This window comes from Streptomyces sp. McG3, assembly GCF_018619185.1.
In the GTDB taxonomy this organism is placed as follows: domain Bacteria; phylum Actinomycetota; class Actinomycetes; order Streptomycetales; family Streptomycetaceae; genus Streptomyces.
The window spans coordinates 1-44,944 of the sequence record NZ_JAAXYC010000029.1; the positions used below are offsets into that span (position 1 = coordinate 1).

The 44,944-nt window shown below is 71.8% G+C and carries 41 protein-coding genes; 17 read left to right on the forward strand and 24 right to left on the reverse strand.

Features of this window, described 5'->3' with window-relative positions; translation table 11 throughout:
• Window positions 1–48 precede the first annotated feature (48 nt).
• Both HET64_RS39620 and yhfZ read right to left on the reverse strand, forming a co-directional pair.
• On the reverse strand, window positions 49–558 hold the full coding sequence (locus tag HET64_RS39620) for a nitrilase-related carbon-nitrogen hydrolase (RefSeq protein WP_285801840.1): 510 nt from the start codon (window positions 556–558) through the stop codon (window positions 49–51).
• A gap of 93 nt (window positions 559–651) precedes the next feature.
• The gene (gene yhfZ / locus HET64_RS07495) at window positions 652–1,590 is read right to left on the reverse strand and encodes a GntR family transcriptional regulator YhfZ (RefSeq protein WP_215103262.1); all 939 of its coding nucleotides are present in this window, start codon (window positions 1,588–1,590) and stop codon (window positions 652–654) included.
• Between the two features lie 189 nt (window positions 1,591–1,779).
• Between yhfZ and HET64_RS07500 the strand changes: the two genes are divergently transcribed.
• Window positions 1,780–2,226, forward strand: a complete 447-nt coding sequence (locus HET64_RS07500; RefSeq protein ID WP_215103263.1) for an SRPBCC family protein — start codon at window positions 1,780–1,782, stop codon at window positions 2,224–2,226.
• 7 nt (window positions 2,227–2,233) lie between these two features.
• Here HET64_RS07500 and HET64_RS07505 read toward each other — a convergent pair whose 3' ends face one another.
• Window positions 2,234–2,446: a hypothetical protein gene (locus tag HET64_RS07505; protein WP_215103264.1), complete on the reverse strand. Its 213-nt coding sequence runs from the start codon at window positions 2,444–2,446 to the stop codon at window positions 2,234–2,236.
• A 225-nt stretch (window positions 2,447–2,671) separates the two neighbouring features.
• Between HET64_RS07505 and HET64_RS07510 the strand changes: the two genes are divergently transcribed.
• The gene (locus HET64_RS07510) at window positions 2,672–3,412 is read left to right on the forward strand and encodes an SDR family oxidoreductase (protein ID WP_215103265.1); all 741 of its coding nucleotides are present in this window, start codon (window positions 2,672–2,674) and stop codon (window positions 3,410–3,412) included.
• A gap of 72 nt (window positions 3,413–3,484) precedes the next feature.
• On the opposite strand, the gene HET64_RS07515 is transcribed toward HET64_RS07510, so the two are convergent.
• Window positions 3,485–5,383, reverse strand: a complete 1,899-nt coding sequence (locus HET64_RS07515; protein WP_215103266.1) for an RICIN domain-containing protein — start codon at window positions 5,381–5,383, stop codon at window positions 3,485–3,487.
• Between the two features lie 217 nt (window positions 5,384–5,600).
• On the opposite strand from HET64_RS07515, the gene HET64_RS07520 reads away from it, so the two are divergent.
• Window positions 5,601–6,263 carry a TetR/AcrR family transcriptional regulator gene (locus tag HET64_RS07520; RefSeq protein ID WP_308369887.1) on the forward strand — a complete coding sequence of 221 codons (663 nt, stop codon included), beginning with the start codon at window positions 5,601–5,603 and terminating at the stop codon, window positions 6,261–6,263.
• A gap of 22 nt (window positions 6,264–6,285) precedes the next feature.
• Here the strand turns inward: HET64_RS07520 and HET64_RS07525 are convergent, their stop codons facing one another.
• On the reverse strand, window positions 6,286–6,780 hold the full coding sequence (locus tag HET64_RS07525) for a hypothetical protein (RefSeq protein WP_308369888.1): 495 nt from the start codon (window positions 6,778–6,780) through the stop codon (window positions 6,286–6,288).
• Window positions 6,781–7,011: 231 nt separating this feature from the next.
• On the opposite strand from HET64_RS07525, the gene HET64_RS07530 reads away from it, so the two are divergent.
• A complete protein-coding gene (locus tag HET64_RS07530; RefSeq protein ID WP_215103267.1) occupies window positions 7,012–7,923 on the forward strand; it encodes a LysR family transcriptional regulator in 912 nt (303 codons plus the stop codon).
• Here HET64_RS07530 and HET64_RS07535 read toward each other — a convergent pair.
• Window positions 7,912–8,982 carry a MerR family transcriptional regulator gene (locus HET64_RS07535; protein WP_215103301.1) on the reverse strand — a complete coding sequence of 357 codons (1,071 nt, stop codon included), beginning with the start codon at window positions 8,980–8,982 and terminating at the stop codon, window positions 7,912–7,914. The genes HET64_RS07530 and HET64_RS07535 overlap by 12 nt on opposite strands.
• Before the next feature lie 93 nt (window positions 8,983–9,075).
• Here HET64_RS07535 and HET64_RS07540 point away from each other — a divergent pair, with 93 nt between their 5' ends.
• Window positions 9,076–10,605, forward strand: coding sequence for an alpha/beta fold hydrolase (locus HET64_RS07540; RefSeq protein ID WP_215103268.1), 1,530 nt, complete (start codon window positions 9,076–9,078; stop codon window positions 10,603–10,605).
• A 42-nt stretch (window positions 10,606–10,647) separates the two neighbouring features.
• On the opposite strand, the gene HET64_RS07545 is transcribed toward HET64_RS07540, so the two are convergent.
• Window positions 10,648–11,058: an Ohr family peroxiredoxin gene (locus tag HET64_RS07545; RefSeq protein WP_215103269.1), complete on the reverse strand. Its 411-nt coding sequence runs from the start codon at window positions 11,056–11,058 to the stop codon at window positions 10,648–10,650.
• A 111-nt stretch (window positions 11,059–11,169) separates the two neighbouring features.
• Between HET64_RS07545 and HET64_RS07550 the strand changes: the two genes are divergently transcribed.
• Window positions 11,170–11,658 (forward strand): MarR family winged helix-turn-helix transcriptional regulator, encoded by a 489-nt coding sequence (locus HET64_RS07550; protein ID WP_215103270.1) that lies wholly within the window; start codon window positions 11,170–11,172, stop codon window positions 11,656–11,658.
• Window positions 11,659–11,685: 27 nt separating this feature from the next.
• Here HET64_RS07550 and HET64_RS07555 read toward each other — a convergent pair whose 3' ends face one another.
• Both HET64_RS07555 and HET64_RS07560 read right to left on the reverse strand, forming a co-directional pair.
• Complete coding sequence (locus HET64_RS07555; protein ID WP_215103271.1) at window positions 11,686–12,231, reverse strand: TetR/AcrR family transcriptional regulator; 546 nt, start codon at window positions 12,229–12,231, stop codon at window positions 11,686–11,688.
• A 92-nt stretch (window positions 12,232–12,323) separates the two neighbouring features.
• Window positions 12,324–13,832, reverse strand: a complete 1,509-nt coding sequence (locus HET64_RS07560) for an MFS transporter (RefSeq protein WP_215103272.1) — start codon at window positions 13,830–13,832, stop codon at window positions 12,324–12,326.
• A 152-nt stretch (window positions 13,833–13,984) separates the two neighbouring features.
• On the opposite strand from HET64_RS07560, the gene HET64_RS07565 reads away from it, so the two are divergent.
• Together HET64_RS07565 and HET64_RS07570 are read left to right on the forward strand one after the other, a co-directional pair.
• The gene (locus HET64_RS07565; RefSeq protein ID WP_215103273.1) at window positions 13,985–14,596 is read left to right on the forward strand and encodes a hypothetical protein; all 612 of its coding nucleotides are present in this window, start codon (window positions 13,985–13,987) and stop codon (window positions 14,594–14,596) included.
• A gap of 179 nt (window positions 14,597–14,775) precedes the next feature.
• Window positions 14,776–15,432, forward strand: a complete 657-nt coding sequence (locus HET64_RS07570; RefSeq protein ID WP_215103274.1) for a maleylpyruvate isomerase N-terminal domain-containing protein — start codon at window positions 14,776–14,778, stop codon at window positions 15,430–15,432.
• 32 nt (window positions 15,433–15,464) lie between these two features.
• Here HET64_RS07570 and thpR read toward each other — a convergent pair whose 3' ends face one another.
• A complete protein-coding gene (thpR, locus tag HET64_RS07575) occupies window positions 15,465–16,094 on the reverse strand; it encodes an RNA 2',3'-cyclic phosphodiesterase (protein WP_215103275.1) in 630 nt (209 codons plus the stop codon).
• A gap of 222 nt (window positions 16,095–16,316) precedes the next feature.
• On the opposite strand from thpR, the gene HET64_RS07580 reads away from it, so the two are divergent.
• Window positions 16,317–17,345, forward strand: coding sequence for an aminoglycoside phosphotransferase family protein (locus HET64_RS07580; RefSeq protein ID WP_215103276.1), 1,029 nt, complete (start codon window positions 16,317–16,319; stop codon window positions 17,343–17,345).
• A gap of 22 nt (window positions 17,346–17,367) precedes the next feature.
• Here the strand turns inward: HET64_RS07580 and HET64_RS07585 are convergent, their stop codons facing one another.
• On the reverse strand, window positions 17,368–18,294 hold the full coding sequence (locus HET64_RS07585) for a LysR family transcriptional regulator (protein ID WP_215103277.1): 927 nt from the start codon (window positions 18,292–18,294) through the stop codon (window positions 17,368–17,370).
• A 324-nt stretch (window positions 18,295–18,618) separates the two neighbouring features.
• Between HET64_RS07585 and HET64_RS07590 the strand changes: the two genes are divergently transcribed.
• Window positions 18,619–19,230 carry a helix-turn-helix domain-containing protein gene (locus HET64_RS07590; RefSeq protein ID WP_215103278.1) on the forward strand — a complete coding sequence of 204 codons (612 nt, stop codon included), beginning with the start codon at window positions 18,619–18,621 and terminating at the stop codon, window positions 19,228–19,230.
• 154 nt (window positions 19,231–19,384) lie between these two features.
• Here HET64_RS07590 and HET64_RS07595 read toward each other — a convergent pair whose 3' ends face one another.
• A complete protein-coding gene (locus HET64_RS07595; protein WP_215103279.1) occupies window positions 19,385–20,521 on the reverse strand; it encodes a sorbosone dehydrogenase family protein in 1,137 nt (378 codons plus the stop codon).
• 476 nt (window positions 20,522–20,997) lie between these two features.
• Between HET64_RS07595 and HET64_RS07600 the strand changes: the two genes are divergently transcribed.
• Entirely contained in the window at window positions 20,998–23,118 is a 2,121-nt protein-coding gene (locus tag HET64_RS07600; protein ID WP_215103280.1) for a glycoside hydrolase family 6 protein, read from the forward strand.
• A 102-nt stretch (window positions 23,119–23,220) separates the two neighbouring features.
• Here HET64_RS07600 and HET64_RS07605 read toward each other — a convergent pair whose 3' ends face one another.
• The 6 genes from HET64_RS07605 to HET64_RS07630 form a co-directional block, all read right to left on the reverse strand.
• Window positions 23,221–25,152, reverse strand: coding sequence for an HtaA domain-containing protein (locus HET64_RS07605; protein ID WP_215103281.1), 1,932 nt, complete (start codon window positions 25,150–25,152; stop codon window positions 23,221–23,223).
• 151 nt (window positions 25,153–25,303) lie between these two features.
• A complete protein-coding gene (locus HET64_RS07610) occupies window positions 25,304–26,479 on the reverse strand; it encodes an oxygenase MpaB family protein (protein ID WP_215103282.1) in 1,176 nt (391 codons plus the stop codon).
• Between the two features lie 87 nt (window positions 26,480–26,566).
• Window positions 26,567–27,622: a polyprenyl synthetase family protein gene (locus HET64_RS07615; protein ID WP_215103283.1), complete on the reverse strand. Its 1,056-nt coding sequence runs from the start codon at window positions 27,620–27,622 to the stop codon at window positions 26,567–26,569.
• Window positions 27,612–27,890 (reverse strand): polyprenyl synthetase, encoded by a 279-nt coding sequence (locus HET64_RS07620; protein ID WP_215103284.1) that lies wholly within the window; start codon window positions 27,888–27,890, stop codon window positions 27,612–27,614. The genes HET64_RS07615 and HET64_RS07620 overlap by 11 nt, the downstream gene beginning before the upstream one ends.
• 152 nt (window positions 27,891–28,042) lie before the next feature.
• On the reverse strand, window positions 28,043–29,188 hold the full coding sequence (locus tag HET64_RS07625; protein ID WP_215103285.1) for an RNA polymerase sigma factor: 1,146 nt from the start codon (window positions 29,186–29,188) through the stop codon (window positions 28,043–28,045).
• Window positions 29,189–29,195: 7 nt separating this feature from the next.
• On the reverse strand, window positions 29,196–29,603 hold the full coding sequence (locus HET64_RS07630) for a YciI family protein (protein WP_215103286.1): 408 nt from the start codon (window positions 29,601–29,603) through the stop codon (window positions 29,196–29,198).
• A gap of 257 nt (window positions 29,604–29,860) precedes the next feature.
• Between HET64_RS07630 and HET64_RS07635 the strand changes: the two genes are divergently transcribed.
• Window positions 29,861–30,670, forward strand: a complete 810-nt coding sequence (locus tag HET64_RS07635) for an alpha/beta fold hydrolase (protein ID WP_215103287.1) — start codon at window positions 29,861–29,863, stop codon at window positions 30,668–30,670.
• Window positions 30,671–30,696: 26 nt separating this feature from the next.
• On the opposite strand, the gene HET64_RS07640 is transcribed toward HET64_RS07635, so the two are convergent.
• Window positions 30,697–31,188 carry a MarR family winged helix-turn-helix transcriptional regulator gene (locus HET64_RS07640; protein ID WP_215103288.1) on the reverse strand — a complete coding sequence of 164 codons (492 nt, stop codon included), beginning with the start codon at window positions 31,186–31,188 and terminating at the stop codon, window positions 30,697–30,699.
• Between the two features lie 26 nt (window positions 31,189–31,214).
• On the opposite strand from HET64_RS07640, the gene HET64_RS07645 reads away from it, so the two are divergent.
• Both HET64_RS07645 and HET64_RS07650 read left to right on the forward strand, forming a co-directional pair.
• Window positions 31,215–31,634 (forward strand): DoxX family protein, encoded by a 420-nt coding sequence (locus tag HET64_RS07645; protein WP_215103289.1) that lies wholly within the window; start codon window positions 31,215–31,217, stop codon window positions 31,632–31,634.
• 104 nt (window positions 31,635–31,738) lie between these two features.
• Window positions 31,739–32,323, forward strand: coding sequence for a DUF998 domain-containing protein (locus tag HET64_RS07650; protein WP_215103290.1), 585 nt, complete (start codon window positions 31,739–31,741; stop codon window positions 32,321–32,323).
• 35 nt (window positions 32,324–32,358) lie between these two features.
• Here the strand turns inward: HET64_RS07650 and HET64_RS07655 are convergent, their stop codons facing one another.
• The 4 genes from HET64_RS07655 to HET64_RS07670 form a co-directional block, all read right to left on the reverse strand.
• Window positions 32,359–32,907 (reverse strand): HAD domain-containing protein, encoded by a 549-nt coding sequence (locus tag HET64_RS07655; RefSeq protein WP_215103291.1) that lies wholly within the window; start codon window positions 32,905–32,907, stop codon window positions 32,359–32,361.
• Between the two features lie 167 nt (window positions 32,908–33,074).
• The gene (locus HET64_RS07660; RefSeq protein WP_215103292.1) at window positions 33,075–36,071 is read right to left on the reverse strand and encodes a family 16 glycoside hydrolase; all 2,997 of its coding nucleotides are present in this window, start codon (window positions 36,069–36,071) and stop codon (window positions 33,075–33,077) included.
• A 383-nt stretch (window positions 36,072–36,454) separates the two neighbouring features.
• Complete coding sequence (locus tag HET64_RS07665; protein WP_215103293.1) at window positions 36,455–37,111, reverse strand: DUF5701 family protein; 657 nt, start codon at window positions 37,109–37,111, stop codon at window positions 36,455–36,457.
• Between the two features lie 298 nt (window positions 37,112–37,409).
• Window positions 37,410–38,915 (reverse strand): alpha/beta hydrolase, encoded by a 1,506-nt coding sequence (locus tag HET64_RS07670; protein ID WP_215103294.1) that lies wholly within the window; start codon window positions 38,913–38,915, stop codon window positions 37,410–37,412.
• A gap of 265 nt (window positions 38,916–39,180) precedes the next feature.
• On the opposite strand from HET64_RS07670, the gene HET64_RS07675 reads away from it, so the two are divergent.
• From HET64_RS07675 to rph, 3 genes are all read left to right on the forward strand, one after another.
• Window positions 39,181–40,365: a histidine kinase gene (locus HET64_RS07675; protein WP_215103295.1), complete on the forward strand. Its 1,185-nt coding sequence runs from the start codon at window positions 39,181–39,183 to the stop codon at window positions 40,363–40,365.
• Window positions 40,366–41,043, forward strand: coding sequence for a response regulator transcription factor (locus tag HET64_RS07680; RefSeq protein WP_215103296.1), 678 nt, complete (start codon window positions 40,366–40,368; stop codon window positions 41,041–41,043).
• Between the two features lie 317 nt (window positions 41,044–41,360).
• Complete coding sequence (rph, locus tag HET64_RS07685) at window positions 41,361–44,009, forward strand: rifamycin-inactivating phosphotransferase (protein WP_215103297.1); 2,649 nt, start codon at window positions 41,361–41,363, stop codon at window positions 44,007–44,009.
• Between the two features lie 75 nt (window positions 44,010–44,084).
• On the opposite strand, the gene HET64_RS07690 is transcribed toward rph, so the two are convergent.
• Complete coding sequence (locus tag HET64_RS07690; protein ID WP_215103298.1) at window positions 44,085–44,873, reverse strand: SDR family NAD(P)-dependent oxidoreductase; 789 nt, start codon at window positions 44,871–44,873, stop codon at window positions 44,085–44,087.
• Between the last annotated feature and the right edge of the window lie 71 nt (window positions 44,874–44,944).

Here is a 44,944-nt window from a genome sequence, read left to right on the forward strand (position 1 = left end):
CCCGTCCCCCCTCGCCGCCCCTGCCGCGGCGCTGCGGCCGTCGCAGCGCTACGGCCGCGGCTCCTTCGGCTCGGCCAGGCCCAGCCGGCGGTCCTTCAGGGCCGGGAAGCGGTCGCGGGTGGCGGCGACCGTCGACGGGTCGAAGTCGACGGTGAGGATCTCCTCGTCCGTGCCGGCCTCGGCCAGCACCTCGCCCCAGGGGTCGACGACGACGGAGCGGCCCGCCTGTTCGGTCCCGGCGTGGGTGCCGGCGGTGCCGCAGGCCAGGACGTACGCCTGGTTCTCGACGGCGCGGGCGCGGGCGACCGCTTCCGGATGGTCCGCCAGTTCGGCGGCTACCTGGTCGTCGGTGAGGAACTGCTCGATCGGCTCACCGTTCAGCAGTCGGCCGATGGCCATCATGAGATGGCTGGTCAGCATGGAGGCCGTCGCCTCGGTGACGAGGTGCCCCTCGGCTTCCAGGGCGGCGAGTTCGGCGGCGACGAAGTCGGCCACCTCGGGTTTGACCTGACCGCCTTCGCGGAACAGCTGGATCCGCAGTGCGAGCTGGTCGTCCATGATGGTCCTCCTCAATCAACAATAACCAGGATTCTGTATTTTCAGGGTGCGCGGCGCTCCGGGACATGCGCGTCGCGGCGGCCGCGCCGGCGGTCAGTACGAGGGGACGCGTTCCCCTCGCAGCACCTCACTCTGCAGCCGTGTCACCGTCGACAGGTCGAGCGATTCGCGGACGGCGGCGAGCGCCTTCGCCCCCTCGGTCCGGCCGATCACGGCGGCGGTGGAGTTGCGCAGGGCCAGCTCACGGGTGACCTCGTCGCCGAGCGGCACCACGTCGACGCCGAGCCCGAGCCGGTCCTGCGCCTCGTCGAGGTTCCAGACGGTCGCGTCCACCTCGTTCCGTGCGAACAGATCGTGCAGTTGCATGTAGGAGGCCTCCCGCCACTCGATGTCCTCCCGGCCCGCGAACACCCGCTCCACGAGCATGCGCAGATCCTCCGAGGCATGGTCGATCGCCACCCGGAGCCCCGGTGCGGCCAGGTCCGCCCCGTGCCGTACGAGCATGCCGTGCGCGCCGACGTAGGTGGCGGGGCCGAGGTCGGCCACCAGCTCCACCGGATGCTCGGCGATCAGCTGGTCGGCGGCGAAGCGCGACAGCACCACCAGGTCGACCTTGCCCTCCAGTAGGGCGGCGGTGCGGGCACCGGCACCCCGCATGAACGTGATCGCGAACGGTGCGCCCGCCTCCTCGAAGGCGCTGCGCAGTCCGGTCGCCAGCCCCTCGTACCTGCGGGAGTAGGGGAGCGGCATGGCCGCGAGCAGGGTGCCGAGGCCGGACAGCCGCCACAGGACCGTGCGGTCCGAACGGACCAGGAAGGTCCCCAGGTGGCCGCGCGCGGTCGTGGAGATCGCTCCCGCCTCCTCCAGCAACTGGAGGGCCGCCTGGACGGTTCCGTTGCCGCAGCCCAGCTCCTCGGCGAAGTCCCGCACGCGGGGCAGCCGGGTGTCCGGCTCGTGATGCAGGAGCAGGACGGCCAGCTGCCGGGCGGCGAGGCCGTTGCGCGTGAGGAGGTGGTCGTCGAGGTCGTTCACGAATCAAACAGTAAACAGGATTCTGGATACTGACAAGGTCCTCGTCGTCTGGGTGCGGGCCCGCCCCTCGGCGTGCACTCCCGGGAGCCTCGGCCGAGACTGGTGGCGGACAGCGAATCCGCGCCATCACCCGCGACCGGCGTGCGGGCGGACGCTCCGACCGGGGCGCCCCGACCACGGGAGAGAGTCATGGGCACACAGTTCGAAGCGACGGTCGACATCGACCGGCCCATCGAGGAGGTCTTCGCCTTCCTCGCGGACGGGGAGCACGACCCCGAGTTCAGTCCCCGGGTACAGCGCATCGAGAAATCGCCGAACGGCCCCACCCGCGTCGGCACCGTCTTCCACAGCACGGTCAAGGACGCGGGCATGACGTCCCGGCGCGACTTCGAGATCAGCGAGCTGGTGGCCCCGACGCGCATTCGCTGGCGCGAGCAGTCCAAGAACCTCATCACCGCGACCGAGGGCGGCTACGACCTCGGACGCGCTCCGGACGGCGGAACCCGGGTGAGGCTCTTCAACGTCCTGGAGGGCCACGGATTCGGCAAGCTGCTGGTCGGTTTCGCCGGCGGCGCGGCGCGCAAGGACGCGCCGGACTTCGGGCTGCGCATCAAGGAAGCCGTCGAAGCGTCCTGATGTGGCGTCAGTCCGGCAGGGGGACGCGGATCACGGGGTCGAACGGGTGCTTGTTGAAGCCGCTGCGCACATTGCGGCAGTCCGGAGCCTTGCACATGAAGAACTCGTCGACGCTCCGGCGGCCCGTCCGGCCGCGGAGCCAGGTCTTCTCGTCGGCGCTGAGGGAACGGTGCTGCTCATCGGAGTCACACGTGGCGCAGTACATGGCGCGAGCCGGCACGAGACCTCCTGAAGGGGGCGAACTGGCAGAAGGTGAAGCATATGAGGGCGCACCGGGTGTGGGCGGTGTGCGGCGCGCCCGGTCGCGTGGGTGTCGGCGAGCGCGCCCCGAGCGTTCGCGCCGGTGCCTCGGCCGGGTTCGGTCTGCCGCTGATCCCGCCCGGCATCCCGGGCCCGTAGCCGGAGGAGGCGTCGGGCCGAACCGTGATCGAGGAAGGGCAGGGCCATGCACATCGCTGTCATCGGCGGAACCGGACTGATCGGATCCCGGGTGGTGCGGGATCTCGACGCGGCCGGTCACCGCGCGGTACCCCACTCCCTGTCCACCGGGGTGGACGTGATCACCGGCGAAGGACTCGACGCCGCCCTCACCGGTGCGGACGTGGTCGTCAACCTGACCAACTCGCCGACGTTCGACGACGCCTCGCCGGCGTTCTTCCGCACCTCGATGGACAACCTCGTCGCCGCCGCCCGGAAGGCGGACGTCGGGCACTTCGTCGTCCTGTCGATCGTCGGGGTCGACCAGGTGCCCGAACTGGACTACTACCGGGCCAAGACGCTCCAGGAAGAGATCCTGCGGGCCGGCCCCGTGCCGTACTCCATCGTTCGCGCCACGCAGTTCATGGAGTTCATGGACGCGGTCCTCTCCTGGACCGCCGACGACGACACCGTCCGCCTTCCGCGCACCCGGCTCCAGCCGGTCGCCGCCGCCGACGTCGCCGCCACCGTCGCCGAGGTCGCGGCCGGCGCACCGCTCCGGGGCACCGTCGACCTCGCCGGGCCCGACGCCTGGCCGTTGGACGAACTGGGCCTCATCACACTCCGTGCCAAGGGCGACAGCCGCTCGGTGACCACCGACGACGCCGCAGGAATGTTCGCCGCCGTCAACGGCGACGTCCTCACCCCGAAGGGCGACGCCCGCATCGCCCCCACCCGCTACGCCGACTGGCTGGCGCGGCACGCCTGACGGGCGAGCCGCTGAGGGCGCGTACCGCGGCGGCCCCCGTCGGGAGAGCCGCCGCGGTCCCGGTCGTCCGCGTCAGCGGGTCAGGGCGAACGCCTGGGCCGGGGAGCCGGAGCAGGGCTGCTGCGAGAGCCTGGCCCCGTCGGCCGTCGAGGAACCGTCGACGCCGAGGCACTTGCCGCTGTGGCGGGCGACGAAGCGGTACTGCCCGCCGCCGGCCAGCGCCTCCGGCCGCCACTGCTGGTTCGTGCCGCCCTCGTACGACCACAGGTGGACCCTCGTGCCGTCGGCGGTCGCCCCGGAACCTCCGTCGACGTCCCAGGCCTTCGCGTTGTGCCGGTTCACCACCTGGTAGTGGCCGCCGTCGGTCGGCCTGAACTGCCAGCCCTGGTTGGCCCCGGTCCCGCAGGCCCACTGCTGGAGCGCGGTGCCGTTGTCCGTACCCCAGTCGGCCGCGTCGAGGCAGGCCCCGCTGTTGGCGTTCCGCACCTGGTACCACGCGGCGGGGTCGATGGAGCCCGCGGGCGGCTCCGTCGTACCGCCGCTCCCGTCCCAGGTGAAGGTGGCCACGGCCCCGGCGGGCAGGGTGTAGTCGAGCGACTTCCCGTTGTCGGTCAGGGAGAACCGCTGCGCTCCGGAAGCGGTGTTGACGACCACGGCCGCGCGGCTGCCGTCGCTGTTCTGGAAGGCGACGTGTCGTACCCCTCCGGCGTCCTGGCTGGTGGAGCCGATCCGGGTCGCGCCCACCTTGACGAACTTGGAGACGTGCCCCAGGACGTAGAACTCGGCGTTGCGGGTGACCTGACCGCCGTTGATCTCGACGATGCCGTTGCAGCGGGTGGTGCAGTGCCCCTGGTGGGGGCCGCCGTTCCGGTCGAGGGCGAGGTTCCAGTTGATGACCGTCTCACCGCCGTTGCGCATGTTCTGCACCACGAGGTTCTCGGCGTGCCACTTGAGCGTGTCGCCGAACGTGGTCGCCGGGTTCGCGCTGTCGGTGCCCGAGCACTCCGTGAAGAAGACCCGCTTCCCGGCGTCGGCGATCTGCTTCTGCGCGGCGGGCGCTCCGCCGTAGCAGTGGAACGCGGCGCCGATGATCCGCTGGATGCCGCCCGTCCGTGCGAACACGTCGAGCGGGTAGTTCGGATGGTCCCAGTTGTGGTCGTAGGCCAGGATGTTCGTCGGCAGGTTCGCCGCAGTGAGCGCCCCGTCCAGCACCCGCAGGAAGTCCGCCTGTTGAGCCGAGGTCATGCTCATGGACGGGTAACTGGTCGCGAACTCCGGCTCGTTCTGCGCCGTGAGGTCGGTGAGGGTGATGCCCTCCTGGCCGTACGCCCTGATCGCCTTGACGAGGTATTCGGCGTACGCCTGGTAGTGCTCGGGTCGCAGACTTCCGCCGTTGAGGGAGTTGTTGGTCTTCATCCAGGCCGGCGGCGACCAGGGGGAGCCCATGAAGCGGATGGCCGGGTTGATGGCCGCGGCCTGCTTCAGGACCGGGATGATCTGGCTCCGGTCCCGGTCGATGGAGAAGGCGCCCCGGGTGTCCTCGTACGTGTACGCGTCGCTGTTCGCGTCGAAGTCGGTGCTCCCCAGGGGCTGGCGAAGGTAGTTGAGTCCGATGCCGTCGCCCTCCGTGGAGAAGAGCGACCGCAGCACCGTGGTGCGCTGAGCCTGGGGGAGGCTCTGGAGGAGGTGGGCGGACGCGCCTGTCACCGATGCCCCCGCGCCGGTGAACTTCTGGCCCTTGTCGGCCGCGTCGACGCGGATGTCGACCGCCTGCGGGGTCCCGGTGAAGGGGACGTTCCCCTCCGGGGTGAGCTTCTTGGAGCCGTCGGGAGTGGTGACCCACACCTGTGCGGCCGGGTCGGCCGCCCGGGCGGTGCCGACGGCGCCGTCGACGCCGAGGGTGGCAACGGCGAGGACGAGCGCGGCGGCTGCCGCGCGCGCTCCGGAACGTGGGGGAGTGGAGCTTGGCATGGTTGCGGCTCTCCTTGGGTTCGTACCTGCTGACAGGTTGCACCCCGGCCGGCGGAGGGCGCGGCGGACGCCTCGCTCCGGGCGTGCCGGTCACAAGAGGGCGGGACAACGGCATGAAAGCACACCCACTAAGTGGTTAGTAAGTAGTCGGCTCCGGTGTTCTTCCCCGGGGCCCGGAAGATCTTCACCGGGGCTCCGGCAGGCTTAAGGTGAACCGGTGAGCAACCAGTCAGTGGGCAGGCCGGCGCCCGGTCCGGCCAAGCCCCGCACGCCGCGCAGCCCGGAAGCCCGGCAGCGACAGCAGGACATCCTGGCCATCGCCATGGACACCTTCGCCGCCCGTGGTTACAACAACGCCTCGCTGGCCGAGATCGCGGACCGGGTCGGCCTCACGCAGGCGGGGGTGCTGCACTACTTCCGCTCCAAGGCCCTTCTCCTCACCAGCGTGCTCGAACTGCGCGACCAGAGAGACATCGAGCACCTCGGCCCCGACCGCCCCCAGGGGCTGGACTTCCTCCGCCACCTGGTGAACACCGCACTGCGCAACGCGGAGCGCGAGGGCATCGTCCGGCTGTACGCGGTGCTCTCGGCGGAATCCGTCACCGACGACCACCCCGCCCAGGACTACTTCCGTGACCGCTACCACGGGCTGCGCGCCTTCGTCGCGGACGCCCTGCGCGAGGCCTGTGCGCCGCCCGCCGGCCGGGAGGACCTGACCGAGAACGCGGCCAACGCCATCATCGCGGTCATGGACGGCCTCCAGGTCCAGTGGCTCCTGTCACCGGAATCCGTGGACATGGCCGCGTCGACCGATCTCGTGGTCACCTCACTGCTGGCGACCCTCGACCCCGAGCGTTTCGGCCCGCACACCGCCGGCTGAGTGATGCGACCGGGCCGGCCGCCTACTCCAGGCCGTTGCGCGCGGCGAGACTCAACAGGACGCCGATCAGGTCGGGTTCGAGGCCCAGCGCAGTGAAGGCAAGGGGCGGCCCACCCCGCCGTTCGACCTCGACGCGGTGGGATGCCATGAGGAGCGAGGCGCTGCTCGTCCTGCGCAGACCGGTCACTTCCCGCCACATCACCGCGTCCCGCACCCCGCCGAGCGGGCCGGTGACGGCGATGCCTCCCTGGTGCAGCCGGCACTGGTTGCCGCCGTACCGCGCGGTGACGAAGCACCACAGCAGCCGCAGCCCGAACAGGACGAGCACCACCGTGGCGGCCACGGCCCCCTTGAGCAGCGCGGAGTTCGGCCTGATCCACACCAGCGCGACGATCAGGACGACCACCAGCAGGGTGATGGTCCGCACCGCGAACTGGGCGAGTGCGCCCACGATCCCCACGGCGTGGTACGTGCCGATCCGCTGCCCCAACTCCGGTTCGCCCCGGGTCTGTCGCACGATGAACCGCCTTGTCGGGATCGAGGCCACCGGGCCCGCGCGTCCTCGGCTCAGTGAGCGGCGGGCCCCGGACGGGCGCGCGACCGGTACTCGGCGCCACCGCGGACCCGACGCTACGGCTGCCCGAGACATGACACCAGCGACCGAATCGCATCGGACCCATGCGCGACCGGAATGCGATGGGGGAGGATGCCGGTGTCCGGGCGACGGGCGCGGCGGCAGGGGGAAGACATGTGGGAGAACGAATCGCTCCGGTTGCTCGTCACCGTGGCCGAGACCGGATCGTTCACGCGGGCGGCGGTCCGGCTCAACTACACGCAGTCCGCGGTGTCCCGGCGGATCGCCGCGCTGGAACAGCGGGCGGGCGGGCCGCTGCTCGTACGCCTCCCGCGAGGTGTACGGCTCACTCCCGCCGGGCGGGTGCTGCACCGGCACGCCGTGGACGTGCTCGACCGCCTGGCCCGGGCCGAGCGGGACCTCACCGTGCTGCACGCCGGAGGCGGTGGGCCGCTGCACACGGGCGCGTTCGCCACCGCCAGCATCGCCCTCCTGCCGGCCGCGCTGCGAGCCCTGAAGGACGCGCGGCCGGGGATCGAGGTGGTGGCCGCCGAAAGCCCGACCGGCACGCTGATGCGGCAGCTCGCCGACGGAACGCTGGACCTCGCCGTCGTGAGCGACTACCCCTACCCCCTGCCCTCGGCCGACGGGATCACGACCACCGTGCTGTGCGAGGACGAGCTGCTCGTCGCCCTCCCGCGCCGCCATCCCCTGGCCGGGGCAGAGGCCGTCGATCTGTACGAACTCCGCGACGAGACCTGGATCCAGAGCGCGTACGGCGACCGCCCCACGATGCTCGCCGACGCCTGCGCCCGAGCGGGCTTCACCCCGGAGAGGGTCATGCGGATCGGCGGCTGGGCGGGCAAGTTCGGGTACGCGGCCGCCGGCCTCGGCGTGGCCCTGGTCCCCTCACTGGCGGCGCCTGCGGTCCCCGGCGAACTCGTACTGCGCCCCCTCACCGACCCCGCCCTGCGCCGCACCGTGCACGTGGCGCTGCCCGACACGCCGCTCGCGGCGGCCCTGGCCCTGCGGGAGTTCCTGCACGGGGTGGTCGCGGAGCGCGAACGGCCCCGCTCACCGGGGTGATACGGCCCGCGCCCCGTCCGGTGCGCCGGTTCCGGGCGAGGGCGCGACGGAAACGGGCCCCTCCCGCACGTCCACGCCGTCCATCGCCTCCAACTGCGCGTCCAGGGAGGCCAGGAGCCAGTCGTGCGCGGAGCCCGGAGTCGGCTCGGGGCGGCCCCCGGGAGCACTGATCACCTCGGCCGTCAGGTCCCAGTACCGGTCGATGCGCGGATCGGCCGCGAGGCGGCCGGCCAGTACGCGGCGGAAGGCGGCCGTGTCGGGGGCGCCGTACGTGCTCGCGTACGCGTCCACGAACCCGTCCAGCGCCTCCCCGGGACAGGGCTCCGCATCGCGGCGCAGCTCCCCGCCCGCCAGGTCGTACGCCTCGGCGAGACCCGCGTACAGCACGGCCGACGCACGGGCCCCCGCGACGCCGTGCGCCCGCGGCTGGCAGGAGCCGCCGCCACAGCCCCCGCCGCCGCACGGACGGGTCACGTAGGCGTGCAGCCGTGCGAAGGCGAGGACCTGGGCCGGCCGCGGGTCGTCGGGCGGGTCCGGCACCGCCGCCTCCAGGAACGCGGTGACCGACCGGGCGGGCATGCGGGGCGGCAGCCACGCACGCCAGAATCGGGACAGCGAGGCGGTGCTCGGCGGGGCGGCGACCGCACCGACCAGCCGCAGCCGGTCGGGCCGCTCCGCCCGCGGGCTCTCCTGCACCAGCCTGAGCGCGGCCTCCCGCCAGCGCAGCGCGGCGAGCTCGGAGCCCAGGGAGCGCAGCCGCCCGGCCACGGCATCCTCCAAAGCGCCCCCTTCCCCGGCCCCGTCGCCCCACTCGTCCTGCGCGTCCTGCTCGTCGAGGATGCGGCGCACCTCGGGAACCGCCAGGTCGAGGCCGCGCAGGGAGCGGATCATGCGCAGCCGCTCCACGGCCTCCGGGGCGTACCTGCGGTGCCCGCCGACGCTCCGGGACGCCTCCGGAAGCAGCCCTCGGTCCGAATAGAAGCGGACGGTCTTGACGCTCACGCCCGTGTGCTCGGCCAGTTCGCCGATGGTGCACAGACCGTCGTACGACGAGAACACTTGAACCTCCACCAGGGGGAGTTCCTACGGTAACGGCGAGCGCTGCCGGGAGACCGGGCCGGTGCGCGGGAGACACCGTGACGAGGAGGAACCATGACCGTATTCATCCTGGTGGCCGGGGCGTTCACCGGACCGCACGTGTGGCGGGACACCGCCGCCCGGCTGACCGCGGACGGCGCCGAGGTGCGAACGGTGGCGCTCACCGGGCTCGGCGGACGCCCCGCAGATCCCGGCGAGGCCGTCGACCTGGAGACCCATGTCGCGGACGTGCTCGCGGTGATCGACGCGGTGGCGGCGGAGACCGGCGGGGAGATCGTGCTCGTCGGCCACGACTACGGCATCCACCCGGTGCTCGGCGCGGCCGACCGGAGGGCCGGCTCGATCGCCCGGATCGTCCACCTGGACGCCGGGATGCCGCGGGACGGAGTCCCCGCCCTGGCCGCCGTGCCCGACCAGCGACTGCGCGAGGAGCTGATGGAGCGCGCCGCCGGAAGCGGGGAACGGGGGACCGGCGGTGAGCTGCCGCCCCCGGCCCGGGACGCGTGGTCCCGCTGGGGGAGCACCGCAGGGCTCTCCGGGGCGGCGCTCGACGGGCTCACCGCCCTCGCGGCACCGCAGCCGCTGGGCACGCTGCTCCAGCCGCTGCGGCTCACCGGAGCCGTGGCCGACGTACCCGTGACCGGGGTGCTGTGCACCGGCAACGGGCCGGGCGTCGAGATGCTCCAGATCCTGGTGGACGTCGGCGATCCGGCTCTCCGGTCCCTGGCCGAGGCCCGGGTGCCCTTCCTCGAACTGCCCACCGGGCACTGGCCGATGCTGTCCTGCCCCGCCGCGCTGGCCGAGACCCTGATCGAGGCCGCGTCCGGCGGGGGACACCGGCTGATCGCTGCCGACGCCTCCCGCACGCCCGCCCATCTGCGGCCGTTCCTCCTCGACGTGCCCGACAGGCCCCGCGAACGGACCGGGAACACCGACCTGTACCTGCCGGACGGTCCTGGCCCGCACCCGGCCGTGGTGTTCGTGCACGGCGGACCGGTGCCCGCCGAGGCGCGGCCCACGCCCCGGGACTGGCCGACCCTGACGGGGTACGCACGCCACGTCGCCGGGCAGGGAGTCGTGGGCGTGACGCTCGACCACCGCCTGCACGCCGTGACCGATTACGAGGTGGCCGCAGCGGACGTGACCGACGCGGTGGAGCGGGTGCGCGCCGACCCCAGGGTGGACGCGGACCGGATCGTCCTGTGGTTCTTCTCGGGCGGAGGCCCGATCGTGGCGGACTGGTTGACGGACCCGCCGCCGTGGCTGCGCTGCGTTGCCGCGAACTACCCGATACTCGCGCCGCTGCCGAGCTGGGGGCTGGACGACACCCGATTCCACCCGGTCCGGGCGGTCTCCCGAGCCGGTCGCCTTCCCGTCGTGCTGGTCCGGGCCGAACGCGAGAGTGCCGAAATCGCCGCGACCGTCGAGGAGTTCCTGACCGAGGCCGCCCGCTGCGGAGCGAACATCGAGGTCATCGACGTACCGGAGGGGCGTCACGGCTTCGAGACCCTCGACCCGACCGACGGCGGGCGCGAGGCCGTGCACCGCGCGGTGGGCGCGGTGCTGGCCCGCTTGAAGGGGTGACGTCCCGATCCGAATGAGGGGGGTGACCCGGGGGCGGGACGACTACTCGATGACCAGCTCGACGTCGATGTTCCCCCGAGTGGCCTTGGAGTACGGGCAGTAGGCGTGGGTGGCCTCGACCAGCTTGCGCCCGGCCTCGCCCGCGAGGGTGTCCGGGAGTTCCACACGCATGACCACCGAGAGCCCGAAGCCGTCGCCGTCCTTGCCGATGGAGACCTCGGCGGTCACGGACGCGTCCTTGGTGTCGACCTTCATCTCGCGACCGACCGCGGCCATCGCGCTGGCGAAACAGGCGGCGTAGCCGGCGGCGAAGAGCTGCTCGGGGTTGGTGCCCCGGCCGTTGCCGCCGAGAGCCGGAGGCATGGCGAGGGGGAGGTCGATCTGACCGTCCGAGCTCACGGCACGGCCCTCTCGGCCGTTGGCGGTGGCGGCGGCGGTGTACAACGCGTCCATGGGTGACCCTCCACTGGAGCCCCGACCGGGATGGTCGCGGCGACAGAAATAAAGATTGCACACAACTGAGTTGTGCACAACTTAATAGAGGTCGACGGTACGCTGGTGCTCATGACCACTGCTCCGGGCGCCCCGCCCGATCTCTCCGGCGTGCCCGACGCGGAGCTGCTGCGACTGGACCACCAGGTCTGCTTCTCGCTGCACACCGCGTCGCGCGCGTTCGGCGGCTTCTACCGGCAGGCTCTCAAGGACCTGGGCCTCACGTACTCGCAGTACCTGGTCATGCTGGTCCTGTGGGAGCACGGCCCCCAGCCGGTCAAGGGCATCGGGGAGCGTCTCCAGCTGGACTCCGGAACCCTCTCGCCGCTGCTGAAGCGGCTGGAGGCGGCCGGGCTGGTCCGGCGCGAACGCAGCCGCGAGGACGAACGGTCCGTTCTGATCGACCTGACCGACGAGGGCGCGCGACTGCGGGACCGCGCACGGTCCGTCCCCCGTGGTGTGCTGGACGCCACCGGCCTTTCCCTGGAGGAGGTTCTGGGGCTGCAGGACGTCCTGGGCCGTCTCACCGCCGCCCTGGGTGAGGCCGCCGACGCCTACTGAGCCGCCGGGGGCCGGCGTGGCCGGTGGTCAGCCGTCGCGGTGGGTCAGGGCGTCGGCGATGCGGTCGGCGACCGCCCGCCGCATGCCGGGGTCCAGCCGCTCGGCGGTCAGGGATTCGTACAGCCACAGGCCGTCGGCCGCGAGGCGGACGATGAACCGGTCGAGCGCGGCCGGATCCTCGGCCGCCGACGCCGGGGACGGCGCCCACCGTTGGGTCACGGCTTCCCACACGGCCGCGTGCGCGGGGTTCGTCGACCCTTCGAGCATCAGCAGGAGCTCGGCCCGGGTGGCGCTCTGGATGGCGACCCGGGTGTAGGCGGCGAGCCGCTCCTCCCGGGTGGCCTCGGCCGCGGGCTTCCCGGCCGCCGCGGCCAGGTCGGCTTCCCACTGGTCGGCCAGATGCTGGTGGATCGCCCGGACGAGGTCCTCGCGCGAGGCGAAGTGGTAGAGGAGGCCGCCCTTCGTCAGCCCTGCCTCCGCGGCGACGGAGTCGAAGGTGACGCTCTTGACGCCTTCACGTTGTACGACCCGGGTGGCGGCTTCGAGGATCTGGGTCCGTTTGCTGGTGCGCATGTACTGCTCCCGTGCCGTCGGGTCGGTGGTGTGCGGGACTCGCTGGTGTGCCTGGCTCAGTGGTGCAAAGGACTGTGCGGGGTACGGGCGCTTCAGTGGTGCGCGGGCCCGGACAGCGCCGAGCCGGGGCCGTGGCGGCGCAGCAGCACCCCGGTCGCGAGGGCGCCGACGGCGAGGACGGCGGCGACCACGATCATCACGGCGAGGTACGCGCCGTCGAACGCCTCGGACGCCGCGGTGACCAGCGCGCTGTTGGCCCCCGCCCCTTCGCCGGCCAGGGCGAGCGCGCTGTCGAGGCTGTCGCGCGCCCGGTCGGACACCCCGGCGGGGAGGTCGATGGTCGCGGAGTACACGGCGGTCAGCAGGCTGCCGAGGAGGGCGACCGCGACCAGGCTGCCGAACTCGTAGGAGACCTCCTCGACGGACGAGGCCATGCCCGCCCTGCGGGCCGGGACATTGCCCATGATCGCGCTCGACGCGACGGACATGGCCGCGCCGAGGCCGCTGCCGGTGATGATCAGCCCGGTGACGAGGAGGCCCATGCTGGTGGCGAAGTTCATGAGTACCAGCACGGTGCCGACGGCGCCCAGTGCGAGACCCCCGGTGATGAGGGGCAGCAGGCCGACCCGGTGGAGGATCGCGCCCCCGAGCATCGCCGTGGGGAACGCGCCCAGGGCGACGGCCGCGACGAGGAATCCGGCCCGCAGCGGGGTGAAGCCCTCCACGAGCTGGAAACGCTGGGTGGTGACGAGCTGGATGCCGGCGATGGCGAAGAGGGCGAATCCGGCGGCCAGCACCCCCGCGAGGAAGGCCCGGTTGCGGAAGATCGCGAAGTCCAGCAGCGGGTAGGGCAGGCGGCGCTGACGTCGGGCGAACGTCCATCCGCCGACCGCGGCCGCGAGGACGGCGGCGGCGATGACGGCCGGAGCGGGGTCGGTCTTCGCCGTCTCCTTGATCGCGATGACGAGGCCGACCAGGGCGACGAGGGCCAGGAGCGAGGAGAGCAGGTCCCAGCGCTTGGACGGGTCCGGATCGTTCGGCGGGGCGACGAACAGCGTGGCCACGATGGCCGCGAGGACGACCGGGATGTTGATGATGAAGACCGATCCCCACCAGAAGTGCTGCAGCAGGATCCCGCTGATGATCGGCCCCAGCGCGCTGCCCACGACCGCCATGGTGCCCCAGACCGCGATGGCCATGTTGCGCTCGCGCTCGTCGTCGAAGGTCACGCGGATCAGGGCGAGGGTGGCGGGCATCATCGCGGCCGCGCCGACAGCGAGGAAGGCCCGCGCGGCGATCAGGGCCTCCGGGCTGGTGGAGAACGCCGCGACGAGCGAGGCCGCACCGAAGACCACGAGGCCGATCAGGAACATCCGCCGGTGCCCCACCCGGTCACCGAGCGTGCCGCTGCCCAGGAGCAGGCCGGCCATCACGACCGGATAGGCGTTGATGATCCAGAGCCCCTCGGAGCTGCTCGCGCCGAGATCCTCCACCAGCGTCGGCAGGGCCGCGTACAGGATGGAGTTGTCCAGCGTGATCAGCAGGAGCCCCGCGCTCACCACGGCCAAGAGCAGCCAGCGCCGCTTCGTGCTGATGGTCATCCCTCATGAGCCTCACTGTGAGAACCGCCCCGATCCCCATAACTGTACCTTACGAAAGGTATAGTTATGGATCGGCGTGACAGGTAATACTGCCGTAAGCCAATCTGACAAATATCATTGCCGAGTTGCAAGGTGACAGTTAAAGTTGTCGCATGGATGATGAGAAGGCGATTCCGACCCCTGATCAGAGTGACGAGAACTTCTGGGCCACGGTCCTGACCCCGGTGGACCCTGCCTGGAACGAGCCCGGCGACGACGACACGTTCGCCATGGACGAGCAGGTGCTCGCGGCGGTCCGGTCACTGGCGGAACGGATCTCGACGCGCGCGCTGGCCTACCGTGCGGCCGGCAAGTCCTTCGACGCCGCCCTCATGGCCGCGCCCGACGTGCAGCTGGCGATGCTGCGGTCGCTCTACGAGACCAAGCGGTCCGTCGACCGGCTGGCCGAGAGCGCGGCCACCGTCGCCGGACGCGGTGGATCCAGCTACGCGCAGCTCGGCGCGGCCTGGGGTGGGATCAAGCGTCAGTCGGCGCGCCTCAAGTGGCCGCACGCGGTGCCCAAGAAGTCCGCCAGCGAGTCCATTCCGCTGCATTACGCGGGTGGTGACGCCGTCATTCACCATGATCCGGGCGCCGACGCCTGGTGGTACACCGCCACGCGCGCGGACTTGCGGGAGGACGAGTCGGAGGCCGTCCACAGCACATCAGCCGAGGCCATCGCTCGGGCCACCGAGTTCCTGCTGTCGCACGACCGGCCCGCGTGACACGGAACGGCGTGACACGGAACGGCGTGACACGGAACGGCGTGACACGGAACGGCGTGACACGGAACGGCGTGACACGGAACGGCGTGACACGGAACGGCGTGGCACGGAACCGCGTGCCGCCGGTCATCGGACAGTGTCCGACGCGCTGATGCCCGCATCGCACTACCGTTGTCGATGTGGATCTCTTCTCGCGCTCGTGGACAGCGCTGCGCACGACGGTCGCCGGACTTCCCGCCGAGGACCTCGAACAGCCATCGGGCTGCGCGGGCTGGCTCGTACGCGACCTGGTGTGCCACCTGATCATCGACGCGCAGGACGTCCTGATCACGCTGGTGACGCCCGCCGAAGCGGAGCCGACCCGTGACGCGCTGACCTACTGGACCGTATCGGGCACTCCGCCCACGGGTGACGACCCGCTCGACGCCCTGACCGTGCGGCTGGCCGCCGCCTACGAGGACCCGGGTCTGCTCACGTTCCACCTCGACGACGTGGGCTCCGCCGCGGGCCGTGCCGCCCGGCTCGCCGATCCCGGCCTCCGGGTCAGCACCTGCGGCGAGGTCCTCACCGCGGGCGACTATCTCTCCGCGTACGTACTGGAGTGGACGCTGCACCACCTCGATCTGGTGCTGCACCTCCCGCACGCGGCGGGACCGCCCCCGGAGGGGCTCGCCCGGTCACGCGAGATGGTCGAGGGGATCTGCGGGGCCGCGTTCCCGGTGTCGTTCTCCGACGAGGACGTGTTGCTGGTCGGCACCGGGCGGCGGGCCCCGACCGATGCCGAGACGCGTGAACTGGGCGACCTGGCATCCGCGCTCCCGTTCGTCCTCGGTTAGCGCCGCGACCGCCGTGGGAGCACGGCGGTCGTTCAGGTCCCGTCCGCTCCCTGGTGGAAGTCCCAGGCGTCGATGTCGCGGTAGTGGATCGGCCCCGGGCCCCGGCCGATGTTGCTGCCGACCAGGTGGAGACGCCCGGCCTCCCAGCTCCGGCCGGTGAACGCGGCGAGCCCCGCCGCGGCCTCCACCGTGGCCGCGTGGTCGCCCCGTCGGGACCGCGCCAGCGTCAGATGGGGCCGCAGCGGCCGCTCGGGGAAGGAAACCCCGCACTGTCTGACGAGGGCGCGTACGTCGGTGGCGAGGTGATGCAGCCCTGCGAGGTCCCCCGTGACCCCGGTCCACAGCACCCGCTCGTCGAAGTGCCCGCCGCCGTGCAGCGCCAGCCGCAGGGGCCGCCGCCGCGCCGCGAGCCCGGCGAGCGGCGGCATCAGGGCCGGGACGGCGGCGACCGGCAGCTCACCGAGGAACGCCAGGGTGATGTGCCAGTCCTCGATGCGGTTCCACCGCATGCGGGGATGGGCGCCGTAGGCCGGGCGCAGCGCCTGCGCCAGCTCGTCCTTCGCGTCGTCGGGCGGGGCGAGCGCCAGGAACACGCGGGTCGTCGTGGCCCGGACGCTTTCGTCCGCAGGGGGGCCGGTCACGGCTTCGGGCGGTTCGTTCACCTGCCGTACCGTACGTGCCGGCCACGCCCCCGTCGCAACGCGGGGCCCGACGCCGGACCCGGACGCGGGCCGACGCCGTACCGTACGGCTCGATGCGGCCCGGACGAGCGACGGAACCCCGCGGGCGGCACGGAGAAGAGCGTCTCGACTCGCCGCTCCACGGCCGGGTCGGCGGTCGGGCATTCCCCGGTCAGGTCATGCCTCCCGTGCGAGGATGACCGCATGAGAACGAGACTTCCGTGGGGGGACGGATTACGGACCGGACTGGGCGCTCCGGGACGTTCCCGCCGGCTGAGCAGCAGCCCGCGCTCACGGGTCTGGCGGGTGGATACGGCCGGGGCGCCGGTGGTGGTGAAGCAGATCGTCGACGGTCCCGACGCCGATGAGCGGTACGCCCGCGAACTGGCCGCGTTGCGTCTCGCCGCCGGAGCCGAACCGGCCGTGGTGCCCGCACTTCTGGGCACCGCCCCCGGCGACCGGGTGCTGGTCCTGGAGCATCTCGACCACCGGCAACCCTCCGGCGACTGGATCGTGGACTACGCGGCGGCACTGGCCCGGCTGCATGCCGTCGCCCGCCCCGAGCACGCCGGAGTGCTGCCCCGCTGGCAGGGCCCGGACGCCGCCGACGCCGCCTCCTTCCTCCGGCTGGCCGCCGCTTTCGACGCTCCCGTCCCTCCCGACGTGCCCGGCGAGCTCGACGACCTCGTCCACCGGCTCGCCCGGGCGCCCGGGCACGCCCTGCTCCACGGCGACCCGTGCCCCGGCAACGACCTGCACACCACCGGCGGGACCCGGTTCATCGACTTCGAACAGGCCTCACTGGGCAGCGGGCTGGTGGAACTCGCCTACCTGCGCATCGGCTTCCCGACCTGCTGGTGTGTCACCGCGGCACCCGCCCCCCTGCTGGAACGGGCGGAGGCCGCCTACCGCACGGCATGGCGCACCGAGACCGGCGACGAACTCCACGGCGATCTCACCGACTCCTGCGCCGGCTGGCTGATCCGGGGCGACGCCCTGGTCCAGCGGGCCCACCGCGAAGGCGCCGATCACCTGGCCCGGATCCCGGTCCGCGACTGGAAGTGGGGCACCGTCACCGCCCGGCAACGCCTCGTCCACCGGCTCGGTGTCGTCGGCGGCATGACCGCCGGCCGCGATGGTCTGAACGGACTCAGTACCCTCTGCACGGACTTGCGCCGGCGGATGCTCGCCCGCTGGCCCGGGCTCCGGCCCGTCCCCGTGCAACGCCCCTGAGCCGAGGCGGTTCGCACGGGCGTCAGCGGGCCCAGCCCGGTGTCCACGCTTCGGCGGGCGGCGTCGGCCGTACCTGCGCGAGGTACCTGCGCAGAGCCGCCAGAACCGGGTGCGGATTGCCCGTCCGGTAGAGGAACACATGCGGATAGACCGGAGTCGGGCCCACGACCGGGAGCCGCCGCAGGTCGTGCGAGGCCGGCCATACGTAGCGGTCCCGGGAGCCGATGAGGGTGGCCAGCGCGGCGGAGTCGGCGATCGAGTCCATCAGCGCCTCGGTTCCGAAGTCGGGCCCGACGGCGTCGATGCGCAGACCGAAGTCCTCCGCCAGCCGGTCGTAGTAGGCGGCCCACTCGGTGCCCTGCTTGATGCCCGGGATCCAGATCCGGTGCCCGGCCAGGTCCGCCGGGGCCAACGACCGGGCGGAGGCCAGCGGGTGGCGCGGTCCGACGAGGAGCTGCAACGGATCGTCCAGGACGCGTTCGGCGCTGATCCCGTCGGGCAGCGCGCCCGCGGGCACGGCGCGGAAGGTCGCGTCGATCTCGCCGGCCCGCACCGCCTCGGCCGCCCCGGTCACGTTCGCGTCCGCGAGCGTCACCACGTCGAGGTCCGTGCCGGGGTGGGCCTGGTAGAAGCCGCGTACGGCCAGCGCCGGCGCGATGCGCCGGTGGAGCACGTCCACGCGCAGCACCCGGTCCCCGGGGCGCACCGAGGCGACGGCACGTTCCACGGCCCGCAGCACCTCGCGGGCGTGGGGCAGGAAGGCCTGCCCGTCCGGAGTGGGGCGCGCTCCTCGGGCGGTACGCACGAACAAGGTCACCCCGAGTACGCGTTCCAGGCCCGCCACGCGCTTGGAGACGGCCTGCTGGCTGATGCGCAGGTCCACGGCGGCTTCCCGGAACTGTCCGGTGTCCGCGACGGTGACGAACGTGCGCACGGCTTCGATGTCCACACCCTGAAGCCTATGGGCCCACAACCGTCGGTTGTGGCTCACCGGATGCGGGGTGTGTGTCCGCGGTGCGGGCCGGCCGCAGCGGCCCCCGGACCAGCACCTGGAGGAGGAGAGCGGCCACGACGGAGGCCGGCGCGCCACCGACGTCGAACCCGTGCGCGGACCGCTCGCGGGAGTCGGGAACACCGGGCCTGGCTGGTTCGGACTCATGGATTCCTCTCCACCGGCGTACACCCGCGACGCGGGTGCCCCAGGTGAAGGGCCGAGGCCCCAGGAGTGACCGACGCCCAGCGCACCTTGCCCCAGTGGCATACGATCATGCCTATGACGCAAGAAGATGGTGAGCTGGACAGCCTGGTACGCAAACGCATCCGCGCCCTGCGCGTGGCCCAGGGCTGGTCCCTGGAGGAGCTGGCCGCCCGCGCGAAGGTCAGCCAGTCCACGCTCAGCCGCATCGAGAACGGCCGGCGCCGGCTGGCCCTGGACCAGCTGGTCACGCTCGCCCGCGCCCTGGACACCTCCCTCGACCAGCTGGTCGAGACCGCCTCCGACGACATCGTCTCCAACCCGGTGGTCGACGGGGCCCACGGTCAGCTGCGGTGGCCCATCAAGGCGGAACCCGGCATGACCGTCATCCGTCAGCGCATGACCGAGCCGCCGCCCGACAACCCTTCCCGGCTGCGCGCCCATCCGGGCCGTGAGTGGCTCGTCGTCCTCTCCGGCACCGCGATCCTGCTCCTGGGCAACCGGCGCCTGCGGATCGAGACGAACCAGGCGGCGGAGTTCCCCACGATGCTCCCGCACGCGATCGGCGCCGAGGGCGGGCCGTGCGAGCTGCTGGGCATCTTCGACCGGGACGCCCGCCGTGGCCATGAGAGGGGCGAAGGCGCGGAGAGGACGGGCCGCCCGGCCCCGCCCGGCCGGAGCCTCCCGTGATGGATGCGGGGGGGCATAAGGGTGCCTGCCGTGCGGTCGGGTCCGAGCCCCCTCGCGTACGGCCGGACCATGCGGGCAGGGGCCCGCCGGTCGTCATGATCGGCGGGCCCCCGGCATCGGTCCGTGCGGCTGACCGTCCGTGCGCTTCAGCGGCTCACGCGGGGTCGACGCGCGAGACGGCGCCGGCGCTGCCGAGGACGTACAGCTCGCCGTCACCGCCCTCGACGAACGAGATGACCTCGCCGCCGCTGACTCCGAGGTCGCCCACGCCGGTCACCTCACCGTTCTCCAGCTGGAGCGTGCGCAGCGTGCCGTCGCAGTAGTCGCTGAACACATAGCTCCCCCGAAGGTCCGGCAGTGCGTCGCCGCGGTAGACGAATCCGCCGGTCACCGAGCAGCCGAGGCCCGTACGGTCGTACTCGTGGACCGGCGGGACGTGGTTCGCCGGCTCCGTGCCGCCGCGGAAGGGGTGGGTGCCCTCCATGGAGGACCAGCCGTAGTTCTCGCCGCCCTCGCTGTCCGCCGGGGCCCAGTCGATCTCCTCCCAGTCGCTCTGGCCGACGTCGCCGATCAGTAGGTCGCCCGTGCCCGCGTCGAAGGAGAACCGCCACGGATTGCGCAGCCCGTAGGACCAGATCTCGTCCTTCGCGTTCGCGTCGTCCACGAACGGGTTGTCCGCCGGGATCGCGTACGGTTCGCCTCCGCTCGGGTCGATCCGCAGCAGCTTGCCGAGCAGCGTGTCGAGCTTCTGTCCGTTGCCGTGCGGGTCGCCGCCCGATCCGCCGTCACCGAAGGCGATGTACAGATAGCCGTCGGGGCCGAACTTGATGTCCCCGCCGTTGTGGTTCGCGTACGGCTGGGTCTGGGTGAGGACGGTGCGCCGGGTCTCCGGCTGGAGTTCGCCGCCCTCCACGGCGAACTCGTCCACGGTGCTGGTGCCTTCGAGGTCCGTGAACGAGATGTAGAAGTGCGCGAAGGTCTTGTCGAACGCGACGCCCAGCAGGCCGCGTTCGCCGTCCGTGGTGGTCTCGTCGGAGATGTCGAGCACGGGTGCGCCGAGGCCCTGATCATCCAGAACTCTTACGGTGCCCGCGCGTTCGGCGATCCACAGCGTGTCATCGGGCCCGGCTGCTCCGGCCGACGGCCCCTGGGCCCTGGCCACTTCGGTCAGGGACGCGCTCACCGGCTGAACCGGGGCGGCGGGCTCGTCGGCCGACGCCGTGGCCAACGCCAATGACGTGACGAGGCAGAGCGTGCCGATGATCGCCGAGCTTCTGGTGCGAAATTTCACCGTGGCCTCCTGGAGGCGGCGAATGGGGGAGGTCACCCGGCTGCTCGAGCGGAGTTGAGTGGGGGGCGCGAGCCGGCAGGCAACCTGGGTGGGGGAGTTGGTGTGGCACCGGCTACGGGTGAGGATAGGGGGACGGACGTGGTCTGGCCTAGACCAGCGCTGCGGCGTCTTCTCCCGCGGCGCCGTTCGCGCCCCCCGCAAGTCGGTAGTCGGCCAATCGTCGACGCGAACGCGACCGGTGATGTATGCGTGCCCCCTGTTCGGCCGTTGATGGGAGCGCTCCAATTTCTTCCAACTGCGCTTCCGTGCAACGTAATTGCGTTGCACCGCTTGACAGTCATCGAATGCCACGCCAGTTTGGGAGCGCTCCCACACGCACGCTTCCCACCTGAATCCCCTACCTCCTGAGCGTCACGGACCCCTGAACCCGTCCGTCGCCACCCCCGACGGACGTACGAGAGGAGCACGGAGCCGCAATGAGAAGCAGAGGCACCACCCCGCACGCACTTCGCAGAAGAGCGGCCGCCGCACTGTCCGCACTGGTCATGGGCGCCGCACTCGCGGTGGCCGTACCCGGACAGGCGTCGGCCGCCGCCCGCGTCGACAACCCCTACGCGGGCGCCACCGCGTACGTGAACCCCGACTGGTCCGCCAAGGCCGCAGCCGAGCCCGGCGGCGACGTCATCGCGGACGAGCCGTCCTTCGTCTGGATGGACCGCATCGCCGCGATCGGCGGAACACCCGGCGCGCGAGGCCTGCGCGCGCACCTCGACACGGCCGTGAGCCAGGGAGCCGACCTCTTCCAGGTCGTCATCTACAACCTGCCCGGCCGGGACTGCGCGGCCCTCGCATCCAACGGTGAACTCGGCCCCACCGAGCTGAGCCGCTACAAGGACGACTACATCGACCCCATCGCCGGCATCCTCGGCGACCCCGCCTACGCGAGCCTGCGCATCGTCACGCTCATCGAACCGGACTCGCTGCCCAACCTCGTCACCAACGCCGGAGGGACCGCCGGCTCCACCCCCGAGTGCGCCACGATGAAGGCCAACGGCAACTACGAGAAGGGCATCGGATACGCCCTGCACACCCTGGGCGCCCTGCCCAACGTCTACAACTACGTGGACGCCGCCCACCACGGCTGGCTCGGCTGGGACTCCAACTTCGTCCCCGCGGCACAGCAGTTCAAGAAGGCCGCGACGACGGAGGGCGCCACCGTCTCCGACGTGCACGGCTTCATCGTGAACACGGCCAACTACTCGGCGCTCCAGGAGCCGCACTTCGCGGTGACCGACTCCGTGAACGGGACCACGGTGCGCCAGTCGCGCTGGGTGGACTGGAACTACTACGTGGACGAGCTCTCGTTCGCCAAGGCCCTGCGCACGGAACTGGTCCGTCAGGGCTTCGCCTCCGACATCGGCATGCTCATCGACACCGCCCGCAACGGCTGGGGCGGCTCCTCCCGGCCCGCCGGACCCGGACCTCTGACCAGCGCCGACGCCTATGTCGACGGGGGCCGGACCGACCGCCGCATCCACGCGGGCAACTGGTGCAACCAGAGCGGCGCGGGCATCGGCGAGCGCCCCACGACCGCCCCCGAGCCGGGGATCGACGCCTACGTCTGGGCCAAGCCCCCGGGTGAGTCCGACGGCAGCAGCGAGCCCATCGACAACGACGAGGGCAAGGGCTTCGACCGGATGTGCGATCCGACGTACACCGGCAACGGCCGCAACGGCTTCAACCTCACGGGCGCGCTGCCCGACTCCCCGGTGGCAGGGCACTGGTTCTCCGGACAGTTCCAGGAACTGCTCCGCAACGCCCACCCGCCGCTGGACGGCGGCAGCGGAGGCGAGGACGACACACAGGCGCCGACCGTGCCCACGAACCTGCGGGTGACGGCCAAGTCCAGCAGCAGCGTCGCCCTCGCCTGGACGGCGTCCACGGACGACACCGGCGTCACGGGGTACGACGTCCTCCGCGACGGCACCCGGGTGGGGACGACGGCCACGACGACCTACACGGACACCGGCGTGAGCGCCTCGACCGCCTACAGCTACTCGGTCAGGGCCAAGGACGCGGCAGGCAACGTCTCGGCGGGGACCCCGGCCGCACAGGTCACCACCGAGGCGGGCGGCGGCGCCGGAACGGGAGCGCTCAAGGCCGAGTACCGCAACACCGACAACTCCCCGGCCGACAACCAGATCCGGATGTCCCTCCGCCTGGTCAACACCGGTTCGGCCGCTATCGACCTGTCCACGGTCACGGCCCGCTACTGGTTCACCTCCGACGGCGGCGCGAGCACCTTCGCCACCGCCTGCGACTACGCGGTGCTGGGCTGCGGCAGCGTGACGCACGGCGTCCGGCCGGTGGGCACACCGGCCACCGGAGCCGGCCACTACCTGGAGGTCGGCTTCGGCAGCGGCAGCCTCGCGGCGGGCGCCACGACCGGGGAGATCCAACTGCGGCTCAACAAGAGCGACTGGTCGGCGTTCCAGGAGAGCGACGACTACAGCCGCTCCACCAACACCGCCTTCGCCGACGCCCCGAGGATCGGCGTCTTCACCGGCACCACCCTCGCCTGGGGCACCGCCCCCTGACCCGCTCCACCACCGGCAAGGCACCCGGCACTGCCGCTGCCCCTCTCCCCGGACGACGGGAGAGGGGCAGCGGCGCGGAGGCCGGGACGGACAGGACCCGGGTCAGCGCACGTCGACCCGGTCGCCGGCGCCGGTCGTGGCCAGACGGGACGACGTGGCCTTGAACTGCGCCTTCCAGGTGCCGTCCTTCTTGGCGGTGAACCCCTTCGAGAACACGCCCTTGCCGTTCGTGCGTACGGTCGCCAGCTTGCTCCACTTGCTGGAGCCGTCGGCCTTGAACAGGATGATCACGGACTGGCCGGAGGCGTTCTTCCAGGTGCCGTCGAGGCTGCGCAGGGTGCCCTTGACGGTGATGGTGCGCCCCTTGCGGACCGGCTCGGGAGAGGCGTTGAAGCCGGAGACGGCGGTCCGCAGCTTGACGTCCACGTTGTCAAAGGTGCTGACGGCCGCGGCGCGGTCGGCGGTCCCCGCGTAACGGGCGCGCCAGGTGCCGTCCTTGACGGCGGTGACCGACGCCGAGGCGACGCCCTTGCCGGAGGTGCTGACCGTGGTCGCCCGGCTCCAGGTCTTGCCGCCCTTCGCCCGGAACTCGATCACGACGGGCGCCTTGGCCAGCGGCCGCCAGACGTTGTCCGTGGCGCCGGCGGTCTGGAGCGTGGCGACCACCTTCAGCTTGCCGCCCTTGCCGACCGGCTCCGGAGAGGCGTTGAAGGAGACGATCCGGGCGGGCACGGCGGACACCGTGAGCGCGGCCGCCGAAGTGGCCGTCTCACCGGACGTGTTGACGAAGACGGCACGGTAGCGGTGGCCGTTGAGCGCGGCCGACGCCTTGACCGACAGGGTGGTGGTGGCGGCTCCGGAGACGGTGCTCCACGTCGCGCCACGGTCGGTGCTGCGCTCCCAGCGGACCGAGTCCGCGCCGGTCGCGGCGGCGGTGAACGTACCGGTCGCGCCCGAGCGGACGGTACGCGGCGCGGGGTGCTGGGTGACGGTGGCGGCGGGGACCTCGACGCCGAACGTGAGCGGCTGGGCGACGTCCTGGGCCCGGGAGGGCATCCAGGCCGGGTCGCTGCCGTCGTGCGAGTTGAAGCTCGTCACGAAGCAGGCGGTGGTGCGGCAGTCGACGACGGGGGCCCCGGAGGGGGTGAAGGTCTCGGTGAGCTTCAACGTGACGCTGAAGGCGCCGTCCGCGCCGACCTGACGGATGTACGCCGCGTTGCCGAAGACGCTGGGGTAGGTGGTGCCTGGCAGGGCGATGGACTGGGCCAGATACACGCCACGCCCGGGCTGGTAGCCCTTGCCGCTGACGGTGACCTCGTTCTCCGCGCCCAGGCCGGTGACCTGGCTGACCGTCAGGGTGGGGACGCTGACGCCGCCGCTGATGGCGACGGGGTCCAGCGCCGTGCCGACCGCGTACATGGGCCGGCCCTGGTAGGCGAAGATGGCCGCGCCCTCGTCGGTGAGCGTGGCCGTGATGCCCGTCCAGTCGAGGGCGGCTCCGTCGAGCGCGTCGGCGGATGCCGTGAGCGCGGCGAGCGGTACGCCGGGCGTGGTCACCGGGGCCTTGCCGGCGGCGATGTCGGTCGTCACGTCCATGTGGAGCGTGCCCTTGCCGCCCTTGAGGACGACACGCGGGTTGGCGAGCGTGATGGCGGATATCCCGTGACTCGGGACCGCGTAGGTGACCGAGCCGCCGAAGCGCACATCGGCGGAGCGCTCGGCAGGGTCCACCGACCCGTGCTTGACGGGATAACCGACCCGTCCGGTCGCGTCGGCGGTCGCACCGCCGGCCACGTTCACCGAGCCGCCCGAGCCGGTGACGTAGCGGACCCAGGAGTCCTTGAAGCCCCAGGAGGACCGGCCGGACACCAGGATCGGGGAGGCCGCGGACGTGGTACCGCCGGTCTCGGCCCGCTCGGCCGCGTGGATGCCCGGGGTGGCGGCGGAGGCGGGAACGGCGAGGATGCCGGCGCCCACGGATACGACGGTCAGGGCGGCGAGAGCGGCCAGGCGGCCGCGGCGGGGCATGGACATGCGCTGCATGTCTCCTTCGGGGGAGGGGTACGGCGCACGTCACGACGGAGCCGTTCCCGGGAGGCGAACGAAAGAAGGGGGGATACCGGCTTCTCGGCGTGTGGGGACCCGAAGACGACACATCGCATATTAGGTGAGGCTTACCTAATTGTCACGACGGGGGTGTGGCCGGGACGGTGACGGCGGGCGGACTCCAGCGGCGGGCGCGGGACGCCCCGGGGGAGACGCCGTACTCCTCCTTGAGCTGTTCGGGGATGGCGTAGTGCATCACGCGTCCACGGGTGAGGGAGGACAGTTCGAGGACGGTGGTGAGGTGACCGAGGCGGTCCAGCGCCCAGGCGCCGAGGGGCGATCGGTCCTCGACGGTCTCCAGGACTCCGAGCAGGTGGGGCACGGCCTTGACGACGGTGTCCCATGAGGTGCGGGGCACCTGGAGCCAGTCGGCGCAGGTGTCGCCGACCAGGTGCCGGACGAGCGCGGAGACGATCGGGTCGAAGAGGGTCCCGGGCACGACCTCCTCGTAGAGGTCGATGAGCTGCCGGGTCAGCAGCGCGCCTTCCTCGGAGGGCCCCATGTGCCGGATCATGTAGAGGTCGAGGAACTGGCGCGCTTCTTCCAGGGACCGGGGCACGGCCTCCTGGCTGACGCCCAGCATCGCGCCGACCACGCGCCAGGCGTAGTAGTAGGCCGCCGCGCCTTCCTCCGACAGGTGGACGCCGAGGCGATGCAGGCTGTCGAGCACGAGCAGCGAGAAGAACATCTGCCCGCCGATCATGTCCTCCTGGCAGATCGGCGTCCCGAGCGCCTCGGTGTCCCACCGCTTCTCGCGCAGGAGGTGATGGCGGATCGACGCGTGCAGGAGGCGGACCTTCTGTGCGGCGGGGAGGAAGCGGCCCCCGGCCTCGAAGGCGTCGGGCCGCATCAGGTAGACGGTGAACTGGCCGGTCTCCGCCATCCGTTTGGAGGGGTACTTCAGCCCGTGGGTGGCGGAGAGGAGCTTCGCCACGTGCGGGACCACATAGCAGGCCGGCATGGAGGCGAACGACAGCGCGGTGGAGATATGGACGTTGTTGTCGATGAAGAACAGCCGGGCCTTCTCCATCTCCTCCCAGTCGACCCAGGCCGGTGGGGCACTTGTGGCCTGAAGGTAGTCCCGGGCGACATCGGGCAACCCGTCCGGCAGGGGAGCGCCGGCGGTGGAGACGTAGCGCATCAGCGTGTTGAACTTGCCCACCTCCCCGCGTTCGAAGAGCGCGGCGACGGTGGCGTCGGCCAGTTCGTCACCGCCCTGCCGCAGGGCGTTCATCGAAGCCTCGGTACAGGTCAAGACGGACTTCCTCGTTCTCGGTGCGGTGCGGTGCGGTGCAGGGCGGTGCGATGGGTGCGGTGCTCTGCGCGGCGGGCGGGTGAGGGGTCAGGACAGCCGGACGGTCGCCGACTTCGCCAGCGCGGTCAGGGCGTCGGCCGCGCCCGGTGGCACGTCCAGCTCGTGGAGGGCGCCGAGGGCTTCCCCGACGCGCGCCGTGATCATGTCTTCGACGAGGCCGGGGGTCTTCAGCCCGCGCATGACCGCGCGCACCGCGTTCAGCCCGTCCTCGTCCAGGTCGCGACGGCCCAGAAGGGCCCGGAGCCGGTCACGGTCGTCGGCACCCGCGACCCGCCAGGTCTCCGCCAGCAGGGCCGTGGGCCGGTGGCCGCACACGTCGTCGGCATTGGCCTTGCCGGTGCGCCCCGGGTCTCCGAACAGCCCGAGCAGATCGTCCCTCAGCTGGAAGGCCTCGCCCAGCGGCAGCCCGTAGGCGGAGTAGCCCTCGCACAGCCGGCCGCCGGCCCCGGCCAGCGCGCCACCGATCAACAGGGGCTGCTCGACGGTGTACTTGGCGGTCTTGTACCGGATCACCTTCAGTGAGGCCGCGGTGTCCGGCTCCGCTCCGGTGCGCAGGATCTCCAGGCACTCGCCCGCGATCAGCTCCCGGCCGAGAACCGACCACAACGGGCGGGCCCGGCCCAGATAGGCGACGGGCAGACCGCTGGTGGTGAACAGTTCCCCGGCCATTCCCATCAGCAGATCGCCCACCAGCATCGCCAGCGACCTGGCGGCGGCGACGGAACGCGGGCGACGGCGCACGGCACCGCGCAGAGCGATGTGTGCGGTGGGCCGGCCGTGCCGCAGAGCGCTGTCGTCGATGAGATCGTCGTGCACGACAGCGGCGGCGTGGATCAGTTCGAGGGAGGCCGCCGCCCGCACCAGCGCGTCGCTCTCCGGCTGTCCCGCCGCCCGCCAGCCCCAGTAACAGAACGCCGCTCGCAGCCGTTTGCCGTCCGCGACGACCGCCTCCACCTGTGCGGCCACCGGAGCCAGGGCCGGGTCGATCGCCGCGAACAGATCGGCCTCCCGGGCGACGAACGGGTGCAGCACCTCATCGACCCGGACCTTGAACGCGGCCGCGTCCCAGCGATCACTCGTCATCGGCGGCCCGCCGGGCGACGGCATGCCGGGCGAGCAGCTCCAGATGGGCCGGCGGCGGGACGGCGTACCGGCCCAGCACCAGGCGCCCGCGCGCCATCAGCTCGTGCTCGGCGTCCGCGGCCAGTTCCGCGGCGTCCGAGCGACGCAGCAGCCCGCGCACCGCTCCCAGGGCCGAGCCCACCGCGCTCACCGCCAGATCGGCCGCCCCCGCCACGAGCAGGACCACCCGCTTGTCCAGGTCCCCGTCATGTCCCGCTTCTCGCGTCATGCCACTCCCCACCCCCACAACTTCCGACGGCGCGGGTCGCGCGCCTGCTCCACAGCATCGCGACGCACCGGGCGCCGAAGGGGCGGAAGTCACGATCGAGTGATCAACTCGCTCGACCGTACGGTTCACCGCCACCGCCACCTGTCGGTCTGTCAGCGCCGAAGACCGGCGTTCAGCCGGGCTGCCTGGCGGGTGAGGTGGTCGCGCTCGGCGAGCGTGGGGGCCTTGTGGGCCGCCTCCGCGTACAGCCGGGCCGCCTTCGTCAGGTCGCCGTCGCGCTCGTGGAGATACGCCGCCACCGCAGTGTGACGGGGCAACGTGTCGCTCAGCGCGGCGAGTTCGGTCAGCCCGGCGCGCGGTCCGTCGGCCTCGCCGACGGCGACCGCACGGTTGAGCCGCACGACCGGGCTGTCCGTCAGGCCCGCCAGTTCGTCGTACCACTCGACGATCTGCACCCAGTCGGTCTCCGCGGCGGTCGGCGCGTCGGCGTGGAGCGCCGCGATGGCGGCCTGGGCCTGGAACTCACCCAGCCGGTCGCGGGCGAGGGCCCCTTGCAGGATCTCGACACCCTCGGCGATCGCCCCGGTGTCCCAGCGGCCCCGGTCCTGCTCGGCGAGCGGCACCAGGCCCCCGTCGGACGCGGTCCGGGTGGCGCGGCGGGCATGGTGGAGCAGCATGAGGGCGAGCAGCCCCGCCACCTCCGGATGGCCGATCGTCGCCGCGAGCTGCCGGGTGAGCCGGATCGCCTCGGAGGCGAGGTCGACGTCGCCGGAATAGCCCTCGTTGAAGACCAGATAGAGGACGCGCAGCACGGTCGCGACATCGCCTGGCTGATCGAACGGCACGCCGGAGACGGTGCGCTTCGCCCGGCTGATGCGCTGCGCCATGGTCGCCTCGGGCACCAGATAGGCCCGGGCGATCTGGCGGGTCGTGAGCCCGCCGACCGCGCGCAGGGTGAGCGCGACGGCCGACGACGGCGTCAGCGACGGGTGGGCGCACAGGAAGTAGAGCTGGAGCGTGTCGTCCACCGCCCGCGCGGGGCCGGGCGCGGGCTCCTCGTCGACGAGGTCCTCCCGCCGCCGCCGGGCGGCCTCCGCCCGGGTCGCGTCGAGGAACCGCCGCCAGGCCACGGTGACCAGCCAGCCCTTCGGGTCCCCCGGTCGCTCGTCCGGCCATACGCGGACCGCCTCGACCAGGGCGTCCTGCACGGCGTCCTCGGCCGCCGCGAAGTCTGCTCCGCGGCGGACGAGGATGCCGAGGACGCTCGGTGTGAGGCTCCGCAGAAGGGCCTCGTTCATCGTGGCGTCACTCCGTGACGGTGGGCGGCGCGGACAGGAACGGGCGGACCTCCAGCCACTCGTGGATGGGCTTCCCGCCCGCCCCCGGAGCGGCCGACAGCTCCCCGGCCAGTTCGACGGCGCGGTCGTAGCCGTCGACGTCGATGATCATCCAGCCGGCGATGAGGTCCTTGGTCTCGGCGAACGGCCCGTCGGTGACCGGCGGGCGGCCCTCGCCGTCGTACCGGACCCACGTGCCCTCGGGGGCGAGCGCCTGCCCGACGACGAACTCGCCGGTCTTCTCCAGCCGGTCCGCGAAGTCCTGCATGTACTGCATGTGCGCCGAGATCTCCTCGGGCGTCCACCGGTCCATCGGCACATCGTTGACCGAGGCCGGGGCTCCGCGGTAGTGCTTGAGCAGAAGGTACTTGGCCATGGTGGTACTCCTCGGTGCTGTGCGGCCCCTTGTGGCCGCTTTCACTCCAGGGACGGAGCCGGATACGGGTTCTCGACATCGTCGCCCGAAAACCTCTCGAAATCTTTTCGGCGGGCCGGTCGCGAGCCCGCGATCCCTGCTCGCGCGGGCCCCACGGACCTCACCGCACGGGCTCCGCATGGCGGCCCACGGAACCGCGACGCAGACTGGACGGAGACGGGACCACCAGGACGACTGCCCCGGGGAGGCCCGGAACGATGGGTGAGTACGCGGATCTGCCGGGTGTCAGGACCTGGTACGAGACCGAGGGGGCCGGCGACCCGCTGGTGCTGCTGCACGGCGGCTTCTGCACCAACGACACGTGGGGAGCGCAGCGCGCCGACCTCGCCGCCGCCCACCGCGTGTATCTGCCGGAACGGCGTGCCCACGGGCACACGGCCGACGTCGCGGGTCCGCTGACGTACCAGGACATGGCCGACGACACGGTGGCCTTCCTGGAGGAGGTCGTCGGGGAACCGGCGCATCTGGTGGGCTGGAGCGACGGGGGAGTCGTCGCGCTGCTCGTCGCCATGGACCGTCCCGACCTCGTCCGCAGAGCTGTGGCGATCGGGGCCAACTTCCGCCCGGGGACCGAGTGCTTCGTCGAGCCGTCGATGCTCGACGCGATGACCCCCGCCGCGCCCGGTCTCGCGTTCTTCCGGGAGATGTACGAGCCCGTCTCACCGGACGGCGCGGACCACTGGCCGGTGGTGGCGGCGAAGGTGGTCGACATGTGGCGCACGCAGCCGACGCTGACGGCCGAGGACCTGTCCCGCGTCGGGGCGCCCACCCTCGTCATGGTCGGCGATGACGACCTGATGACGCTGGAGCACACGACGGCCCTGTACCGCGCGATCCCGGACGCCGAGCTGGCTGTCGTTCCCGGGGCGTCCCACCTGGCTCCGCTGGAGAAGCCTGCGCTGGTCAACCGGCTGATCCTCGACCACCTCGCACACGAGTCGGTGGAGACGATGATGCCCATCCGGCGGGCCGAGACCGGGGCGGCCCCGGAGGACACCGCGATCTGAGCGGGCGGCGTCGAGGACCGCGGGGCTCATTCCTCCGTGCAGCTGAAGTCCTGCGGGGAGGTCCGCAGCTTGCCCAGCAGTCGGCGCAGCGTGGCCCGGTCGCGCTCGGACAGGTCCGCGAAGAGTCCGTCCTCCACGGTGTCGAGTGCCGTGTCCGAGGTCCGGAGCTGCGAGGCGCCCCGCGGAGTGATCTCGACGATGTGGCGGCGCCGGTCGGCGGTGTCGCGGCGACGGCGTACGAGATCGTCGCCCTCCAGGTCGTTGAGGAGGGCCACGAGGACGCTGGGGTCGACGTCGAGCCTCTCGATGAGCGCCTTCTGTGTGACCGGCCCGTCGGCGAGCTGCAGGAGCGTCATCATGTGCCGCGGGGTGAGCCCGGTGGCCGCGAGCGCCTTGTGGATGAGGGTCTGCGTCGCGTTGCCGTGGTAGGCGAGCAGGAATCCGAGGCGGTAGCCCGGATCACCGGGAGACGTCGAAGGCCCCGCCGATGGCTGGGCGGCCCTGTCCTGAGCTGGCATTCCACCACGGTATCAGGACCCATATTGTGGAACCTCTAAAATCGTTTATAGTCATCAACGATCTAGCCATTCGCATCATTGATGATCTCGAGGTAACCATGTTCATCGCCTACGCCGTGGTCGGCGTCCTTCTCGCCTTCGCGCTCGGCGCCTCCGCCGTGCTGACGTTCACGCGCAACGAGGCCATCACGGCCTCGATGGGCAAGGTGGGCGTCCCCGGCACCTGGTTCCCCTGGCTGGCCTCGCTCAAGGCAGCCGGCGCCCTCGGCCTCCTGATCGGCCTCGGTGTGCCGCTGATCGGATCCGCCGCGGCCGTCGGCGTCGTCCTCTACTTCATCGGGGCCGTCGTCACCCACCTGCGCGTCAAGGACTACGAGATCGCGCCGCCCGTGGTGCTCGCCCTGCTGGCCGCCGCCGCACTGGTCCTGCGCGTGCTGTCGGCCTGAACGCCCCGAGCGCTGCCGGGTGTGCCCCGCGTCGCTGGTGGCGCGGCCGACCGAATCGGGCGGATGTCAGCAATGGGCGAGATGCTCACATTTATGCTGGCTCGATGCGATCTGCTCCCTGGTGGGCCTTGGTCTTCTTCGGATGCGCCCCCGTCCTTCTGGTCGGCTCCTGGACGATTGCGCAGCTGCGCCAGGGGCCGGAGTACGACCCCGCGAGGCAGACCTTGAGCGTGCTGGCCTCCTACGGTGCTGCCGGCTACTGGCTGATGACGGGGATGCTGCTGGTGCTGGGGACGTGTTACGTGGTGACGGCGCACGCGCTCCGGCCGGCGGCCCCCGCCGGCCGGGTGGCCCTGGCCGGCGGCGGATTGTGCGCACTGGCGCTGACGCTGGTGCCCGTCCCGGACAGCGGCGGGGCGTTGGAGCACGGGGCCGTGTCCACCGTGGGCCTCGTGCTGCTGGCGGTGTGGCCTCTCCTGGCCGCCGTACGGGACAGGAAGCCGGTGCCGTGGGGGCTGAGGCCCGATGTGTCGCTCGCCGCGAGCGCGTTGATGGGCGCGAGCGCTCTGTGGTTCCTGGCGGAGCTGCAGAGCGCGGGGGCGCCCGGCGTCGCCGAGCGTGTCGTGACGTTCGCCCAGGCCCTGTGGCCGTTCCTGGTGGTCGTCTCCTGCCGCAGAAGCGCGGCCTGACGGAACCGAAGCCCCGAGGACGCGGGGAAACGCGCCTACGCGCCGTCGGCCAGGCTTCGCAGCCAGGCGTCGAGAGTCGTGTAGTCGCTGTCCGCCAGGCCTCGCCGGGGATTCACCCGGTGGAGCAGGGCCGGGCCGGGGTGGTGCGCGGAGACCCAGGTCCGATCGGTGTCCGTGATCTCGTCGTCGACCCAGACGAACGGACGGCCGGCGGCCCGTACGACGAGGGCGCGGGTCTTCCAGTGCAGCCCGTCCCGCTCGTCCCGGCTCTCCTGTCCTGCCGCGGCCTCGTCCTCGGAGGGTTCGGGCCAGTGGACGACGGGCAGCGGCGGCAGGCCGATGCGGGGGGCGATCCACGCGTTCGCGTCCTCCATCCACGTGGTCGCCCACACGAGCTCGCACGGCAGCGCCGCGAGCCGGGGCCCGTGCCGGGGATCGATCCTGGTCAGAAGCGGATTCGCGCCGGTGCCCGGAGTCCCGGGGGCCGTCCCGTAGGTCGGGTGGGGGCGGGACGTCGCACCGAAGGGGATGAGCGGACCGTCGACGTCGAGGAACAGCAGCGGACGCTGCGCGGTGCGAGTCACGGGAGCACGATAGCGGTGACCCCACCGGGCGCACGGACCCGGCGGCAGGGCCCCGGCCGGCGCGGCGCGCGGTGGGAGCGCCGATGCGGACGGCTCCGGGGTGACAGCAGACCGCTGCCACCCCGGAACCGGTACGTCGGGCCCCGGATCATCCCGGACGGGAGGCCCTAGGTGAGCGGCTCCACCCACACGTTGCGGTAGCGGATCTTGCTCCCGTGGTCCTGGAGCTTGATCGCCCCGGCCGTCGGACCCTCGGCAGCTCCGCCGCCCGTCGGGCCGTCGACGGCCACGTCGTCGTGGACGGTGACGCCGTTCCACACGACGGTGACCCGGGCGTCCTGCGTCTTCGCGCCCGAGGCGTCGAAGCGGGCGGCGCGGAAGGTGATGTCGTACGTCTGCCAGGTCTCCGGGGCCGTGGCCGCGTTCACGTCCGGGGCCTTCTTGGTGTAGATCGCCCCGGCCTCGTTGTCGGCGAGCGTGGTGTCACCGTACGAGTCGAGGATCTGCACCTCATAGCGCTCCTGCAGATACACGCCGCTGTTGGCGCGGTCCTGGCCGGTCACGTCCGGCGGAAGGTTCGGCAGCCGGAACTCGACGTGCGCACGGAAGTCCTGGAAGCCCTGCTTGGTGCGCAGGTCCCCGCCGGCGATCTCCATCTCCCCGCCGCTCACCGGCCACTCGGGCGCCCGCCCGTCCGGATGCTGCCAGGCCGCCTGGTCCGTGCCGTCGAAGAGCTGGACACGGGCCCCCTTCGGATGGACGGTGATCATGTCCAGGTTCACATGACCGGTGTCACCGCTGTCGTAGGAGTAGGTGATCGTGTTGCGGCCCTCGCGCAGCTCCAGCTGCTCCGTCCCCGTCGACCAGGTCTTCCAGTCGGTGGTCGACGGCAGCTCGGTCTGCCGGACCTTCTCGCCGTTGACATGGACGCTCACCGTCTTGGTGCCGGGCGCCGGATCCGGCCCGTTGGAGTAGCGCAGACCCACATCGTGGGGACCCGCCTTCCCGGCCTCCACGTCGAAGGTGACCGCCGCTCCCTCGCTGCCGAAGTCGTCGACGAAGCCGCCGCCCGAATAGCCCGCGTGCTCGGTGTCGAAGCCCGCACCGCCGCTGAGGGCGGCCTCCTCCGCCTCGTACCGGGTGGCCGGGGGCTGGTCGCCGGGCAGGGAGTTGAGGGTGTACCAGGCCTCCGTGCTCCACAGCTCCGTGCCGTCGGCGGAGCTGAAGGGGCGCGGCGAGCGGACGTGGACCACACGGTTCGCCTTGAGCCCGGGAAGGGTCAGCGTGACCTTCTTGCGGTCCTCGGACAGGGTGGCCGCACCGACGTCCAGGGACTCCTCGTCGATCTTGGGGCCGCCGTAGGCGGGGGTCGGGGCGTACGCCCACTGTTCGACCCGGTAGCTCTCGGCGAGCTTCGCGGCCGTCTCCTCGGAGAGCGGCTCGGTGTACTCCAGCTCGAAGCCGCCCGGCTTCGCACGCATCGCCAGGATGTCGAAGGCCTTGTCACCGCTGGGCGAGAGCTTCTGGAGCCCGTAGGTCAGCTTGCCCTCCTGGCCCCAGTTGCCGCCCGCGCCGAGGCCACCGGCGTAGATCGCGCCGTCCGGACCCATGCTGATCCGGTTGACCCCCGCCTCCAGGCCCTGGGTGAAGCGGAAGACCGCTCCCTGGTACTCGCCGTCGACCTTCTCCAAATAGGCGCGCTGGATGCCGCCGTACGTGACGTCACCGAACAGCATCTGCCCGGCGAACCGGCCCTCGTCCAACTGCAGAGGTGTACTGGGGGAGTTGGCTATCTCGTTCTGCGGCAGCCACAGCACCGGCTTGGTCACCGGCTTCGCGTCGAAGGGGCCCGACGGGTTGGTGTAGTGGTTGAAGAAGCGGTCCTGCTTGATGTGCAGCAGCTTCGAGGAGGGCAGCCAGCCGCCCTGGTTGTCGAGGACGAACATGTCGCCCTCCGGGCCCCAGCCGATGCCGTTGGGTGTCCGCAGACCTCCGGCGATGTAGTCGACCTTGCCGGTCTCCTTGTTCACCTTGATCGTCGAACCGCGGTTCGGCGCGGGCTGCGGGTCGGTCGTCGCCCCGCCCAGGTCGATCGCCACGGACAGGTTCAGGTAGAAGTAGCCGTCCCGGTAGAGCAGACCGAAGGCGAACTCGTGGAAGTTCCCGCCGTACGGCCAGGTCGCCACCGTCCGGCGCTCATCGGTCACATCGTCGCCGTCGGTGTCGGTCAGCTCGGTGAGCTCGTGCTTCTGGGACACGTACAGCTTGCCGTCGACGGCCTTGATGCCCATCGGCTCCTTGAGCCCCTCGGCCACCTTCTTGGCCGTCACTTCCCCGGGACCGGTGTCGCCCTGGACGTTGTCGAGGAGGTGGACCTCGCCGGTCGTGTTGTCGGTGCCGCCCCAGGTGGTGACGGCGAGCCGGCCGTCGGGCAGCCAGTCCATCGCGGTGACCTGCGGTTCGAAGCCCGCGGGCCGCAGATCGGTGAGCGCGTAGTCCGGGTGCGTAGAGGTCAGCGGCAGCCCGTCGCCGGGGGAGTCGAGGGCGCCCTCGCACTCCTTGCGGCCCGGCGCCGTCACCCGTACGACGTCGGCGTCGGTGCTCAGTACGGAGTTCGGCACGACGGTGAAGTCACCCGCGCCGGGCGGCTTCCATTCGAGGGTGACCTGCTGGCCACCGGTGCGGTCGAAGTGGTCTATCCGCAGCGCGTGATGACCTGCCGTCAGCTCGGCCGACCCGTCCTTGGGCTCGGCGCCGTGCAGCCCGTCGTGATCGATGACGGTGGAGCCGTCGATCCGCAGCCGCGAACCGTCGTCGCTGGTCAGGCGGAAGCCGTACGCACCGTCGTCAGGCACGGTGAGGTTGGCCGTGACCTGCGAGACGAAGTGATCACCGAAGCCGAAGTCGTCCGGCGAGCTCCAGTCGATGCCCGGCATCAACTTGTCGACGTTCGGCGTCTGTCCGGCCTTGATGTCGCACAGCTCGCTGAGGGGGACCTGCACGTCGAAGACGCGCAGGGTGACGCCCGGCTCCTGCGGCGGGAGTTCGTCCCGCGGTACCGGCGCGGCGGCGGCCGGCACGGCGGAGAAGGCGCCGACGAGAAACGCGGAGACCAGCAGACCGGTGAGATGTCTGCGGCAACGGTGGAGCGGCCGTGGATGCATTCTTCCTCCTGGCCCCTCGCGGCGAGGGGCACGTCGCGGCGGTGGGTGGGGCCACCCGGCGCCCGGGGGTGAACGTTCGGCTCGTGCGGTGGGGCAGCGCATCGTCCGGACAGGGACTCCGGTGGCTGCGCCGAGAACAGTAGGAGGCTTCTACCGGCGGCGTCCATACTTCGTCACCACAGTGTTCAAAGTTCGCAGGCGTTGATGCAAAGTAGCCAAACCCCTTGTTGTACAAGGCATCTGGCGCTCAGTCAGCAAGTGTCAGGGCTCGGGCCGCGCACTCCGGGGAGGTGTTCTCGCGCGCGCCGATGCAGCGGGCCAGCGCGGCCCGCTGCATCGGAGGTGGGTCATCGGAGGTGGATCAAAGGCCGGGCGGACGGGCGCTACTGGCCTTCGCGGCCCGTGGCGGAGGCGAATCCCAGCCACGTATGGCGGTTGCCCCACCAGCACCAGCCGACCTTGGGGGCGTTGCGCCGCTCCTTGCCGTCCCGACCGGTGCCGTTGCTGATCCAGAGCGCCGGGGTACGCGCGTCCAGGGCGCCGTTCGCCTTGCGCAGCCGGGACCCGATGGTCATGAAGCAGAGGTTCCGCTCAAGCACCGCCGGCCGCTGCAGGACCCAGTGGATGCCTTCGGTGAGCACCAACGGGGTGCGGCCCTCCTCGGTGAGGGCGGGCAACGCCTCTTCCGGGCTCCAGTTGGCCAGGTGGTCGCCGCGGTCGGGCCCGGCGACGAAATAGACAGGCGCGTCGGGAAGTTCGACCGCGGTGGGGGCGAACCGGTCGACGTCGGGCATGTCGACGACGACGAAGCCGGGCTTGCCGTCGCGGAGGAGCAGCGGCGCGAGGGCGGAGGCGGGGGCGCGGTCCGGATGGACGGCGAGCAGAACGTCACGGCGCCGGCCGGCCGTTCCGGCGAACGCGCGGATGTCCTCGGCGGGAATCCCCGCGATCTCGTGGACCCCGAGCCCGATCAGGCGCTCCGCCTGGGCGGAGGGCGACGGGAGCGGGTGCACGGCGTCAGCAGTGGAGGCATCGGGCAAGGCGGTTCCTCGGATTCACGGTTCGCGGCAGGGGGCCGGAGGTCGAACGAGAGAGTTCGCCGGAGTGTTCCCGACGCGCCCACGTCCCCTCCCGGGCGGGCCCGCTTCCGTGCTGCCGCCCCGACGTCGGCCGGTACGCGGACGATCCGCGGTTCACCCGACGGCCCGGACGCCCCGCCGGCCGTCCCTGTCGGCCATTCCCGGCCGGCCTTGCCGTCGCCCGCCGACAGTTCCGTTCCCACTGTGCCCGCCGCACACACGACCCGACGCCCCCGCCACCGCGCGCCCGCTGTTTCCGCTACCCCTGCCCGCCCGGTTCGGCCGGGCAGGCCAGGTCCCGCGCCGGGCGCTGTCCGGTGGTGAGGAACGCCGTCGCCGCGTCATTCGCGCACGTGTTGCCGCCGAACGGGTAGACACCGTGTCCGCCCTGGTCGGCCGTCACCAGCATGGCCCGCTGGCCGAACGCCCGTCGCAGCTCCCGGGCGCCGGCCAGCGGCGTCCCCGGGTCGCGCTCGTTCTGCACCATGAGCACGTTCGACGGACCCCGGTCACCGATCCGCACCGGCGGCTCGACCCGCTCCGCCGGCCAGAACGCGCACGGTCCTATCCCGGCCGTGGACGCCCCGATCATCGGATACCTCATCCGGTCGACGGCGACGTTGCGCTGATACTCCCGCACCGTCCCCGGCCAGCGCGAGTCATTGCAGATCACGTAGTGGCGCGCGGCCAAGAGGTTCTCCAGGTTCGCCGGCGGCGGAGGAGACGCCGGCAGCGGCCGGTCCCTGTCGACCGCCTGCCAGAACTCCGCCAGGTGGGGCATGAGGACATCGGCGTAAAGACGTTCGAACGTGACCGCGCGGAACGCGGTCCCGTCGATGCCCCGGACCGGCTTCCCGTCCAGCCGCTTCGCGAGATCGAAGAACTTCGCGGTCACCTGCCCGGGCGTGGCACCCAGACCGTACCGGGGGTGCGCGGCCGCGAACTCCGCGAAGTCAGGGAACCGGTCCTCCAGCCCGCGGCCGAACGACCGCATGGCCGTGACGTCATAGCCGCCGGGACCCAGATTGCTGTCGAGGACGACCCGGTCGCCGCGCTTCGGGAACATCGTCGCGTACACCGCACCGAGATGGGTGCCGTAGGAGTGACCGAGGTACGAGATCTTCTGCTCACCCAGCGCCGCCCGGAGCCGGTCCATGTCGCGCGCGGTGTTCGCGGTGGTGATGTGCGGCAGCACCGACGCCGTGCGCGAGGTGGCGCACTGCTTCGCGACGGTCCGCGCGTACCCCGCCTCCCGCGCGACATCGGCGGCTGTGTGCGCGTACGGCGCGAAGTTGCCGCGGTACTGCTGCTCCTGCGTCAGATCGCAGGTCACGGGCGCGCTCCGGCCGACGCCACGAGGGTCGAAGCCGATCACGTCGTAGGAGTCGAGCACCTCCCGGGGCAGCCCCGCACCGGCCAGAACCGCCGGATAGTCCAGCCCCGCACCCCCGGGACCGCCCGGATTCGTCACCAGGACACCGCGGCGCTTCGACGGGTTCTCGCTCGCCAGCCGGGAGATCGCGATCTCGATCCGACGGCCGTCCGGGTGCCGGTAGTCGAGCGGCACGTCGAGCGTCGAGCACTCGAGCCGGGGAGCGGTGATGTCCTCGGGGCACGGGCCCCACCGCACGGGGCCCGGACTCGCCCCGCCGGCGCCCGGACCCACCCGCACGGTGTCCGGAGCCGCCGCGGACGCTCCCGGCACGGCGAGCGCCACCGCCACGACGCCGACGGCGAGAGTGAGGGACAAGGATGTACTACGCATCTGACGTCCTCCTGGAGAATGGGGCGCACGGGGCGCCGGGAACACCGGCGCTGAGCGCCCGCCGGCTGTGTGTCGGTGTCGTACGGGCCGCCTCCACCCTCGGGCCGCCGTCCGGACGAGTCTGTGCGTGCGGGCCCGGGCGGCACATCGGCCCGGCGGCCCGGAGCGGCGCCGACCACGGGCGGGACGCGGGTACGACTCCGGTCGAGTGCGCCTCCGCCCCGGGGACGACTCGCCGGCGTCCCGGCTTCGCGACAATGAACGGGTGAACACGTACGGCGCGCCACGGCTCGGACGGTGGCAGCAGATCTGGCGGCTGGCGGCGGCCACCGCGGTGAGCGTGCCGATCTGGCTCTACATCGGAGTGCTGCTCCACGAGCAGGGCGCCGGACCGGGCTCCTGGTTCCGCGTCGGCGATCCGCTCGTGGCCCTCGGCTGCCTGACCGCCCTGCTGTGGCGCCGGCGATTCCCCCTCGCCGTCGCCATGACGGTCGCGGTCGCCTCGACCGCGTCGACGCTCGCCACCGGCGCCGCCCTCCTGGCGCTGGGCTCGATCTCCACGCGCCGACGTCCGGTGGAGATCGGGGCCGTCGCCCTGGCCTATGTGGCCGCGTCACAGTTCGCGGGCGGGGTCTACCCGGTCCAGAACCCGCCCGGCATGCTCTGGTTGCAGCTCGCGTTGCCGGCCCTGACCGCGGGCATCGCGGCGGCCGTGGGCATGGCCATCGGCGCGCGGCGCGTCGAGGTGCGGTCCTTGCGGGACCGCGCGGAGAGCGCGGAACGGGAACAGACGGCACGAGCGACGCAGGCACGGGTCCTGGAGCGCAACCGGATCGCCCGCGAGATGCACGACGTGCTCGCGCACCGGATCTCCCTGGTCGCCATGCAGGCCGGAGTGCTGGACCACCGCGGCGACCTCGGAGCCGAGGAGAGCCGTCTCCTGGTCCGCGGCATCGCCGAGGGCTCCCACCAGGCACTGGAAGAACTGCGCGATGTCCTCGGTGTGCTCCGGGCCGACCCGGGCCACCCGGAACCACCGCAGCCCTCTCTCGACCGCATCCCCGACCTGGTGGCCGACGCCCGCGCGTCGGGACTGGACGTCACCCTCACCACCGAGGTGACGGGAACACCGGCCGACGTCGTGGGACGAACCTGCTACCGGGTCGTCCAGGAAGGGCTGACCAACGCCGCCAAACACGCCCCGGGCGCGCCCGTCCGCATCGCACTCGAAGGCGCGTCGGGCGAGGGGCTCGGCGTCGACGTCCGCAACGCCCCGGCCACCACGAGCACCACGCAACGGCCACCCGCATCGGGATTCGGGCTGCTCGGCCTCACCGAAAGGGTCGGCCTGGCCGGCGGAACACTCCACCATCACCCCACGGCCGACCACGGCTACGTCCTCAGCGCGCGGCTACCCTGGCCGAAACCCACCCACGAGAAGAGAGCATGAGTGGACAGCGAACGGGAGCCGGTGCGTGTCGTCATCGTCGACGACGACCAGTTGGTACGCATGGCGTTGCGGCTCGTCATCGACGGTGAACCGGATCTGACCGTCGTCGCGGAGGCGGCCGACGGGAACGCCGCGATCACCGCGGTGGACGAGCAGCGGCCGGACGTCGTGCTGATGGACGTACGGATGCCCGGCCTCGACGGACTCGGCGCGACCCGGGTGCTCCTGGCCCGGCCGGCGCCGCCCCGGGTGCTCATGCTGACGACCTTCGACTCCGACGACCTGGTGCTCGGCGCCCTGCGGGCCGGAGCTCTCGGGTTCGTCCTCAAGGACACCCCGCCGGTGCGGATCCTCGACGCCGTGCGGGCCGTGGCGGACGGCACCCCCGTGCTGTCGCCGGCCGCCACGGCACGGGTGATCGCCGCGGCCACCGGCCCGCAGTCCTCCCACGCCCGTGACGCGACCCGTCGGGCCGCGCGGGAACGGCTGTCCGCACTGACCGAACGGGAACACGAAACCGCTCGGGCCATCGCGGACGGACTGGGAAACCCGGAGATCGCTCAGAGGCTGCACATCAGTGTCGCGACGGTCAAGGCGCACACCGGCAGCCTGTTCTCCAAGCTGGCGGTCCAGAACCGGGTACAGATCGCGCTGCTGGTCCGCGACGCGGAGGAATGACCCGGCGCCCGGAGGAAGCACGAACAACAATGGCAAGGAGAGGGACCTCTCCTTGCCGCTCTCAACTTATAGCTCACCGGGGGGCTTGCGGCAAGACCCCGGTGACGGCGCAGAATCCTCGGGTCGATGCCACCACCAGCGGGAACGGTGGCACGACGTGCGCCGACCGGCCGGGAGGATCCGCCGGTCCATTCGTCAGAGGGAAGAAAACCAGGGATGAGTACGTGCCCGACAAGAGGTTCGACAGAGGGCGAGGCGCCGGTGATCCGACCGGCTGCCGCAGCGCGACGGAAGACGACCGCCCCGGAGGTGTCGCGATGACGGACCCGTACGTGTTGGACCTCAGCGAGGTCGACGAGACGCGTGTCGCGGCCGTCGGCGGCAAGGGCGCGCACCTGGGCGGACTGTCGCGGATCGAAGGCATCCGCGTGCCGGACGGCTTCTGCGTGACGACGGACGCCTTCCGGCGGGCCATGGCGGACGTCCCGCCGATCGACGAGCGGCTCGATGAGCTGTCGCGGCTGGACCCGGAGGACCGGGAGGCGATCGGCACGCTCAGCGCACGGATTCGCCGCAGCATCGAAGAGACCGCCGTCCCGGGAGACATCGCGGCGGCGGTCTCTTCCTCGCTCGTCCGGTTCGGCGAGCAGGCCGCGTACGCCGTCCGGTCCAGCGCGACGGCGGAGGACCTGCCGACAGCCTCGTTCGCCGGCCAGCAGGACACGTATCTGAACGTCCTGGGGCCGACCGCGGTCCTCCGGCACATCAGCCGGTGCTGGGCCTCGATGTTCACCGAGCGGGCCGTCATCTACCGACAGCGGAACGGCATCGACCACCGTACGGTCCACATGGCCGTGGTCGTGCAGCGGATGGTCTTCCCGCACGCGTCCGGCATCCTGTTCACGGCCGACCCCGTCACCGGCAACCGGAAGGCCGCCACCGTGGACGCCGGCTTCGGCCTCGGCGAGGCCCTGGTCTCCGGCCTGGTGAACCCGGACGTCTTCACGGTCCGGGACGGCGAAGTCGTCACCAAGGCCATCGCCGCCAAGGAGCGCGCCGTACACGCCCTGCCCGACGGTGGTACGCGGGAAGTGGCGGTCGACGCACGACAGCGGGAGCGGCCGGCGCTGACGGACGAGCAGGCCGTCCGCCTCGTGGGGCTCGGCCGCAGGATCGAAGCGCACTTCGGCCGCCCGCAGGACATCGAATGGTGCCTGGTCGACGACGGTTTCCGGATCGTGCAGAGCAGGCCGATCACCACCCTCTTCCCGCTCCCCGTCATCGAGAACAGTGACGAGAGGAATGACGGGGAGAACACCGACGGGAACAGCGGGGGGAACCGCGTCTACGTCTCCGTCGGCCACCAGCAGATGATGACCGACCCCATGAAGCCCCTCGGGTACTCCATGTGGCAGCTGACGGCCATGGTGCCGATGCACGAGGCCGGCGGGCGGCTGTTCGTCGATGTCACCCCGCGCCTGGCATCGCCCACGAGCCGTGACAGCCTCCTGGACGTCATGGGGAAGGGCGATCCGCTGGTCAGGGATGCCCTGGAGACCGTCCTCGAACGCGACGGCTTCGTTCCCTCGCTCCCGGACGCGGCTCCCGTCGGGCCGCCGTCCACCGGTGCGCCCGCCCCGATCGAGACCGATCCGGCCGTCGTCACCGAACTGATCGAACGGAGCCGGACGTCCGTCGCCGCCCTGGAACGTGACATCCGGACGAAGAGGGGTCCGGCGCTGTTCGACTTCCTGCAGGAGGCCTTCGAGGAGCACAAGCGCGTTCTGGCCGACCCGCTGAGCATGCGGGCGCTCATGGCGGGGATGGACGCCACCTGGTGGCTCAACGACAGGCTGCGGGAGTGGCTGGGTGAGAAGAACGTCGCCGACACGCTGACGCTGTCGGCCCCCGACAACATCACGTCGGAGATGGGACTGGCGCTGCTCGACGTCGCGGACGTGATCCGCCCGCTGCCGGAGGTGCTGGCCTTCCTGCGGGACGCCGAGCACCTCCAGGACGCGACCTTCCTGGACGAGCTGGCGAAGACCGAGGGCGGTGCCGAGGCACGGGAGGCGATCGAGGCGTACCTCGACCGGTACGGCATGCGCTGCGTCGGCGAGATCGACATCACCAGGCCGCGATGGAGCGAGCGCCCCACCACGCTCGTTCCCGTGATCCTCGACAACGTGAGGAACTTCGGGCCGGGCGCCGCCGAGCAGCGCTTCGAACAAGGCCGGCGGAAGGCCCGGCAGAAGGAACAGGACGTGCTGTCACGCCTGCGGGCCCTGCCGGACGGGGACCGGAAGGCCGACGAGGCACAGCGGATGATCGACCGGGTCAGGACCTTCATCGGATACCGGGAGTACCCGAAGTACGGCATCGTCAGCCGCTACTTCGTCTACAAGCGGGCCCTGCTGGCGGAGGCCGAGCGGCTCGTGCGGGACAGAGTGCTCACCGAGAAGGAGGACGCCTTCTACCTGACGTTCCAGGAACTCCACGAGGCCGTACGGTCCAACCGGGCGGACGAGCGGCTCATCCAGCGGCGCAAGGAGGCGTTCCGGTCCTACCAGGCGCTCACCCCGCCCCGGGTCCTGACGTCGGACGGCGAGGCCGTCACCGGCGCGTACCGGCGCGACGACGTGCCGGCCGGCGCGCTGACCGGACTGCCGGTGTCCGCCGGGACCGTCGAGGGAAGAGCCCGCGTCATCCTCGACATGGCGGAGGCCGACCTCGAAGCGGGCGACATCCTGGTCACGACCTTCACGGACCCCAGCTGGTCGCCGCTGTTCGTCGGGATCGCGGGCCTGGTGACGGAGGTCGGCGGCCTGATGACCCACGGCGCGGTGATCGCCCGGGAGTACGGCCTGCCCGCCGTCGTGGGCGTGGAGCGAGCCACCCGGCTGATCCGGGACGGGCAGCGGATCCGCGTCCACGGAACCGACGGATACGTGGAACTCCTGCCCTGACCGCCCGCACCGAGGCACCCCCGTCTCCAACGCCGTCCGCCCGTGACACGCCGCGCGTACCCGGCCCGGACCGCGTCAGACGGCAGACCAGCCGTCGTCCACGGGCAGGACTGCGCCGTTGACGAAGGAAGCCGCATCGGACGCGAGCCAGACGATGGCGGCGGCCTGTTCGTCCGCCGAGCCGATGCGGCCGATGTTCGCGCCGATGAGGCTCCTGAGAACGGACGGGCCGTGCGCGTCGGGGCTGCTGTCGACACCGATGCCGGTCGCGGTGGGGCCGGGCGCGATCATGTTGGCCCGGATGCCCTGCCCGCGGTACATCACCGCCAGGTTCTTCACCAGCCCGGTGATCCCGTGTTTGGCGGCGGTGTACGCGGCCCCGGCGGCGGCTCCGCGCAGGCCGGCCTCGGAGCCGGTGAAGACCAGGCAGCCGGCGCCGGCGGTCAGCATGTGGGGGAGTACGGCACGGGTGAGGATGAAGGGAGCCGTGAGGTCGATGCGCAACACCCGGTCCCACTCGGCGTCGTCGGTCTCGTGCGCCGCCGACATGCGGTCCATGATTCCCGCGTTGTTGACCAGGACATCGACCCCGCCGAACTCCGCCACCGCGCGGGCCACCACGGAGTCCACCACCCGTTGCTCGGCCAGGTCCCCGACGGCCGCCAGGGCGATGCCCCCGGCGGCCGTGACCCTCCGTACGGTCTCCTCGGCGCCTTCCGCGTCGAGGTCGGCCGCGAGGACGCGGTCGCCCTGCGCGGCGAAGGCCAGAGCAGCGGCCCGGCCGATGCCGGACGCGGCCCCGGTGACGATCACGCTCCGATGGGCGCGAGAGGCGATGTCCGGCTCGGATACGGGTGCGTTCATGGCGCGGTCCTTCCGACACTGCGAGGGCTGCGGGCTGAGGGCTGGTGAGTTCGGAGCTGGAGGTCGAGGGG

What these genes read in the sequence shown, in the direction of transcription:
- HET64_RS07545 (WP_215103269.1), bottom strand. Translation starts at nt 11,058, where the DNA reads ATGGACGCGTTGTACACCGCCGCCGCCACCGCCAACGGCCGAGAGGGC.
- HET64_RS07590 (WP_215103278.1), top strand. Translation starts at nt 18,619, where the DNA reads ATGACGCAAGAAGATGGTGAGCTGGACAGCCTGGTACGCAAACGCATC.
- HET64_RS07565 (WP_215103273.1), top strand. Translation starts at nt 13,985, where the DNA reads ATGGATGATGAGAAGGCGATTCCGACCCCTGATCAGAGTGACGAGAAC.
- HET64_RS07635 (WP_215103287.1), top strand. Translation starts at nt 29,861, where the DNA reads ATGGGTGAGTACGCGGATCTGCCGGGTGTCAGGACCTGGTACGAGACC.
- HET64_RS07660 (WP_215103292.1), bottom strand. Translation starts at nt 36,071, where the DNA reads ATGCATCCACGGCCGCTCCACCGTTGCCGCAGACATCTCACCGGTCTG.
- HET64_RS07530 (WP_215103267.1), top strand. Translation starts at nt 7,012, where the DNA reads ATGTGGGAGAACGAATCGCTCCGGTTGCTCGTCACCGTGGCCGAGACC.
- HET64_RS39620 (WP_285801840.1), bottom strand. Translation starts at nt 558, where the DNA reads ATGGACGACCAGCTCGCACTGCGGATCCAGCTGTTCCGCGAAGGCGGT.
- HET64_RS07540 (WP_215103268.1), top strand. Translation starts at nt 9,076, where the DNA reads ATGACCGTATTCATCCTGGTGGCCGGGGCGTTCACCGGACCGCACGTG.
- HET64_RS07555 (WP_215103271.1), bottom strand. Translation starts at nt 12,231, where the DNA reads ATGCGCACCAGCAAACGGACCCAGATCCTCGAAGCCGCCACCCGGGTC.
- HET64_RS07620 (WP_215103284.1), bottom strand. Translation starts at nt 27,890, where the DNA reads ATGACGCGAGAAGCGGGACATGACGGGGACCTGGACAAGCGGGTGGTC.
- HET64_RS07605 (WP_215103281.1), bottom strand. Translation starts at nt 25,152, where the DNA reads ATGTCCATGCCCCGCCGCGGCCGCCTGGCCGCTCTCGCCGCCCTGACC.
- HET64_RS07500 (WP_215103263.1), top strand. Translation starts at nt 1,780, where the DNA reads ATGGGCACACAGTTCGAAGCGACGGTCGACATCGACCGGCCCATCGAG.
- HET64_RS07640 (WP_215103288.1), bottom strand. Translation starts at nt 31,188, where the DNA reads ATGCCAGCTCAGGACAGGGCCGCCCAGCCATCGGCGGGGCCTTCGACG.
- HET64_RS07690 (WP_215103298.1), bottom strand. Translation starts at nt 44,873, where the DNA reads ATGAACGCACCCGTATCCGAGCCGGACATCGCCTCTCGCGCCCATCGG.
- HET64_RS07580 (WP_215103276.1), top strand. Translation starts at nt 16,317, where the DNA reads ATGAGAACGAGACTTCCGTGGGGGGACGGATTACGGACCGGACTGGGC.
- HET64_RS07560 (WP_215103272.1), bottom strand. Translation starts at nt 13,832, where the DNA reads ATGACCATCAGCACGAAGCGGCGCTGGCTGCTCTTGGCCGTGGTGAGC.
- HET64_RS07515 (WP_215103266.1), bottom strand. Translation starts at nt 5,383, where the DNA reads ATGCCAAGCTCCACTCCCCCACGTTCCGGAGCGCGCGCGGCAGCCGCC.
- HET64_RS07625 (WP_215103285.1), bottom strand. Translation starts at nt 29,188, where the DNA reads ATGAACGAGGCCCTTCTGCGGAGCCTCACACCGAGCGTCCTCGGCATC.
- HET64_RS07630 (WP_215103286.1), bottom strand. Translation starts at nt 29,603, where the DNA reads ATGGCCAAGTACCTTCTGCTCAAGCACTACCGCGGAGCCCCGGCCTCG.
- HET64_RS07550 (WP_215103270.1), top strand. Translation starts at nt 11,170, where the DNA reads ATGACCACTGCTCCGGGCGCCCCGCCCGATCTCTCCGGCGTGCCCGAC.
- HET64_RS07600 (WP_215103280.1), top strand. Translation starts at nt 20,998, where the DNA reads ATGAGAAGCAGAGGCACCACCCCGCACGCACTTCGCAGAAGAGCGGCC.
- HET64_RS07615 (WP_215103283.1), bottom strand. Translation starts at nt 27,622, where the DNA reads ATGACGAGTGATCGCTGGGACGCGGCCGCGTTCAAGGTCCGGGTCGAT.
- HET64_RS07670 (WP_215103294.1), bottom strand. Translation starts at nt 38,915, where the DNA reads ATGCGTAGTACATCCTTGTCCCTCACTCTCGCCGTCGGCGTCGTGGCG.
- HET64_RS07510 (WP_215103265.1), top strand. Translation starts at nt 2,672, where the DNA reads ATGCACATCGCTGTCATCGGCGGAACCGGACTGATCGGATCCCGGGTG.
- rph (WP_215103297.1), top strand. Translation starts at nt 41,361, where the DNA reads ATGACGGACCCGTACGTGTTGGACCTCAGCGAGGTCGACGAGACGCGT.
- HET64_RS07650 (WP_215103290.1), top strand. Translation starts at nt 31,739, where the DNA reads ATGCGATCTGCTCCCTGGTGGGCCTTGGTCTTCTTCGGATGCGCCCCC.